Here is a 57,435-nt window from a genome sequence, read left to right on the forward strand (position 1 = left end):
GGGCGATGAGGGAGACGGGCAGGATCCCGTGCCACTCGATGTGGCGTCGGCCGCCGAACAACGACAGCGCGGCGAGCACGAGGAGGGTGCCGAGGACGGCCAGGGCACCCGGCCAGCCCATCACCGACCGGATCGCCTGCGTGGTCGTCGCGAAGAGCACGACGGCCACCGACAGGGCCTGCGAGAACTGCCCCCCGGCCGAGAACCCCACCCAGGCCGAGAGGTAGCGGCGCAGCGGGTCCCGCGGGCGCTCGGCCGACCACGAGGTCACCGGTCGCGGTCCGTCCAGCCGTAGGCGTCGCGGCGCGTCACGACCACCAGCACGACGAAGACCGCCCAGCCCCACTCGACGATGAGGCGCGACTCGGTGAGGCCGTGCACGAGCAGCGCGGCCAGGAGCAGGACGGGCAGCGCGTCGAGCGCGCTCCAGGGCGCGACGCGGCCGACGCCGAGCACGCGGCGGTCGGTGGCCCACGACCACGCCCGCAGGGCGACGCCCACCACGACCAGCAGGAAGAGCACGAGCCCGACGGCGCCGAGCTGGAACCAGACGTCGAGGTAGGCGTCGTGGGCCTGCAGGTAGACGACCCCGTTGCGCTCGGCGAGATCGCGGAACGGCTCGGCGATGGGGATCCAGTAGCTGACCCAGCCCCAGCCGACGACGGGGTGCTGCACGGCGAGGTCGACGACGGCGGCCCAGATGTCGGTGCGGCCCGTGAGGTCGCCGCTGCGCCCCGCGAGGGCGAGCAGCGGGCCCCTGGCGAGCACGACGGCGAGGGCGGCGACCACGACCGCCAGGCCGGCGAGGCCGTAGACGCGGGGGCGGCGAGGAGGCGCGGTGCGGCGGACGACGACCACGAGCGCGAGCACGAGGGCGACGGCCACCGCGCAGGCCGCGACGGTCGCCGACCGCGTGAGCAGCAGGGCGACGACGGCCGAGACGACCCCGACGCGCGCGGTGCTGCGGCTGATCGTCCGCGACGAGGCCTCCGCGAGGGTCACGACGAGGGCGAGCAGCGCGAGGACGGCGAGGATGTTGCTGTTGCCCTGCAGCCCCTGGATGCGTCCGCCCGTGAAGAGCTCGGCCCGCGACCAGAAGAACGCGTCGGGCACGCCCCCCGCGCAGTCGAGGTAGACGGGGCAGACGGGCTGTCGCACGAACGCCCCGACGACGACCTCGAAGAGGAGCGAGAGCACGACGTGCAGCCGCAGGGCGCGGCCGAGGGCGGTGACGATGAGAGGCCAGGGGAGCGACACCGTGACGGCGAGCGCGCCGACGGTCGTGGCCAGCGTCGCGCCGATGCCGATGGCCGAGGCCGCTGGGTACTGCGACCACGCGATCGACGCGACCGCGAAGGCCAGCCACAGGACGAGGAGGCGCGGGAGGGTCCGCAGCCGGGGCGGGTGCCGCACGACGACGACCACGGCGGCGACCACCATGGCGCCGCAGACCAGCCCCCAGCCCCAGAAGCTGGTGCCGTTCCGCAGCACGTCGCCACCGAAGAGGACGACGAAGACGAGCGTCGCGAAGAGCGTGCTCCGGCGCGCCGGGGGAGTCGACGGGTCGAGGCGCACGGGGGTCGTCGACGTCATGGGCACCAGGCTAGACGACCGGGGTCGCGTCGCCGGCCCTCCCGGTGCTCAGACGAAGGCGGCCTGGCCGGTGATGGCCCGCCCGACGATGAGGGTGTTCATCTCCCTCGTGCCCTCGTAGCTGTAGAGCGCCTCCGCGTCGGCGAAGTAGCGGGCGACGTCGTACTCGAGCACGATGCCGTTGCCGCCGAGCACCTCGCGGGCCCAGGCCACGGTCTCGCGCATGCGCGCGGTCGTGAACGCCTTGGCGAGGGAGGCGTGCTCGTCGCGCTGGACGCCCTCGTCGAGCATCTGCGACACCCGCACCACCATGCCGACGGACGCGGTGATGTTCCCGATGCACTTGACCAGCAGGTCCTGGACGAGCTGGTGGCGGGCGATGGGCTTGCCGAACTGGACGCGCTCGCCCGCGTAGGCCAGGGCCGCCTCGTACGCGCCGATCATGTTGCCGACGGCCGCCCAGGCGACCTCGGCCCGCGTGAGCCGGAGCACCGCGGCGGTGTCGCGGAACGAGTTCGCCTGCTGCAGCCGCAGGCTGTCGGGCACCCGGACGTCCTCCAGCGTGATGTCGGCGTTCTGGACGATCCGGAGGCTCTGCTTGCCCTCGATCTTCGTCGCCGTGTACCCGGGGGTCGAGGTGGGCACGATGAAGCCCTTCACCTGGCCGTCCTCCGCGCTCTTCGCCCAGATGATCGTCACGTCGCTGAACGTGGCGTTGCCGATCCAGCGCTTCGAGCCGTTCAGCACCCAGTCGTCGCCGTCCCGCGTCGCGACCGTGCGGAGGCCCTGGGCCGAGTCGGAGCCCGACAGCGGCTCGGTCAGGCCGAACGCCCCGACGAGCTCTCCGCTGGCGAGCCGGGGGAGCCACTCGGCGCGCTGCTCCGGCGAGCCGCCGACGCTGATCGAGCCCATCGCGAGGCCGTTCTGCACGCCGCAGAACGTCGCGACCGACGCGTCGCAGCGGGCGAGCTCGAGCGCGACCCAGCCCCGGAAGACCGCCGAGTTCTCGAACGGTCGCGTCTCCTCCCACGGCATCCCGTAGATGCCGAGGTCGGCGAGCCCCTTCACGATCTCGTGGGGGAACTCCGCGCGCTCCCAGTGGCCGTTGACGATCGGCCGCACCTCGGTGTCGAGGTAGGCGCGCAGGTCGGCGAGGACGGCCTTCTCCCGGTCGCTGAGACCGGCCTCGTAGCCGTAGAAGTCGCTCGCGAGCGTGCTGAACGAGGTGAGGGTCGCTGATGACATCCGTTGCTCCGTTGCATCGTGTCGGTGCGGCCGGGCCCTCTGGCCCGACCGTCTCGGGACGACGCGAGCCTAGGCACGGCTCCGAGGGGCGGCAACGGGGTTGGTAGTTTTGACCAACGCACGCCCCCGGTCGTCCTCACGCCTTTGTAGAGGGGGCCCAAGCCCACGTCGACAAGCAGGTCTCCGCATGTTCCTCGCCATCACCAACACCCCCCGCGACTACGCCTGGGGCTCCCGCTCGGCGATCGCCGAGCTGCTCGGCCGCGCGCCCTCGGGTCGCCCGGAGGCCGAGCTCTGGCTGGGGGCGCACGCGGGCTCGCCGAGCGTCGTCGTGAACCCGGCCGTCGTCGACGGCGCCGACACCCTGGCCGACTGGTTCGCGGCCGAGCCCGCCCGGGCCCTGGGCCGCGACCGTGACGAGCTGCCGTTCCTGCTCAAGGTGCTCGCCGCCGACGAGCCGCTGTCGATCCAGGCGCACCCGACGCCCGAGCAGGCGGAGGCGGGCTTCGCGGCGGAGGAGGCGGCCGGGGTGCCGATCGACTCGCCGACGCGCAACTACAAGGACCCGTTCCCGAAGCCGGAGATCATCGTCGCCCTGAGCGAGTCCTTCGACGCGCTCTGCGGCTTCCGCACCCCGGCCGAGACGATCGTCGACGTCGACGCCCTGGACGCGGGCACGGGGCGACTCGCCGCCCTGCGCGGCAGCGTCGCGACGTCGCTGGAGTCGACCCTCGTCTGGCTGTTCGACGGCAGCGAGGAGTCGCGCGCGGTCGTGGCCGCCGTGGGCGAGCTGGCCCCCTCGGTCGCTGACCCGAGCCCGAGCGTCGCCACGGTCGTCGACCTCGCCGCGCGGTGGCCGGGCGACCCGGGCGTGGTCGTCTCCCTCCTCCTCAACCGCGTCTCCCTGCGCCGCGGCGAGGCCCTCTTCCTGCCCGCCGGCAACGTCCACGCGTACCTCCGCGGCCTCGGGGTCGAGCTGATGGCCCCGTCCGACAACGTCCTCCGGGGCGGCCTCACGCCGAAGCACGTCGACGTGCCCGAGCTGCTCCGCGTGCTGGAGTTCGAGCCGCTGCCCGTGCCGCGGCTGCTGCCGGTCGAGACGGCGCCGGGCGTCGAGCGCTTCGAGCCGGGCGGGGTCGGCTTCGCCCTCCTCCGCGTGCACGCGGGAGGCGCGGGGGCGGTCGTCGAGATCGGCGGGCCGAGCATCCTCCTCGTCACCGACGGCGAGGTCGTCGTCAAGGGGCAGGACGGCTCGATGCGCCTCCGTCAGGGCGAGTCGGCCTTCGTGACCCCCGACGAGGTCCGTCTCGCGGTGACCGGGGGCGGCCAGCTCTACGTGGCGACCCCCGCCTGAGCCGGGCGGTCGGCCGCGGCCAGCCGCGGCGGGAGCCGCTCCCGCGCTCGGTAGGCTGAGCCGCATGTCATGGTTGGTCACCGGCGGCGCCGGCTACATCGGGTCCCACGTCGTCCGCGAGTTCACGAGGGCCGGCATCGACGCCGTCGTCTACGACGACCTGTCGTCCGGCCTCGAGGCGTTCGTCCCCGAGGGCGTCCCGTTCGTCCGGGGCACGATCCTCGACCGCGAGCTCCTGGTCGACACGATCCGCGCGCACGGCGTCACGGGCGTCGTCCACGTCGCCGGCTACAAGTACGCCGGCGTCTCCGTGCAGCGGCCGCTGCACACCTACGAGCAGAACGTGACCGGCACCCAGAGGCTCCTCGAGGCGATGGCCGAGACGGGCGTCGACCGCGTCGTGTTCTCCTCGAGCGCGGCGGTCTACGGCACGCCCCCCACCGAGCTCGTCACGGAGGGCACCCCGAAGGCGCCGGCCTCGCCCTACGGCGAGAGCAAGCTGATCGGCGAGTGGCTCCTGCGCGACCAGGGCGTCGCCGCCGGGCTGCGCCACACGAGCCTCCGGTACTTCAACGTCGTGGGCTCCGGCGAGGCCGGGCTGTACGACGCCAGCCCGCACAACCTCTTCCCCCTCGTGTTCGCCGCCCTGGCGGACGGCCGCACGCCCCGCATCAACGGCGACGACTACGACACGCCCGACGGCACCTGCGTCCGCGACTACGTCCACGTCTCCGACCTGGCCGTGTCGCACGTGGCCGCGGCCCGCCGCCTCGACGCCGGGGAGGCCGTCGAGGCGGCCTACAACCTCGGCTCCGGAGGCGGGGTGTCCGTCCGCGAGATCATGGACGCCATGCGCGAGGGCACCGGCGTCGACTTCGAGCCCGAGGTGGCGCCCCGCCGCCCCGGCGACCCCGACCGGATCGTCGCCGACGGCACGCTCGCCGGCCGTGACCTCGACTGGGTCATGCGGCACAGCCTGCTCGACATGGTCACCAGCGCCTGGGCCGCCGCTCCCCGGAGCTGAACCGGGGCGCTCGTCCCGACCCGCGACTCCCCGGTCCGGGCGTCGTCGGAGGGCTCGGGGGCCGTGCCGGAGGGGGCGCGCGACACGCCCGGGGCGCGACGACGTGCGCCCAGGACGGGTGACGTCACCCGGGCCGGGCGGATCGTACCCCGACACGCCGGAGCGAGCTTGACCCTCGATGGGGGGTCCAGGGTTTATTGGGGCTCGACTTGACGTCGTGTAGTTACACCGGTGTAATTGCCTGAGTCGCAGCCGTTCGGGGGGCGACGACGTCGAGGGGAGAGGTGCTGTGGCGATCAACGAGAACCGTGTCGACGGGATCGGTGCCGGTCAGTCCGTCGGCGCGGCCGTGGCCGTCGGAGCGGGGGTGCCCGACGACTGGCACGTCGATCCGGTGCTGCTCGGCGTCCCCGGGGTCCGCAAGGTCGCCGTCGACGACGACGAGGCCCAGCTGTCCTGGCAGGCCGACTCGCTCTGCGCGCAGACCGACCCCGAGGCGTTCTTCCCCGAGAAGGGCGGCTCCACCCGCGACGCCAAGAAGATCTGCGCCTCGTGCGACGTCCGGGCCCAGTGCCTCGAGTACGCGCTCCGCAACGACGAGCGCTTCGGCATCTGGGGCGGCCTCTCGGAGCGCGAACGACGCAAGCTCCGGAAGCGCGCCTAGCCCGCTCCTCCACCGTCATCTCCACGGCGCACGACCCCTCCCGGGGCCGTGCGCCGCGGTCGTTCATCGACCCCTCACAGGTACGCGCGGCGCGGCGCGGCGCGTCCGTCGCCCTCGGTGGCCGACCTAGGCTGCACAGGTCATGCAACCGAGAGTCACTGCGATCCTCGTCGCCCCTGGTGGAGCGACGCACCTCGACCGAACCCTCGACGGGCTGTCGCGCCAGACGCGACCGCCGGAGGCGCTCGTCGTCGTCGACGCCGGCGGGCGCGACAGCGCGGCGGGGCGGCTCTCGCTGAGCGGCGCGGCCCAGCTGACGAGCGTGCCCCCGACGACGACGTTCGTCGAGGCGCTCGCCCACGGCGCCCGGCTCTCCGGGAGCGGCGACGCCGACTCCGAGGCCGACGAGTGGCTGTGGTTCCTGGGGCACGACAACGCTCCGCGCCCCCGCGCCCTCGAACGGCTGCTCTCCACCGTCGAGGTGTCGCCCTCGGTCGCGGTGGTCGGGCCCAAGCTGATGCGCCTCGACGACCCCGCCGTCATCGCCGGGTTCGGTGAGACCGTGACGCGCTACGGCGCCTCCCTCACCCTCGTGGAGAACGAGCTCGACCAGGGCCAGCACGACGACCGCCACGACGTGCTCGGCGTCGCCGCCGGCGGGATGCTCGTCCGCCGCAGCGTGTGGACCGCCCTCGGCGGCTTCGACCCCGGCCTGCCCCACGTCGACGCGGCCCTCGACTTCTCCGTCCGCGCCCGCCTGGCCGGCCACCGCGTCGCGCTCGTCTCCGACGCCCGCGTCGCGAGCGACGGCCCGCCCGAGGACTTCGGCCAGGCCGAGCCCCTCGGCGCCGGGCGCCGCACGCGCCTCCACCGGTCGGCGCAGCTGCACCGACGGCTCGTCTACGCACCGGCCGCCGCGCTGCCGCTGCACTGGCTGAGCCTCGTCCCCCTCGCCGTGGTCCGGAGCATCTGGCACCTGCTCACGAAGAACCCGGGGGCCGTCGGCGGCGAGTTCGCCACCGCCCTCCGCGCCGCCTTCGGCGGGACGCGCATCGCCCAGGCGAGGCGCTCCCTGTCGCGGACGCGGACGACGAGCTGGGCGGCGATCGAGCCGCTCCGCGCGACCTTCTACCAGATCCGCGAACGGCGGGTGACCGAGCGCGACGCCCTCGTCGCGCGGGGCGAGGACGCGGGTGACCCGCAGGCCAGCTTCATCGGCTCGGGCGGGCTCTGGGTCGTCGTGCTCACCGCCGTCGTCGGGGCGGTCGCCGTCCTCGACCTGCTGAGCCAGCCCGCCGTCACCGGCGGGGGCCTGCTCCCGCTCAGCACCTCGCTCGGCGACCTCTGGTCGTCGGTCGGCTGGGGCTGGCGCGACATCGGCACCGGCTTCGTCGGGCCGTCGGACCCCTTCACGGCCGTCCTCGCCGTCCTCGGCTCCGTCACGGCGTGGTCCCCGTCGACCTCGGTGCTCCTCGTCTACCTGACCGCGCTGCCGGTGTCGGCGCTGGGCGCCTGGTTCGCGACGCGCCGCGTCACGGGGCGCACCTGGGTGCCCGCCGTGGCCGCCGCCGTCTACGCCCTCTCGTCGCCGGTGCTCTCCGCCCTGCAGACCGGCCACCTCGGGGCCGCCCTCGCCCACGCCGCCCTCCCCTTCCTGGTCTGGGCCCTGATCGGCTCGGCCCGGTCCTGGGCGGCCGGCGCCACCGCCTCCCTCCTGTTCGCCCTGGTGGCGGCCTGCTCGCCGTCGCTCCTGCCGGCGCTCGTCGTGATCTGGCTCGGCTCCCTCGCGACCCGCCCGCGCGGCATCCACCGGATGATCGCGGTGCCCCTCCCGGCCGTGGCGCTGTTCCTGCCGCTCGCGATCGTGCAGATCGGTCGCGGCACCTGGTGGGGCGTCTTCGCCGACCCGGGCGTGCCGGCCAGGACGGAGCCCGCGTCACCGCTGCAGCTCCTCGTCACCTCGCCGGAGACGGGGCTGAACGGCTGGACGCGGCTCCTGGCGGGGACGAGCCTCCCGCCCGAGACCCTCGCCGTCGTCGTCGCGGCCGCCTTCCTGCCCCTCGCCCTCCTGGCCGTGGCGGCCCCGTTCGTCGGCGCCCTGCGCCGCGCGGTGCCCGCCCTCACGTTGGCCCTCCTCGGCTACCTGACCGCCGTGGCCGCCACCCAGGTCTCCGTCTCCGCCGTCGGCAGCGACAGCGTCGCCGTCTGGGCGGGCAGCGGCCTCAGCCTGTACCTGCTGGGCCTCGTCGGCGCCGCCGCCGTGACCCTCGATCGCCTGCCCCGCGTCGCCCCGCCGGCGGGCGTGCTCGTGGCCGTCACGAGCGTCGCCGTGGCCGTGCCGGTGCTCCTCGCCTCCTACGTCGGCACGGCCGACGTCCGCCCGAGCTCGGGGCGCATCCTCTCGGCCTACGTCACGGCGGAGGCCGAGGCGTCGCCCGACGTCGGCACCCTCGTCCTCACCCCCCAGCCCGACGGCACGCTCGCCGTCTCGCTCGAGCGCGGCCAGGGGGCGACGCTCGACGACCAGTCGACCCTCGACGCCACGTCGCAGCGGCTCAGCACGACCGACCGCGACCTGACCGTCCTGGCGGGCAACCTCGTCAGCCGCAGCGGCTTCGACCCGGCCGACGACCTCGACCGCCTCGGCGTCGGGTTCGTGCTGCTGACCGGCACGCCCGACGACGAGCCCGCGGCGGCGGCGCTCGAGCGCCGTGCGGGGGAGGCCCTCGACGGCACCGCGACCTTCCTGCCCGTCGGCGACACCTCGAACGGGCTCCTCTGGCGCTACGTCGCCGCGTCCGAGCGGGCCGACGACCGCCCCGACCCGGGGCCGCTCCGCCCGATCGTCGGCGTCACGTGGGCGCTGGTGCTCGGCTCCGCCCTGCTGCTCGCGCTCCCGACCACGCCCCGTCGGCGTCGGTCACGGGCCGGCGTGCCCGAGGCCGAGCAGCCCGCCACCACCTTCGACGAGGAGCGAGATGACTGAGCGATCCGCAGCCAGGACCACCGGGCGCGTGGTGGTCGGCGTCGTGGGGCTCGCCGTCGCGGCCCTCGTGGTCGGCGCCGCAGCCGTCGTGCCGCTGCCCGCGCTCCGCACCGAGCCGGCCGGGCAGCTCGTCACCCCCGTCCCCGTCGACCAGCAGCGCGTCTGCGCCGGGAGCGTCCTCCGCCTCTCGGACGCGGAGGGGCAGCAGGCCACCACGGCCAGCGCCGTCGGACGCGCCGACGTCGACCGGGGCTCGACGGGCGACGACGAGGTCGAGGCGCTCGCCGGCGCCGACGGCAGCTCGTCGTCGCCGCAGCTCGTGACGGCACCCGTCGACGGCGACGACGTCCCCCTCGTCGCGGCGGCACAGAGCCAGGCCGTCGACTCGGACGACCTGGTCGGCTTCGCCTCCGCCCCCTGCACCGAGCCGACGAGCTCGACGTGGCTGGTGGGCGGCTCGACCGAGACCGGGCGCGTCTCGCTCATCACCCTCGTCAACCCCACCGACGTGAACTCGACGGTCGACCTCGGCATCTGGGCCGAGGACGGCACCGTCCAGGGGCCGGGCATCGACGGCATCGTGGTGGCCCCGCGCAGCCAGAAGGTCGTTCCGCTCTCCGGCTTCGCCACCGGCCTCGCGTCCCCCGTGGTCCACGTGGAGAGCCGCGGCGGCCGCATCGTCTCCACGCTGCAGCAGTCGGTGGTCCGCACCCTCGACCCGGGCGGCGTCGACATCGTCAGCGGCTCGGCCGAGCCCGCCACCACCGCGGTCGTGCCGGGCCTCGTCGTCCGTGACTCGGCGAACCTCGAGGCGGCCCTCGCCGACGAGGGCAGCGCCGACCTCCAGAGCGTCCTCCGGGTGCTCGTGCCCGGCGACACGGGGGCCACCGTGACGGTCGACGTGGCCACCGCCGACGGGACGGGCACCAGCTTCGAGACCGAGGTCGGTGCGGGGCGCGTCACCGACGTGCCGGTCGACGGCCTCGCGGACGGGGTCTACACCGTCCGCGTCGAGTCGCCCGTGCCGATCGTGGTGGGCGCCCGGTCGTCGACGGTCTCGGGTGAGGGCGCGGTCGACCTGGCCTGGGCCTCGTCCGCCTCGGCGCTGCAGGGCGACACGCTCGTCCAGGTGCCGGCCGGCGAGGGCGCCGTCCTCAGCATCGTCAACCCGTCCGCCGACGCGGCGACGGCGTCCGTGGCCGTCGAGGCGGCCGGCGACGACGCGGCCGGGCAGGCCGAGGAGGAGCCCCGGGAGGTGCCGGGCGGCTCCACGGTCGAGGTGGCGGTGGGCGCGGGCGACCGCGTGACGCTCCGAGGTGCCGACGGCCTCCGGGCCGGGGTCTCGTTCTCCGCGCCCGGGGCCCTGGCCTCGTGGGCGGTCTCGTCGCCGTTGCCCGCCTCCTCGCCCGTCACCGTCTGGCCGTAGCGGCCGTAGCGGCCGTAGCTGCCGTAGCGGTCGTGACGGGCCCCGGTGCTCCGGGCGTGGGCCACGCGGGCTGCGCTGGCCCCGGTGGGCTCAGCCGTCGCGCCAGCGCTCCGGAGCGATCTCCCACGGGTCCTCGCCGAGCAGGTCGGCGACGGCCCGGAACACCCAGCCCTCGACGACCGACCGGTGCTGCTGCTCCGGGTCGGCCAGGCGCCGCGACTCGGGGACGGGCGTGAGGCGCTCGATCGGGAGGCGGTAGAGCACGACGCGGCGTGCCCGCCGGTCGACGCGCCAGCGCTCGACGCGCGCCTCGTCCGGGTCGGCGGGGAGCGCCTCGACCTCGACCGTGACGTCGTCGAGGTCGTCCGGTCGCAGCTCCCGCAGGTACTCCACGGTGGCGGCGACGACGTCGTCGAAGGTGTCGACCCGCGTGCGCAGGAAGGGCAGGTGCGGCCCCGCGACGGAGGACCGGAGCCCCCTGCCGTGGCGGTCGCGGTGTCGGGACCGGTCGGTGACGCGGTGGGGCCTGGCCATCCGCCCATGCTACGCGGACCCTCCGGGGCGGACGGGTACGCTGGCCCGGATGGACGAGCGCCCCTGCAGCAAGGTCACCTGCCACGAGGAAGCGGTGGCGACCCTGACCTACGTCTACGCCGACTCGATGGTCGTCGTCGGTCCGCTGAGCGGGCGCGTCGAGCCCCACGGCTACGACCTCTGCGCCCGCCACGCGGCCTCGCTCTCCGCGCCTCAGGGCTGGCAGGTCCTGCGCCGGGTAGTTTTGGGCCATGAGCTCTGAGTCCCCCGTCGACCTGACCGCCTTCGTGAAGACCTACGACGTGAGGGGGCTCGTCGGGAGCCAGCTCACGGAGGAGGTCGTCGAGGCGTTCGGCGCCGCCTTCGCGGACGAGGTCGAGGGGGCCGGCCGAGAGCTCGTCGTCGGCCACGACATGCGCGACTCCTCGCCCGCCTTCGCCGCCGCCTTCTCGCGCGGCGCCCGGGCCCGGGGCGCGGACGTCGTCGCGCTCGGCCTGTGCTCGACCGACGAGTCGTACTTCGCCTCCGGCTCGCTCGACGCCCCGGCCGCCATGTTCACGGCGAGCCACAACCCCGCCACCTACAACGGCATCAAGATGAGCCGCGCCGGTGCCCAGGGCATCAGCCTCGGCACGGGCCTCGCCGACGTCCGCGACCGCGCGGCCGCGTACCTCGCGGACGGCGTCACCGCCGTCGACGCCCCCGGTTCGCTCCGCGAGTACGACGCCCTGGCGGACTACGCGGGCTACCTCCGCGGCCTGGTCGACCTCGCGGGCGTCCGGCCGCTGAAGGTCGTCGTCGACGCCGGGAACGGCATGGGCGGCATGACCGTGCCCGCGGTGCTCGGCGAGGCCGCCGGGCTGCCCGGCCTGCCCCTCGAGATCGTCCCCCTCTACTTCGAGCTCGACGGCACCTTCCCGAACCACGAGGCGAACCCGCTCGAGCCGGCCAACCTGGTCGACCTGCAGGCCGCCGTCGTCGAGCACGGCGCCGACCTCGGCCTCGCCTTCGACGGCGACGCCGACCGCTGCTTCGTCGTCGACGAGAACGGCGACGCGGTCACCCCCTCGGCCGTCGCCGCCATCGTCGCCGTGCGCGAGATCGCGCGCGTCCGCGCCGCCGAGCCCGACGCCGACATCGCGGTCATCCACAACCTCATCACCTCGCGGGCCGTGCCCGAGGCGATCGTCGCCGCGGGCGCCACCCCCGTCCGCACGCGCGTGGGCCACTCGCTGATCAAGGACGAGATGAAGGCCACCGGCGCGATCTTCGGCGGCGAGCACTCGGCCCACTACTACTTCCGAGACTTCTGGGGCGCCGACAACGGCATGCTCGCCGCGATGCACGTGCTCGCCGAGCTGGGTCACCAGGGCGAGCCCCTGTCGACGCTGACGAACCGGTACACGCCCTACGCGGCGAGCGGCGAGATCAACTCGACGGTCGACGACGTGCCCGCGGCCTACACGCGCATCGTCGAGGCGTGGGCCTCGCGGGGCGACGTCGACGAGCTGGACGGCCTCACCGTCTCGGGCACGGCCGACGACGGCTTCTGGTGGTTCAACGTCCGCCCCTCGAACACGGAGCCGCTGCTGCGCCTCAACGCCGAGGCGGCGACGCCCGCGGGCATGGAGCGCCTCCGCGACGAGGTGCTCGCGCTCATCCGCGCGTAGCCGACGTCGCGTCCTCTCGGGGCGGGCGTACCCCAGGGGGGTATGCTCGCGCCGTGGACGAAGGAGGCGCGGTGCGCGACGACGAGGGCCAGGCCGACCCGGGGGCGGTGCCCGGCCCGCCGGAGCCGACCCGCGACTCCCGGGCGACCGCGGGCCCCGGCTACGTGGGCGCCGGCTCGAAGGAGCAGATCGTCAAGCGCCTGCGCCGGGCCGAGGGCCAGGTGCGGGGCATCCAGCGCATGGTCGAGGACGACGTCTACTGCATCGACGTCCTCACCCAGGTCAGCGCCGCGACCAAGGCCCTCGAGACGGTGGCGCTGCAGCTGCTCGAGGACCACCTCGCGCACTGCGTCGCCGAGGCCGCCCGCGAGGGAGGGGCCGTCGCCGACCAGAAGATCGCCGAGGCCTCCGCCGCGATCGCGCGCCTCGTCCGTTCCTGACGGGCTGCCGGGCGTCGCCCCGGCGACGCGACACACGCTGTCCCGTGGGGGAGGATGGACCCATGCCCACTACTACGACTTCGCTGCCCTACAAGGTCGCCGACCTGAGCCTCGCCGAGGCCGGACGCCACCAGCTCCGCCTCGCCGAGAACGAGATGCCGGGGCTCATGGCCCTCCGTGAGGAGTTCGGCCCGACCCAGCCGCTCGCCGGCGCCCGCATCGCGGGCTCGCTGCACATGACGGTGCAGACCGCCGTCCTGATCGAGACCCTGACGGCGCTCGGCGCCCAGGTCCGGTGGGCCAGCTGCAACATCTTCTCCACGCAGGACGAAGCGGCCGCCGCGATCGTCGTCGGCCCCACCGGCACCCCCGAGCAGCCCCAGGGCGTCCCCGTCTTCGCCTGGAAGGGCGAGACGCTGGAGGAGTACTGGTGGTGCACCTCGCAGATCTTCGACTGGTCCGCCGAGGCGGCCGAGGCCGGCGCCGAGTTCGCCGGCCCGAACATGATCCTCGACGACGGCGGCGACGCCACGATGCTCGTGCACAAGGGCCGCGAGTTCGAGCTCGCCGGCGCCGTGCCCGCCGACGCCCCCGGCGACAGCCAGGAGTGGAAGGTCATCCTCGAGGTGCTCCGCGGCTCGCTCGCCGAGTCGACCGACCGCTGGACGACCATCGGCGCCGAGATCCAGGGCGTGACGGAAGAGACCACGACCGGCGTGCACCGGCTCTACGAGCTGTCGCGCGCGGGCGAGCTGCTCTTCCCGGCGATCAACGTCAACGACTCGGTCACGAAGTCGAAGTTCGACAACAAGTACGGCATCCGCCACTCGCTGCCCGACGGCCTCAACCGCGCCACCGACGTGCTGATCGGCGGCAAGGTCGCCTTCGTCGCGGGCTACGGCGACGTCGGCAAGGGCGCGGCGGAGGCGCTGCGCGGCCAGGGCGCGCGGGTCATCGTCAGCGAGGTCGACCCGATCAACGCCCTCCAGGCCGCGATGGACGGCTACCAGGTCGCGAAGCTCGAGTCGGTCGTCGGCACCGTCGACATCCTCGTGACGGGCACCGGCAACCTCAACGTCGTCACGGTCGACCACCTCCTCGGCCTCAAGCACCTCGCGGTGGTCGCCAACGTCGGCCACTTCGACAACGAGATCGACATGGCCGGCCTCGAGTCGCTGGCCGGCGCCGAGCGCGTCGAGATCAAGCCCCAGGTGCACGAGTGGCGCCTGCCCACCGGCCGCAGCATCCTCGTGCTCAGCGAGGGCCGCCTGATGAACCTCGGCAACGCGACCGGCCACCCCTCGTTCGTGATGAGCAACTCGTTCGCCAACCAGGTGCTCGCCCAGATCGAGCTGTGGGCGCACCGGGACCGCTACGAGACCGACGTCTACGTGCTGCCCAAGCACCTCGACGAGAAGGTCGCGCGCCTGCACCTCGACGCCCTCGGCGTCGAGCTGACGACCCTCACCGACGAGCAGGCCGCCTACATCGGCGTGCCCGTGGCGGGGCCGTACAAGGTCGACCACTACCGGTACTGACCACCACGGGGCGGGCCAGCGGGTCCGCCTCGTCGCCGGGGGCCGTCCGGGGAGCGCACGCCGCGCCTCCCAGGCGGCCTCCGTCGTCGTGGGGCGGGGCGGGGCTGAACGCGGCGGGGCTGGCACGACGACGCCGCCCGGCGCGGGCCCGGCGACGGGCGGGCGCAGAGCGTGGGCGCCCCCGCGGTCGCGACGGCGAGGGTCAGCGCGTCGGGAAGCCGGGCACCGTGCCGGTCAGGGCGGGGTCGAGGCGCCGGAGGAGCGCGGCCTCCCGGCCGAGGGCGACGGCCTCGCGGTCGCGACGGAGGGCGCTGACGCCGGCGAGGAACGACTCGGCGTCGACCGCGGGCACCGGCGACACGAACGCGGCCACCTCGTCGGCGAGGCCGACCGAGACCCGGTGCCGGGAGGCGGGCGAGAGCGCCGGGGCCTGCTGGAGGAACGACGCCACGCGGCGGGCGAGCGGGTCCGGCAGCCGGGCGACGTCGGCGACGGCCGCCCAGCCCACGAGGTGCGGGGGCAGCTGCACGACGACGCGGCCCATGCGCGGAGCCCGCTCGTTGCGGCTGTACGTGCCGGCCATCAGGTCGCCCAGGCGCCGGGACGAGCGGTTGAGCAGGGCGACGACGACCGCCAGGCCGCCGGTCGTCATGACGATCTCGAGCAGGCCGACGAGGGAGCGCGTCAGGGCGTGGCGGAGGCCGATCGCGCCGCCGTCGAGCCGCACGATGCGGGCGCCGGTGGCGAGCTTGCCCAGCGACCGGCCGTGGCTGGCCGTCTCGACCACGAGGGGGAGCCCGATCAGGCACGACACGACGCTGGCCACGACGAGGGCCTGGGCCACGGCGTCGTCGACCGCCCCGACCTCCGAGAGCGCGCCGACGAGGACGACCAGCAGGACGAGCACGAGGGCGTAGACCGCGTAGTCGATGAGGGCACCGGCGACCCGGAGCACGAAGCCGGTCGGGCGGAGGTCGAGGGCGACCGCCTCGCCGACGACCAGCTGGTCGGACGAGCCGCCCAGCGACTCCACCTGGTCGGACCGGAGCGTGATCGGCGCTCTGCCACCTGCGCGGGGTCGGGACATGCCTAGTATCTAAGCAGAATGGATCTCGACGCCTACGCCGCCGCCCACGGTCACGAGTGGACCGAGCTCGACCGCCTCGCCCGCCGGCAGCGCCTCACCGGGCCCGAGGCCGACGAGCTCATCCGGCTGTACCAGTCCGGCGCGGCCGAGCTGTCCGCCCTGCAGACGGCGACCGGCCCCTCGGTCGTCGCCGACCGCCTGTCGCTGACCCTCTCGCGGGCCCGCCTGCGGTTCACCGGCGCGGGGCGCGACCTCGCCGCGCAGGTGCCGGGGTTCTTCGTCGTCCAGCTGCCGGCCGCGCTGTACCGCGTGCGCTGGCTCTCGCTCGCCGTGCTGCTCGCGACGGTGGTCGTCGCCACGGTGTTCGCCGTGTGGGCGGCCTCGACGCCGTCCGTGCTCGCGTCGTTCGGCACGCCGGAGTTCCGGCGGCAGTTCGCCACCGAGGACTTCGTGGACTACTACTCCGAGAGCGCGCCGTCGTCGTTCACGGGCCAGGTGTGGACGAACAACGCCTTCATCGCGGCTCAGTGCGTCGCCTTCGGCATCACCGGCGTGTGGGTGCCGTACGCGATCATCGGCAACGCGATCAACATCGGGGTCTCGGCCGGCATCATGGCCGACCAGGGCCGCCTCGACTACTTCTTCCTGTACATCCTCCCGCACGGCCAGCTCGAGCTCTACAGCATCTTCGTCGCCGGGGCCGCGGGCCTCATGATCGCCTGGTCGTGGATCGCCCCCGGCGCCCGGACGCGCGGCCAGGCGCTCGCGGAGGACGGCCGGGCGCTCATCACGATCGCCGTGGGCCTGATGCTCTCGCTGCTCGTCTCCGGGGTGATCGAGGGCTTCGTCACCCGGCAGCCGTGGCCCTGGGCGATCAAGATCGGCATCGGCACGGTCGCGCTCGCGGGCTTCCTCGCGTACCAGTGGGTGCTCGGCGGCCGGGCGCACCGGGCGGGGCAGACGGGAGACCTCGACGAGTTCGAGGCGGGTGCGCGGGAGCTCGTCGCGGGCTGAGCCCGGGCCCGCGGCCGCGGCTGCGCCGTCGGGCCGCTCAGAGCCGCCCGGCCGCCTTGAGCGCGAGGTAGCGGTCGGCCAGGGCCGGCGGCAGGTCGGCGGGCGCGGCCGACACGACGTCGGCGCCCACCTGACGGAGGGCGGCGGCCACGCGGGAGGCGTCGAGCACGGCCCGCTCGGCGGCGGCGGCCCGGTAGACCTCCGACCGGCCGTCACGGCGGAGCGCCGTCTCGGCCAGGGCCGGGTCGGCCACCGAGGCGACGACCACGAGGTGCTGACGGCTGAGCTGCGGGACGGCCGCGAGGAGGCTGCGGGCCGAGCCGGGGGAGTCGACGGTGGTCGCGAGCACGACCAGGGCCCGCTGGCTCGTGACCGAGCGGACGAGGGCGGGCACCGACGACCAGTCGGTGTCGACGAGCTCGGGCTCGACCGGGGCGAGCACGTCGACGAGCGACGAGAGGAGGGCGGCCCCCGTCGCGCCCTGCACCCGACCGCGCACGCGGCGGTCGAAGACGACGACGTCGACCCGGTCGCCGGCCCTCGACGCCAGCGCCGCGAGCAGCAGCGCCGACTCGAAGGCGGTGTCGAGGCGGGGCTCGTCGTCGACCCGGGCCGCGGAGGTCCTGCCGCTGTCGACGACCACGACGATGCGGCGGTCGCGCTCGGGGCGCCAGGTGCGCACGACGAGCTCGTCACGGCGGGCCGTCGCGCGCCAGTCGATGCTCCGCACGTCGTCGCCGCGGACGTACTCGCGCAGGCTGTCGAACTCGGTGCCCTGCCCGCGCACCATGACGCTCGTCCTCCCGTCGAGCTCGCGCAGGCGGGCGAGCCGGGAGGGGAGGTGGCGCCGTGACGAGAAGCGGGGCAGCACCCGGACGACGCCGGGCAGCTCCACGGTGGCCTGGCGGCCGGCGAGGCGCAGGGGGCCGACCGAGCGGACGGTGACCGCGTCGGCCCGCCGGTCGCCCCGGCGGAAGGGGGTCAGGGTCGTCGTCAGCGTCACCGCTCGCCCCGGCCGGAGCGACAGCGGACGTCGGGTCGACGCGGCCCCCGCCGACGGCTGCCAGGCGTCGCGCAGCACGCCGCGCAGGCGGCGTCGTCCGTCGTTGACGACGACGAGGCGCGACGCCGTGCTCTCGCCCAGCCGGACGGCCGCGGGCAGCTCTCGGCGCAGCCGGAGGGCCCGGGGCGACGCGGCGAGCAGCACGTCGAGGGCCACGAGCAGCGCGACGAGCACGATCCAGCCGAGCAGCACCCGGTCGTCGCCGGTCGCGACGAGGGGCACCACGCCGAGGGCCAGCAGGGCCACGGTCCATCCGGTGACGGCCATGCTCAGAGGGGGACCCGGACCTGCTGCAGCACCGAGCGGAGCACCGCGTCGGCGCCCACGCCCTCGAGCTCGGCCTCGGGCCGGAGCTTCAGCCGGTGCCGGAGCACGGGCAGGGCCATCGCCTGCACGTGGTCGGGCGTGACGCGGTCGAAGCCGGTCAGCCAGGCCCAGGCGCGGGTCGCGGCGAGCAGCGCGGTCGAGCCGCGGGGGCTCACCCCGACGGCGACGGACGGGCTCTCGCGGGTCGCCCGGGCCAGGTCGACGATGTACGCCAGCACGTCGGGCGAGGCGCCCACCCGGGCGACCTCGGCCTGGGCCCGCGCGAGTTCCTCCGCCCCGAGCACGGGGGTGACCCCGGCGGCCCGGAGGTCGCGGGGCGAGAAGCCGCCCGCGTGCCGCGAGAGCACCTCGACCTCGGCCTCGCGGGGCGGCAGGTCGAGGGTGAGCTTCATGAGGAACCTGTCGAGCTGGGCCTCGGGCAGCGTGTAGGTGCCCTCGTACTCGACCGGGTTCATCGTCGCCGCGACGAGGAAGGGCGTCGGCAGCGGGCGGCTGACGCCGTCGACCGAGACCTGGCGCTCCTCCATCGCCTCGAGCAGCGCCGACTGCGTCTTGGGGGGCGTGCGGTTGATCTCGTCGGCGAGCAGCACGTTGGTGAAGACGGGCCCGGGCCGGAACTCGAACCGGCCGCTGCCGGCGTCGTGGACGAGCGAGCCGGTGATGTCGCCGGGCATCAGGTCGGGGGTGAACTGCACGCGGGCGGTGTCGAGCGACAGCGCGTGGCTGAGCGCCCGCACGAGCAGCGTCTTGGCGACCCCGGGCACGCCCTCGAGGAGCACGTGGCCCTGGGCGAGCAGCGTCACGAGCATCCCGGTGACCGCGCCGTCCTGCGCGACGACGGCCTTGCCGACCTCGGTGCGCACTGCGGCGAAGGTCTGCTGGAGTTCTGAGGTCATGCGGTGATCCTCCCGGGGATCTCGTGGGGGCGGGGAGCAGGTCTCGGGGCGCGGCGGCCCGGGGGAGGCGCGGTGCCCGTCACCGGGGAGCCACCGCCTCCGAGACCGCGCGCTCGAGGTCGAGCAGGCTGTCGCTCAGGCGGACGAGCTCGCGGTCGTCGGCGGGGTCGGCGTCCACGAGCACGTGGCGGAGGCCGCGGGGGTCGGCGCCGGTGAGCTGACCGACGCGGGCGAGGACGTCGTCGAGCGACGCGGAGGCGGCCAACCCGACCCGGCGCCGGAGCCGCACCACGGTGCCGATCCGGAGCTGGTCGAGCGCGTGCCGGCGCGACCCCGACCGCTCGTAGAGGCGCGCCCGGCCCTCGGTCGTCTCGGACGCCCGGACTATCACGGGCAGGCGCTCGACCACGAGGGGGCCGAGCCGACGGCCGCGCCACACGCCGGCGACGACGGCCGTCAGGGCCAGCAGGGCGAGCACCGGGGTGACCCACCCCGGCGTCAGGCTCGCGAGGGTTCCGCCGCCCTCGGGCACGTCGTCCGGGCTGGGCAGGTACCACACGACGTGGCCGGTCTGCCCGAGCAGCGAGAGCGCGAAGGCGGCGTCGTCGTCGTCGAGCACGGCGCCGTTGCTGATCGCGGTGGTGGCCCCCAGGACGGTCACCGTCCGGTCGCCGTCGACCAGCTCGACGAGGCCGGAGCCGCCCGAGGCGTCGTCGGCGAGGCACGTGGTGACGTCGACGCCCGGGGCGACGTCGTCGACCGTGTAGGCGTACCCGCCGCCCTGCACGCGGTCGAGGCGCGCGATCGCCGGCAGGTCGCAGCCCGGCGCGACGGCGACGTCGTCGACCTCGGCCGCCAGGGCGAGGCCGGGCGCCAGGGCGTCGAGGGCCACCTGGTCGGGGGCGAGGAGGAGGGTCCGGCCGGAGGAGGCGGCGACGTCCCGCCACTGGTCTGCGACGAGCAGGGCGCCGGCGTCGTCGACCACCACGGTCGTGTCGGAGGCGTCGGCCCGGGCCTGCGCGGTCGTGGCGGCCAGCGAGGTGGTCACCTCCACCTCGACGCCCTGCTCCCTCAGCACCTCGACGACGGCCTTCGCCCCCGCGGGGGCCGCGTTCTCAGGGCCGAGGGCGCGCCCGCCCGTCGCGTCGCCGCCGCTCAGCAGCACGACGACCACCGCGACCGCGACGACTCCCGCGGCGAGCACGGCCCACGGGCGGGCCCGGCGGAGGGCGGCGCGGGGCGCGGGGGTCGACCGGGAGGGCGCGGCCGGCGCCGACGTCGTCATGCGGGCACCGCCGTCCGGTCGCCCTCGAGCGCCCGGTCGAGATCGGTGATCTCGCGCCAGGCCTGCTCGGTGCCCGGACGGTCGAGGTAGCGGACCTCGTCGAAGGCCCGGGCGGCCGCCCGCAGGCGGTCGGCCCGGGCCGGGAAGAGCCGTGCCGCGCGGTCGCCCACCGTGCGGGCCGTGGTGCCGGGGCTCGTGGTCAGCACGTCGCGCTCGACGAGGGCCCGTGCGAGGGCCCGGAACGACTCGACGACGGCGCGGTCGAGGTCGCCGGCCGCCGCGGCCTCCCGGGCGGAGGCGCGGAGGGCGTCGGCGTCGCGCTCGTCGTCGTCGCCGAAGAGCTCGCCCGGGCGGGCGGAGCGGCGCTCCAGGTGCGGCACCCCGTAGACGAGCACCACGCCCACGACGACCGCGACGACGACGACCAGGACGATCACGAGCGCGACGGCCGGTGCTCCCTCGGCGTCGCCGAACCGGACGCCCTCGATCCACGACCAGAACGCGTCGGCGGCACGGTCGAGCCAGGTCGGCTGGGCGGCGACGTAGTCGCGCTCGGTGAGCTCCTGCTGGAGCAGGCGCCGCGCCTCCTCGGGGTCGGGCCGGAGCGGAGCGGCGACGAGCGTCACGGCGGCGGAGGCGAACGTCACCGCGGGGGAGCCGCGTCGCCCCAGGGCGAGCGCCACGGGTCGGGCAGGTCGGCCTGGCCGGCGTCGCGTCGCTCCACGTGCCGGACGAGCTCGAGGTCGAGCCCCTCGGTGCGGATGCGGCGGTCGACGTACACGAGGGCGGTGCTCGCGGCCTGGACGACCGAGCCGATGGACGCGACCACGGCGGCCACGGCGAAGGTCAGCAGGTACCCCGCGCCCGTCACGACGAGGACGGTCGGGGAGGTCAGGTCGCCGGTCGGCGCGAGCGCTCCGGCGAGGAGGCCGGCGAGGAGCGAGATCGGGGTGCTCGCGACCTGGGCGGCGACCTGGATCATCACGAGGACGAGCACGACGACGCCGAAGGTGCGCCAGAACGAGCCGCGGACGAGTCGCCAGGAGCGCGAGATCGCGGCGCCGAGGGTGAGGCGCTCGAGCATCAGGGCGCTCGGCACGAGGCTCAGCTGCACGCTGAGCCAGACCCCGACGGCGAGCGCTCCGAGCCCCGCGAGGAGGCCCGAGACGATGCCGATCGCGATGCCCGTCCCGCCGCCGACGACGAAGCCCAGCGCCACGACGCCGGCGACGACCGCCACGGCGACCAGGTACGCCAGCGTCAGCAGGGCCGACCAGCCCAGGAGGGCGCCGCGCCGGCCGGCCGTGAGCGCCCACAGCCCGCCGAGGCGCAGCCGCTGGCCGAGCAGCTGGCGGGAGGTCTCGAGCACGAAGAGGCCCTGGAGCAGGGCGCTGACGACCACGGAGAGGAGAAGGGGCACGATCGTCGAGAGGAGCGTCACCGCGACCGCGCCGGCGGCCACGGCGTCGCGGTCCTGGGGCAGGGCGGAGTCGACGCGGCTGAAGGCGGCCGCGGCCGTGCCGCCGGTGACGCCGAGGGTGACGACGAGCAGGACGACCTGGGCCAGGAGCGCGGTGCCGAAGGTGGTGCGCGGGTTCCGGCGGAAGACCTGGAACGAGCCCGTGAGGACCTCGCCGAAGGTGAACGGCCGGAGGGCGAGAAGCCCGGGGCGGGGAGGCGGCGTCCAGCCGGGAGGCGGACCCGGGGCGGGGGGCTGCTGCTGGGCCCACGGCGCCTGCTGCCCGTACGGCGTCGGCTGCCCGTAGGGAGTCGGCTGCCCGTAAGGAGTCGGCTGACCGTAGGGAGTCGGCTGGCCGGGGGGAGTCGGCTGCCCGGTGGGCTGGTGGTGCCCGCCCGGCTGCTGCTCCGGCGCCGGGGGCAGGCGCTCGCCCCAGCGGGGCTCGTCCCGGCCCGCGCCGGGCGCCGCCCAGCCGTCCACGTCCGTCATGGTGCCCCCCGGTGGTCCGCCCGCGGGATCGCCCCGCGGTGCCGCCATGTTCCCACGCGGCGGGCGGCGGGTGCCAGCCGACGGGCGCCTCCTGCACTAATCTCGGGTGACGTGCCGCCTCCCGAGCGGCCCAGCCGAGGACGGAGACCATGACCCCGCGCATCCTGGTGGTGGACGACGACCCCGCGCTCGCCGAGATGATCGGCATCGTGCTCCGGGCCGCCGACTTCGAGCCCCACTTCTGCAGCGACGGCAGCGCCGCCGTCGACGCGTTCCGCAACTCGGCCCCCGACCTCGTCCTGCTCGACCTCATGCTGCCGGGGATGGACGGCCTGGCCGTCTGCGCGGCGATCCGGGCCGAGAGCGGGGTCCCGGTCATCATGCTCACCGCCAAGGGCGACACCGTCGACGTCGTCGCGGGCCTCGAGGCCGGGGCCGACGACTACGTCGTCAAGCCCTTCGACCCCAAGGAGCTGGTGGCCCGGGTGCGCACCCGCCTGCGGCCCTCCAGCGAGCCGACGACCGACGTCCTGACCGTCGGCGACCTCCGCCTCGACGTCGCGGCCCACGAGGTCCGGCGCGGCGACACGGTCATCGGCCTCACGCCCCTCGAGTTCGAGCTGCTGCTGGCGCTGGCGTCGAAGCCCCAGCAGGTCTTCACCCGCGAGATGCTCCTCGAGCAGGTGTGGGGCTACCACTACAAGGCCGACACGCGCCTCGTCAACGTGCACGTGCAGCGCCTGCGCGCGAAGGTCGAGCACGACCCGGACGCCCCGCGCATCGTGACGACGGTGCGCGGCGTCGGCTACCGTGCCGGCTCGTCCGCCTAGGCCCTCCGGTGCCGCGGGGGCGCCCGCGGCTCGCGGGGCCGGGCCCGTCACGGTCGAGTCCGTCGCCGCCGCCCTCCGCCGCGCGTGGCTGGGCCGGCGCGGCTGGCCGTCCCGCGTCGCGGGCTTCTGGCGGTCCTCCCTGGAGTTCCGCACCGTCGCGACCACCGTCGTCATGGCGGGCCTCGGGGCGACGATCATCGGCACGACCATCTCCGTGAGCATCGGCGCGAACCTGTACGACCAGCGCCGCGACCAGGTGCAGTCCGAGTCGCTGCGCGCGACGCTGCTCGCCCAGAGCATCTTCGACTCGGCCACGGCGACCGAGGACGCCGACCAGGTCGAGCTCGATTCGCTGCAGAACGAGGCGCAGAGCGCCATCCTCGCGTCGACGTCGAGCCCGGGCGGCACGAGCATCGCCATCCTGCGGACCCCGGGCCAGACGACGGCGCAGACCATCCAGGCGATCGCGAGCCCCGACTTCCCCGCCGACCAGATCACGCCGGAGCTCCGTGACCAGGTGGCGGCCGACACGGGCGCCCTCGCCCTCCAGCCCGTCTCGCTCCGGGGGCCGGGCGGCGACGCCCCCGGCCTCGCCGTGGGCTCGACGCTGCAGGTGCCGACGGCCGGCCAGTACGAGCTCTACCTCGTCTACGACCTCAGCGACGCCCAGACGACGCTGTCGCTCATGCAGCGCACGCTGGCGCTCGGCTCGCTGGCCCTCGTCGTCCTGATCGGCGTCGTCACCTACGTGGTCGTCCGGCTCGTCGTGGGGCCCGTGCGGGTCGCCGCCGAGACCAGCCAGAAGATCGCGGCCGGCCAGCTCGACCAGCGCATCCCCGAGAAGGGCCAGGACGTCGTCGCGACGCTCGGACGGTCGTTCAACGGCATGGCCGACGCCATGCAGAGGCAGATCTCCCAGCTCGCCGAGCTGTCGCGCGTGCAGCAGCGCTTCGTCAGCGACGTCTCGCACGAGCTGCGGACGCCCCTGACGACCATCCGGCTGGCGGGCGACGTGCTCTACGACCAGCGCGCCTCCTTCACGCCGACGGCCGCCCGCACGACCGAGCTGCTGCACACGCAGGTCGACCGCTTCGAGGTGCTGCTGGCCGACCTGCTCGAGATCTCGCGCTTCGACGCGGGGGCGGTCGAGCTCGACCTCGAGAGCACGCGCGTGGTGGGTCTCGTCGACGACGTCGTCGCCGAGTTCGAGCCGCTCGCGGCGGAGGTCGGCAGCACGGTGACCATCGACGCGCGCGGCGGCTACCTCGAGGCCGAGGTCGACCCCCGCCGGCTGCGGCGCATCCTGCGGAACCTGCTCGGCAACGCGATCGAGCACGGCGAGGGGCGACCGGTCGAGGTCGAGGTCGACAGCGACGAGGAGGCGGTGGCCGTGGCCGTCCGCGACCACGGGGTCGGGATGACCCCCGCCGAGGCCGAGCGCGTCTTCGACCGGTTCTGGCGGGCCGACCCGTCGCGGCGCCGCACCATCGGGGGGACGGGCCTCGGCCTGGCCATCAGCCTGGAGGACGCGACCCTGCACGGCGGCCGGATCGACCTGTGGTCGCGCCCGGGCGAGGGGAGCCGCTTCGTGGTCACCCTGCCGCGGGCGGCGGGCACGACGGCGACCACCCGGCCGCTGCGGGCCGAGCCGGACGACGCCGCGACCGTGCAGGCCACGGCCCCGGGCACGCCGGAGCCCACCTCGGCCGAACCGTGGAGCGGGACGACGGAGGTGCACGGTGGCTGAACGACGACGACGGGCGAGGGCGATCGCCGCGCTGGCGGCGGTGCTGCTCGTCCTGACGGGCTGTGCCTCCATCCCCGACCGGGGCCCGGTCGAGCGCGGTGACGACGTCTCGAGCGAGGTGCCGAGCGAGGTGGTCTACACGCCGAGCGGCCCGGTTGCCGACAGCTCGCAGGAGAAGATCCTCCGCGACTTCCTGGCCGCCGGCACCGGCCCGCAGGACAACTACGCGGTCGCCCGGCAGTTCCTCGCGGGAGGCTTCGCCGACGACTGGGACCCGCGGGCCAGCGTCACGGTCCGCCCGGGGGACGGCGCCACCACCCGGGTCGGCGAGGCCGACCTCGAGTACGCCTTCCTGACGTCGGCGACCGTCGACCAGGGCGGGCACTACGTGCCGTCGACGAGCGACGTCCCGACCACCCTCGCGTACTCGTTCGTGCGGGAGGACGGGCAGTGGCGCATCAGCGAGGCCCCCGACGGCACCGTGCTGAGCCCGGCGACCTTCCAGTCGGTGTTCCGGGCGCACGCGGTCTACTTCTACGACCCCACGTTCACGTACCTCGTGCCCGACGAGCGCTGGTTCCTCGCGCGGTCGTCGACGAGCACCCGCATCGCGAGCGCGTTGCTGGCCGGCCCGTCGGCGTGGCTGCAGGGCGCCGTCGTCTCCGCCTTCCCCGACGGGACGCAGCTGTCGCTGACCGCGATCACCGTGGCGGACGGCACCGCCCGCGTCGACCTGACCTCCGACGCCCTGAGCGCGACGGACGACGCGAGGGCGCGCATGCAGGCGCAGCTGCTCGCGAGCTTCTCGACCCTCTCGACGGTCACCGCCGTCGAGCTCAGCGTCGAGTCCGCGCCGCTCGACGTGCCCGACCTGGGCCGGGCCGCGCCGCTCCGCGACCCGGCCGTCGACGCCCGCCCGCTGGTGCTCGCGCAGGGCGAGCTCGGCTTCGCCTCCCGGTCGGCCCTCGCGCCGCTCGACGGGCTGTCGGCGACCGTGGCCGCCCTGTCGCCCACCTCGGTCGAGGTGTCGGCCGACCTCACGCGCGCCGCGGTCGGGACGGCGGGCGGCAGCGCCCTGGTCACGGCCGACGGCCGCAGCCTGCTCGTCGACCCTCGCCCGGGCCTGGTCGCGCCCTCCCTCGACGGGGCCGGCTGGCTCTGGAGCGTCCCCGCCGACGACGCGCGGAGCGTGACGGCGTGGTCCCCGGACGGCAGGCCGCAGGTCGTCGCCTCGACCCTGCCCGTCGGCGACCGCGTCGTGTCGTTCCGCGTCTCGCGCGACGGCACCCGGGCCCTCGTGCTGCTGGACGACGACGGGGCCTCGCGGCTGCTCGTCGTGGCCCTGCTGCGCGACTCGCGGCAGGTGCCGACCGCCCTGGGCCCGCCCCTCGAGCTCGCGGCGCCGACGGGGTCGCCGGTCGACGCGACCTGGGCCGACCAGCTGACCGTGGCGACCCTGACGACGGCCGACGACACGACCCGCGCCACGCTCAGCGAGGTCGGGGGCGCCGCCGTCACCGCGGGCCGTCCGGGCGACGACGCCTCCGCGATCGCCGGCGGCACCGGCCTCGCCCGGCTGCAGGTGCTCTCGGGCGACGGCGCCGTGCTCGAGCCCCGGGGGAGCACCTGGCAGGGGACGGGCGTGACGGCCGACCTCCTGGCGACGCAGCGCTGACCCGGGCGGCGCGGCGCACCGCCGCCCCTCCCCACCGTGGTCGTTCGCCCGTTCGTCCCCGGGGCGGCGGGCGGACCGGCGTCCGGCGGCCGGCACGGTGCGACGGTGTCGGCGTGACGACCTCGCCCCGACCCTCCGCCGCCGGCCTCGGCCCCGTCCTCCGCGAGGCGCTCGGCGTGCTGTCGCCGGTCCGCTGTGCGGGCTGCGGCCTCCCCGACATGGAGCTCTGCCGGGCCTGTCGGGTCCGCCTCGAGCCGAGCCCGGAGGTCGACGAGCTGCCGGGCGGGCTGGTGGTCGTCTCCGGGCTGCGGTACGAGGCCGAGGTGCGCTCGACGGTGCTGGCCTACAAGCAGCAGGGGCGCCTCCGCCTGGCGACGGCCCTGGCACCCGCGCTGGCCGCCTCGGTGGCGCTCGCCGCGCCTCCCGGGGTCGGCGGGGCCCCGCCCGTGGTCGTCGCCGTCCCGTCGTCCCCGCGGGGGCGGCGGCGCCGTGGCTGGGACCCGGTCGAGCTGCTCGTGCGCCGGGCCGGGCTCCGGGCCGTCCGCCGGGGGCTCGTCGCCCTGCCGGGCCGCGGGGCGCAGAAGGAGCTCGACCGCGAGGCCCGCCGGCGCTCGCGGGCGGGCAGCCTCCGGGCCCGGCCGGGGCTGGCGGGGCTCCGGGTCGTGGTCGTCGACGACGTGGTGACCACCGGCAGCACCCTGCTGGAGGCGCGGCGTGCGCTGGCCGCGGAGGGCGCCGTGGTCGTCGCCGCGGCCTGCGTCGCGTCCACCCCGCTGCTCTCGCGGAGACGACCGTGAGCCCTCCCGCGGCCGCCTGTGGACGGCCTGGGGATCTGTCCCGTCGGTGGCCGGGAGGTGACAGGCGGGGGTCCACCTGGCTACGGTGGGCAAAAGGCGTGAAAGGACATCCGCCTGGCTGACAGGCGGCACGTCGATAGCCAGAGGAGGTCGTCATGGAAATTTCCGTCACGGGTCGAAACGTCGGCATCACCGATCGTTTCCGCGACTACGCCACTGACAAGGCCGACAAGGTGGCGCAGCTCGCCACGAAGGCGCTCGCCCTCGAGATCAAGGTCTCGCGGCACCACGAGAAGTCGAGCGGCCAGGCCGGCGACGACCGGGTCGAGCTCACGCTGATCGGCCCCGGGCCGCTCGTGCGGGCCGAGTCGACCGGGAGCGACAAGTACGTCGCCTTCGACCTGGCCATCGCCAGGATGCTCGAGCGGGTGCGGCGCGCGAAGGACCGGCAGAAGGTCCACCGGGGCCAGCACCGACCGACGTCGCTCCGTGAGGCCTCCGGAGCGGACTTCAGCGGCATCGACGTCACGCCCGCCGCCGCCGAGACCCTGGACGCCGTGCGCACCGGCTCGATCGCGACGGTCGTCGCCGACGACGAGGCGCCCTCGGCTGAGGAGCAGGAGGACGACTACTGCCCCGTCGTCATCCGCAGCAAGGTGTTCGCGTCGACGCCGATGACCGTCGACGACGCGCTCTACTACATGGAGCTGGTGGGGCACGACTTCTACCTCTTCATCGACGCCGAGACCGAGCGCCCGAGCGTCGTCTACCGGCGCAAGGGCTGGGACTACGGCGTGATCGGGCTCGACCAGAGCGCGAGCGAGCTGCAGGAGGCCGCCACGCAGGCCCGCGCCGGCGTCGTCGCCTGACCCGGTCCGCCCCGGGGCCCGCGGCCACGGTCCGGGCGCGGGGGAGCAGACCGCTCCTCCCCGCGTCCAGGGCCGTGGCCGCTAGGCTTGCTACCATCCGAGCTGGTCCAACCGGGCCTCCTCACGGGCTGGCGTCACCAGCCGCCCCCGGGGCACGCGGCTCCGCCGCCTGCCCGACCGAGTCTCAGATCCAGGGAGTCACCAGTGGCCAACGTCCTCGAGAGGGTCCTCCGCGTCGGCGAGGGCCGCATCCTCCGCCGCCTCAAGGCGTACGCGAACGCCGTCAACGAGCTCGAGGACGACTTCAGCACGCTGACCGACGACGAGCTGCGCGCCGAGACCACCGAGCTCCGCGAGCGGTACGGCAACGGCGAGTCGCTCGACGACCTGCTGCCCGAGGCGTTCGCCGCCGTGCGGGAGGCCTCGAAGCGGACCCTCGGCATGCGCCACTTCGACGTGCAGCTGATGGGCGGTGCAGCCCTCCACCTCGGCAACATCGCCGAGATGAAGACCGGTGAGGGCAAGACCCTCGTCGCGACCACCGCCGCGTACCTCAACGCCATCGCGTCGCGCGGCGTGCACGTCATCACGGTCAACGACTTCCTCGCGAGCTACCAGTCCGAGCTGATGGGCCGCGTCTTCCGCGCCCTCGGCATGACGACCGGCTGCATCCTCGCGGGCCAGACCCCGGCCGAGCGCCGGGAGCAGTACGCCGCCGACATCACGTACGGCACGAACAACGAGTTCGGCTTCGACTACCTGCGCGACAACATGGCGTGGCAGGCCTCCGACATGGTGCAACGCGGCCACTTCTTCGCGATCGTCGACGAGGTCGACTCGATCCTCATCGACGAGGCCCGCACGCCGCTCATCATCTCCGGCCCTGCCTCGGGCGAGGCGAACCGCTGGTTCGCGGAGTTCGCGACGATCGCGCGCCGCCTCGTGGCCGGCACCGACTTCGAGGTCGACGAGAAGAAGCGCACCGTCGGCGTGCTCGAGCCCGGCATCGAGAAGGTCGAGGACTACCTCGGCATCGACAACCTCTACGAGTCGGCGAACACGCCGCTGATCTCCTTCCTCAACAACGCGATCAAGGCCGACGCCCTGTTCAAGCGCGACAAGGACTACGTCGTCATCAACGGCGAGGTCCTCATCGTCGACGAGCACACGGGTCGCATCCTGAGCGGCCGCCGGTACAACGAGGGCATCCACCAGGCCATCGAGGCCAAGGAGGGCGTCGAGGTCAAGGCCGAGAACCAGACCCTCGCGACCGTCACCCTGCAGAACTACTTCCGCCTCTACGGCAAGCTCTCCGGCATGACCGGCACGGCCGAGACCGAGGCCGCCGAGTTCATGAGCACGTACAAGCTCGGCGTCGTGCCCATCCCGACCAACAAGCCGATGAAGCGGATCGACCAGACCGACCTCGTCTACAAGAACGAGACGGCGAAGTTCGACCAGGTCGTGGAGGACATCGTCGAGCGCCACGAGGCGGGCCAGCCCGTCCTCGTCGGCACCACCAGCGTCGAGAAGAGCGAGTACCTGTCGCGCCTGCTGGCCAAGAAGGGCGTCCGCCACGAGGTCCTCAACGCGAAGAACCACGCTCGCGAGGCCGCCATCGTCGCGCAGGCCGGTCGCGTCGGCGCCGTGACCGTCGCCACCAACATGGCCGGTCGAGGTACCGACATCATGCTCGGCGGCAACGCCGAGTTCCTCGCCGTCGCCGAGATGAACGGGCGTGGCCTCAGCCCGGTCGACACCCCCGACGAGTACGAGGCCGCCTGGGACGACGTCTTCGCCGCCAAGAAGGCCGAGGTCGCCGAGCAGGCCGAGAAGGTCGTCGAGGCGGGCGGGCTCTACGTGCTCGGCACCGAGCGCCACGAGTCGCGGCGCATCGACAACCAGCTCCGCGGGCGCAGCGGGCGTCAGGGCGACCCGGGCGAGAGCCGGTTCTACCTCTCGCTCACCGACGACCTGATGCGCCTGTTCAACTCGGGGGCGGCGGAGTCGCTGATGGGCCGCGGCAACGTGCCCGACGACCTGGCCATCGAGAACAAGATCGTGGGCCGGGCCATCCGCTCCGCCCAGTCGCAGGTCGAGTCGCGCAACGCCGAGATCCGCAAGAACGTCCTGAAGTACGACGACGTCCTCAACCGCCAGCGCGAGGCCATCTACGGCGACCGCCGCCACATCCTCGAGGGCGACGACCTGGCCGACCGGGCCAGCGCCTTCCTGGAGGCCGTGGTCGACGAGGTCATCGACCAGCACACCGGAGACGGCAGCCCCGACGACTGGGACCTGGACGCGCTCTGGACGGAGCTGCGCACCCTGTACCCGATCTCGATCACCATCGACGAGGTCATCACCGAGGCCGGCTCCAAGGGCAAGGCGACGAGGCAGTTCCTGGGCCAGGAGATCCTCTCCGACGCGAAGGTCGCCTACGCCGAGCGCGAGTCGACGCTGGGCGAGGCCGCGATGCGCGAGCTCGAGCGACGGGTCGTCCTCTCCGTGATCGACCGCCGCTGGCGCGACCACCTCTACGAGATGGACTACCTGAAGGACGGCATCGGCCTGCGGGCGATGGCACAGCGTGACCCGTTGGTCGAGTACCAGCGTGAGGGCTACGCGCTCTTCCAGAGCATGATGGGCCAGATCCGCGAGGAGTCGGTCGGGTTCCTGTTCAACCTCGAGGTCGAGGTGCAGGGCCAGGTCGGCGCCGCCGAGGCGCCGGTGATCGCCGCCAAGGGCCTCGAGCCCGAGAAGGCGCAGCCGAAGCTCGAGTACTCCGCCCCGAACATCGCGGGCGAGGTCGAGGTCCGCGACCAGAAGGGCCGGCTCGAGCAGGCGGCGACCGCCAAGGCCCAGAAGGCGCAGGACGACGCGGAGCAGGGCGACGGCCCCGACGTCGCCGCCGCGCGGACGACCAGCGGCACCGGCGCCCCGGCCGGCAAGGGCGCCTTCGGGCAGCCGACCGGGGGCTCCGCCGCCGCGCCGGTCAACCGGGCCGAGCGACGAGCGGCCGGCAAGAAGTCCTGACCCGCCGGTGACGACGAGGGAGGCCGGGCACGGACCGCGAGGTCCGCGCCCGGCCTCCCTCGTCGTCCGGGCTGACCGTCGTCCGGGCTCTCGTCGTCTCGGAACGGGGCCCCGGCCGTGCTGCCGGGGCGTCGCGGTCAGAGCACGTGGAGGGCCGTCGCGCGCCACCGGCGGCCGGTCGTCTCGAGACGGATGGCCACCGACCTGGTCCGGGCGCGCCCGTGCACGACGACGACCGTCTCGGCGACCCCCGGGGCGGGTTCGCTGACGTGGACACGGCCCACCCGGAACACGGGCCGTTGGCTCCGGACGCCGCTCGCCTCGCGGGCGCGGGCGGCGAGTCGGACCCGTTTCTGCAGCACGGCCCACACTTCGCCGTTCACCCACCGGGAGACCTGGTCGAGGTCGCGTGCACCGGCCAGGATCTCGAGGACGCACCGTGCCAGGCCCTCCGCGGCGACCGCGGCGTCGGGCAGGCTGGGCGGCGCCGCGGGACCACGGGCGGCCGCAGGGGCGTCGTCCACGGCGTGCAGGAGGCGCGGTGCCGGGGGAGCCTCGGGCGTCGCGTCGGTCGTCGTGACCGGCGCGTGCTCGGTGCCGGTGACGGCGTGGAGGCGGCGGCCTCCTGCATCGGCCCGCTCGTCGTCCGGGACGGGATCGGTGGCGGCGGCCACGGCAGGGACGGGCATCAGGCTCGGACTTTCGTCGGGGGACTTCGTCGTCGTTTCGGTGACTACTCGCGTTCAACATATGACATGTCCTCCATGTCACGACAGGGCCGTGGCCGGCCTGTGGACAATCGGGTCTGCCCACCGGCAGGGAAGGGGCAGGGGCCCTCGCGCACGTCGACCTAGACTGGGGCGGTGTCGACGCTCAGTGATCTCGTTCTCGCCCAGGGCCGCTCCACCGAGGCGGACGTCGAGTGGCTCCATCTGCTCGTCGGCGACTGGCAGCTGCTCGCGGACCTTGCGTTCGCCGACATGGTGCTCTGGGTGCCCACGGAGGGCGACAGCTTCGTCGCCGTCGCCCACGCTCGCCCGTCGAGCTCGGCGACGCTGTTCTACCGGGACTTCGTCGGCCAGGAGGTGCGCCCGGAGTGGCGCACGCAGATCGAGCAGGCCTTCACCACGACCCGCATCGTCGACTCGGCCGCGCCCGACTGGTACGAGGAGACCCCGACGCGGGTCCGCGCCGTCCCCGTGCTCCGTCGCCTCGGGGCGAGCCGCCCCGACGTCACCGACGCTCCCATCGCGGTCATCACCCGCCACACCAACCTCAGCGAGGCGCGGACCCCCAGCCGCCAGGAGCTGACCTTCAACCAGTGCTCCAACGACCTCTTCTCGATGATCGCGGCCGGCGACTTCCCCGACCTCGGGGCACCGACCGGGCCGCGTCGCGGTGCTCCCCGCGCCTCCGACGGCCTGCTGCGCCTCGACGTCGACGGCCTCGTGACCTTCGCCAGCCCGAACGGCCTCTCGGCCTTCAACCGGATGGGGTTCGCCGGCGAGCTCGAGGGGGAGTCGCTGGCCGAGGTCACCACCGGGCTGCTGCAGGGCAAGCTCGTCATCGACGAGTCGTTGCCGCTCGTGGTCACCGGCCGCGCGCCGTGGCGGACGGACATCGAGGCCCGCGGCGTCACCGTGTCGCTCCGGGCGATCCCGCTCCGTGACCGGGGCGAGCGGGTCGGGGCCATCGTGCTCTGCCGCGACGTGACCGAGCTGCGCCACCAGGAGCGCGAGCTCATCACGAAGGACGCCACGATCCGCGAGATCCACCACCGGGTCAAGAACAACCTGCAGACGGTGGCCTCGCTGCTCCGCATCCAGGCCCGCCGCACCCGGACCGACGTCGCGCGCGAGGCGCTGACCCAGGCTATGCGACGGGTCGCGTCGATCGCGGTGGTGCACGACACCCTCTCCGAGGGCCTCAGCCAGAACGTCGACTTCGACACCGTCTTCGACCGCGTGCTCATGCTCATCGCGGAGGTCGCCTCGAGCCACAACACGACGGTGAGGCCGACGCTGACGGGCAGCTTCGGCGCGTTGCCGAGCGAGTACGCGACCCCGCTCGCCCTCGCGCTCACCGAGCTGGTCACCAACGCGGTCGAGCACGGCCTCGACGGCCGCGACGGGGAGGTCGAGATCGTCGCCGAGCGCGACGACGAGCAGCTCACCGTGAAGGTGCGCGACAACGGTGTGGGCCTGCCCGAGGGCAAGGTCGGGTCGGGCCTCGGCACGCAGATCGTCCGCACCCTGATCCAGGGCGAGCTCGGCGGGACCATCGACTGGCACACGCTGGTCGGAAGCGGCACCGAGGTCACCATCGAGATCCCGTTCCGGTGGCTCACCCAGGCTTAGCGCGCCCGGCCCCACGCACGACGAAGCCGGCCCCGAGGGGGCCGGCTTCGTCGTGCGTGCTGTGCTGAGGGGTCAGCTGGCCCGGCGGGCGCGAGCGGCGCGGCGCTTCAGCGCCCGGCGCTCGTCCTCGCTGAGGCCGCCCCAGACGCCCGAGTCCTGACTGGTCTCGAGGGCGTACTGCAGGCAGGTCTCGGTGACGGTGCAGCGACCGCAGACGCTCTTCGCCTTGTCGATCTGGTCGACGGCCGGGCCGGTGTTGCCGACCGGGAAGAACAGCTCGGGGTCAGCTGTCAGGCACGCGGCTTTGTCACGCCAATCCATCGATGGGTACTCCTTTTAAATGCTGGACCGGCGCGTCGAAGCACCAGGTTCCGGATGGGGGAAAGATGAGAATTCGGGAGGCGCGCACCACCATGTGCCCGTCACTTCGACCTCGAATATGCTCGCATACTGGGGGAGCCAGATCAAGGATTTTCATGGAGGCCCCAGCGTGACCGACGCCCGCGACACCGAGCCCGACGACGAGACAGAACTGTCCGCGAGGCCGCGGCGGAGCGCTCTCCTCTGGCTGCTCGTCCTGCTGCTCTCCGCCGAGACGGCCCTGCTCGGGGTGGCGACCGCCTACCTGCTGATCGAGCTCGTCACCGTGCGCCCCGACTCCTACGCCTCGGCCACCGCGATCCTCGTCCTCACCCTCCTGGCCACCGTCTGGCTGGGGGCCGTCGTCGTCGGGGTGCTGCGCGGCCGGGCCTGGATCCGAGGGGCGGCGATCGTCTGGCAGGTGCTCCAGATCGCCGTCGGCGTCGGCAGCCTCCAGGGGGTCTTCGCGAACGCCGCGGTCGGCCTCTGGCTGATCGTGCCCGCGGTGGTCGTGGTCGCCCTGCTGCTCGTGCCGAGCGTGGTCGCCCAGACGTCCATCCGCGACGAGGCGCCCCCGCACGCGTACTGACGCGCCCCCGCACGCGTGCTGACGACGCGAGGCCCCGCCCGCGGTCGCGGACGGGGCCTCGTCATGGGACGCGGCCGTCGGTCAGTCGATGCCGAGCTTCCGGCGGAGCATCGCCACGTGGCCCGTCGCCTTCACGTTGTACAGCGGCAGCTCGACCGCACCGTCCTCGTCGACCACGAACGTCGAACGGATCGTGCCCGTGACGACCCGGCCGTAGCTGTTCTTCTCCCCGTAGGCGCCGTACGCCTGGTGCACGGTCAGCTCCGGGTCGCTCAGCAGCGGGAAGGTCAGGCCCTGCTCGTCCTTGAACCGGCGCAGCGCCTCCGGCTCGTCCTTCGACACCCCGAGCACCTGGTAGCCCGCCGAGGCGAGCGAGTTCAGGTTGTCGCGGAAGTCGCAGGCCTCCGTCGTGCAGCCCGGCGTCGACGCCGCCGGGTAGAAGTACACGATCACCCGGCGCCCCGCGAAGTCGGACAGCGACACCGGCGCGCCCGACTCGTCGGGCAGGGTGAACGACGGCGCCGGGGCGCCCTTCTCGAGCGTGGTGGACATGCTTCTCCGATCTCGCGGCACGACGGGCGTGCCGGTGGTTCTCAGGGGGTCTCCGGACATGCTAGAGTCATTCCTCGTTGCGGAACGTCCCGCAGCACGCACCTCTAGCTCAATTGGCAGAGCAACTGACTCTTAATCAGTGGGTTCTCGGTTCAAGTCCGAGGGGGTGCACGCGATATCTGATCCCCCGTGTGCCCGCTTCGCTGGGCAGCGGGGGATCTCGCGTTCCACGCTTCTGTCCGCTCCGCGGACACGCGGCTCGTCGTCGGGCGGGGCGGGGGTCTGACCCGCCAGGTCGCTGTGGCTCGGGGCGGCGGCGCTGCGCGCGCCGGGGTGGAACGTCGCTTCGCTCGTTCCGGGGGCGGCGGCGCTGCGCGCGCCGGGGTAGAACGTCGCTTCGCTCGTTCAGGGGGGGGGAACGTCGCTTCGCTCGTTCCGGGGGCGGCGGCGCTTCGCGCGCCTGAGCGGGGGGAACGTCGCTTCGCTCGTTCCGGGGGCGGCCGGGCCCTGCGCGGGTCAGGGGGCGGGGCGGGGGGTGAGGAGGGCGGCCAGGGGGAGCGTGGCGGCGAGGAGAGCGGTGGGGAGGGGTGACGCCGGGTCCTGGGAGGCGGCGAGGACGTCGACGGCGTAGACGGCGGCCCACGGGACGAGCGAGACGACGACGACGGCGGCCGCGGTGGTGCGGCGACGACGGGCGAGGACGACCGCCGCGAGGAGGGCCGCGAGCATCAGCAGGAGGAGCGTGGCGGCCTGGAGCGGGCCGGACCAGAACCAGCCGCGGGCGGTCTGGCCGAGGCCGTGGGAGAGGGCGACGGCGGCGGTGAGGACCGCGACGGCGACGCTGCCCCCGACGACGAGCCGGGGCGACCGCGGCGAGCCGACCATCGCCACGATCGCGCAGGCTCCGACGAACCCCAGCGTCGTGCTCGTCGGGCCGTCCCAGCCCAGGTCGAAGCCGTCACGGCCCGTGACGGGCAGCACGAGGCAGAGCAGCAGGGAGGCGGCCAGCCAGCCTCGCGCGATGCCCCACCGGCCGGCGAGGCCGACCGCCACGGCGGCGACCCACAGCAGCGCCAGGACGACCCCGGGGTCGAGGAAGGGCCCGAAGTGGCTGAGCTCGTGCTGCAGCGCGCGCTCCCGGAGGAACGGCCCCCACGACGTCGTGACCGCGTGCACCAGCGACCAGCCCGTGCCGGTGGCCAGGGCGACCGTCGCCGCCCCGTCGCGCACCGACGTCGTCCGCGCGAGCAGGCCCTCGACGACGCCCGACCCGGGCGAGACCAGCGTCGACTCGACGGGATCGATCAGGCGGCCCTGCGTGGTCTCGGTCACGGGACGACGGTAGGGCGACCGGACCGTCGGTGTCGTCATCCTGGGGGAGGAGGGGGAGGAGGGGGAGGAGGGCCGCCGCAGGAGGGCTGCCCCGTGGGGGAACGGCGTGCCGGCCCTCAGGCCCCGTCGTCGTCGCGCGGGTGCTGCGCAGCCGCGTCGCGCCCGGTCACCGGGTACGGCCCGGTCATGCCCTCGCGGAGGCGGGCGGCGGCGAGGATGCGGTCACGCTGCAGGTACCAGCCCAGCACGAGCAGCGGGATGATCAGCACGAGCGACGCCACCGTGAGCGACCCGATCGGCCAGTCGATCGCCATCAGCACGAGGACGGCGACCAGGAAGGCGAGCGTCAGCCAGCTGGTGACCGGCGCGCCCGGCAGCCGGAACGAGGGCTCCTTCGCCTTGCCCTGCCGCGCCCACTGCCGCAGCCGCATCTGGCAGAGGATGATCGTGCCCCACGCGGTCAGGATGCCGAGCGACGCGATGTTGAGCACGATCTCGAAGGCGGCGCTGGCGCCGACGACGGCGTTCAGGCCGACGCCCAGCAGGGTGATGCCGGCGGTGAGGAGGATGCCGCCGAACGGCACGCCGCCCTTCGACATGACGGTCGTGAACTTCGGTGCGGAGCCGTTCATGCCCATCGAGTGCAGCACGCGACCCGTCGAGTAGAGGCCCGCGTTGAGGCTCGAGAGCGCGGCCGTGACGACGACGAAGTTCATGATCGAGCCGGCGACCTCGCCGATCTCGGGCGAGCCGATGCTGCTGAAGAACGTGACGAACGGGCTCTCGCCGGCCCGGTAGGCCGTGAACGGGAGCAGCAGCGACAGCAGCACGAGCGAGCCGACGTAGAAGACGGCGATGCGGATGATGACGGTGTTGATGGCGCGGGGCACCACCTTCTCCGGGTGCTGGGTCTCGCCCGACGCCGTGCCGACCAGCTCGATGGCCGCGTACGCGAACACCACGCCCTGCACGACGATGACGGCGGGCAGCAGGCCGTTCGGCAGCAGGCCGCTGGCGGCGATCACCGACCAGCCCGTGTCGACGGCCTCGCCGCCGTTCGTCACGGGGAAGGAGGCGGCGAGCCAGACGACCCCGACGACCAGGAAGACCACGAGCGCCGCGACCTTGATGATCGCGAACCAGAACTCCATCTCGCCGAAGACCTTGACCGCCAGGAGGTTGACGGAGAGCACCACCGCGAGGGCGACGAGCGCCAGCAGCCAGTCGGGCGCCGACGTGAACGCGCTCCAGTAGTGCAGGTAGAGGGCCACCGCCGTGACGTCGACGATGGCCGTCATCGCCCAGTTGAGGAAGTACATCCACCCCGCCGCGTAGGCCGCCTTCTCGCCGAAGAACTCGCGGGCGTACGACACGAACGACCCCGACGACGGACGGTGCAGGACCAGCTCGCCGAGGGCCCGGAGGATGAAGAAGGCGAACACGCCGCAGATCGCGAACACGACGGCCAGGGCCGGGCCGGCGTTGGCGAGGCGGCCGCCGGCTCCGAGGAAGAGCCCCGTCCCGATGGCGCCCCCGATCGCGATCATCTGCAGCTGCCGGGGCTTCAGCCCGTGCTGGAACCCGGCCTGCTCGTGGCTGAAGTCCTGCGGGACGTGCTCGGTCGTGGAGTCGCCGTCGTGGTCGCGGGGAGTGGTCATATATCGACCCTAGAGCGTGACGTACGCCCCCTGCACGTCCGTGACGTCGGGCCGGGTCGACGGTCGTGGAGCCGCCGTGTACCCCGCTCCCGGGGGCACCTCAGAGAGACCACCGACGACGCACAGCGGAACACCAGGGCCCGGAGGGGGAGGCGCGGGTAGCGTCACTCCTGGTCGTCCCCCACCGGGGGCGGCGCCGAACGATCCGCACCACCGAGCCGGGCAGCGCCCGAGCCGCAGGAAGGCACCACCCGTGAGCACGACGACCAGCATCGAGCCCCTCCGTCGCAGCGCCCGCATCCTCACCCGGTCGGTCGCCCCCGACCTCGTCCAGGTCTCGACCCCCGACCGCGTGCTCGGCTTCGTGAGGTCCGACCGCGACTCCTACGTGGCCCTCCGCGGCACCGACCCGCGCTGGGCCGACGAGCTCGGCCGCTACGTCAGCCAGGGCCTCGCCCTCGAGGCGCTCCGCCTCCGCAAGCGCTCGGTCTGACCCGGGTCAGCCGCCCGCGGGCGCGCCGTCGCCCACGGTCGCGAAGAACGAGGTGAGCTCCCTGTCGATCCTGGCCCGCGCCTCCTCGTCGGTCAGGGCGGGCGTGCCGTCGCCCGACTGCTCGCCGTAGGAGCCGAACTGGGCGTGGCTCGAGCCGTCGATCTCGACCATCGTCGCGTCGGCCGGCAGCATGTCGCGGTACCGCTCGACGTCGTCGGGCGTGCTGAGGCCGTCGTCGCTGCCGGAGAGGCTCAGCACGGGCAGGTCGTCGTCGCCCGAGAGGTCGGTCGTCGCGCAGTACGAGCCGAACAGCACGAGGCCGTCGACCGAGGGGTCGTCCGCCGCGTAGCCGCAGGCGCGCACCCCGCCGAGCGAGTGCCCGCCCACCGCCCAGTTCGTCACCTCGGGGGCCGCGGCCGTGAAGTGGTCGAGGCCCCGCCAGTCGAAGAGGCCGAAGCCGAGCACGGGGCGCTCGATCACCACGGTGACGCCGGTCGCGACCAGCCCGGAGAGCACCTCCTCGTACGCCTGCGGGTCGACGCGGGCGCCGGCGACGAAGACGAGGCCCTGGTCGAGGGCCTCGGTCTGCGCGGGGCGCATCACGACGAGGTCGGGGCGGTCGGTGACGGCGACCCGCGGGTCGTCGGCCACGGCCCGGAGCGAGGAGGCGGTGGCCGACATGGGCAGCTTCGCCCACGTGAAGAAGCCGACCGCCACCAGGACCACGACGGCGAACGCCCCGAGGCCGATCGCCTTCGCGACGCGCCGGGCCCGGCTGCGGTGTCGGGCGGGGGTCGAGGGGGTGGCGGCGTCGTGACGGGAAGCTGTGCGTTGTCTCACGGTCTCAGTGTGGCGGGTGCCCGCCTGGACCTCGCTGGCAAGGGTCCGACAGGGTGGACGGATGCCTTGGATACAGCTCGTCATCTCGGTGGCCGCCGCCGTCGTGCTCACCTTCGTCGTCTCCGCCGTCGTCGGCTGGGTGTTCGGATTCGTCGCGAAGCGGAAGGAGTGGGCGGCCGCCTTCGTCGCCCGCATGCGCCGGCCGTTCCGGTGGATGCTGCTCGTCGTGCTGATGACGATCGCTCTCCGGACGTCGTTCGACGCCATGTTCGGCACGCCCTGGCCGGGCCAGGAGGCGGTCTCGCAGCTGTTCCGGTGCGCGGTCATCGTCGTCGTGGCCTGGTTCGTCGGCGCGCTCGCGATCTTCTTCGAGGACCTCGGGCTGGCCCGCTACCGGGTCGACACCCCCGACAACCGGGTCGCCCGGCGCGTCCGCACGCAGGTGCTCATCCTCCGCCGCCTCACCATGGTGGTCGTCGTCGTCCTGGCCCTCGGCGCCGTGCTGCTCGGGTTCCCCGGCGTCGAGGCGGTCGGCGCGAGCGTGCTGGCCAGCGCCGGCCTCGTCTCGGTCGTGGCGGGCCTGGCCGCGCAGTCGACCCTCGCGAACGTCTTCGCGGGCATCCAGCTCGCGTTCTCGGACGCCATCCGCATCGACGACGTGGTGGTGGTCGAGGGGCAGTGGGGCCTGATCGAAGAGATCACGCTGTCGTACGTCGTCGTGCACATCTGGGACGACCGGAGGCTCGTGCTGCCGTCGACCTACTTCACGACGACGCCCTTCGAGAACTGGACCCGACGCACCAGCGAGCTGCTCGGCGCCGTCGAGCTCGACCTCGACTGGCGCGTCGACACGGGGGCCATGCGCGTCGAGCTCGACCGGATCCTCGCGGGCACCGACCTCTGGGACGGCCGCACGAAGGTGCTGCAGGTGACCGACGCCACGGGCGGCTACGTGCGCGTGCGGGTCCTCGTGACGGCGAGGGACGCCGGCACGCTCTTCGACCTCCGCTGCCTCGTCCGGGAGGACCTCGTCACGTGGCTGCACGCCCAGGCCCCCGAGGGCGTGCCGCGCAGCCGCGTGCAGATGGTCGACGCCGAGCCCGTCCGCCCGCGGCGCCCGGCCGCGTCGAGCTCCGGCTCCGGCGGGCTCTTCACCGGTGAGAACGCAGACAGCGAGCGCACGGCGCTCTTCACGCAGGCCATCCCGATCCCGATCGTCCACGACGCCGACCCCGCGCCCCGGCCGTACGCCTCGTCCCTCGGCGCCGAGGCCGAGCACGACCCGCACGTCGCCGGTCGGCCCGACGGCCGGGGCGACGGGCGCCCCGACCGCTAGGCCCCTCGGCGCCCGAACGACGAAGGAGGTGCGCCCCGGTCACCCGGGGCGCGCCTCCTTCGTCGTGTCGGGGGCTCTCAGTCGTCGGATTTCGCGGCCTCGACGACGTTGCCCACCGCGATCGCCGTCGTGGCCGCCCAGGCCACGGCGGTGAGCAGCAGGCGCCAGTCGCGGGGCCCCGCGGCGAGGCTCTTGATGAGGCTGAGGCCCGAGAAGGCGGAGCTGATGATGGCCCCGTTGAAAAGGAATTTGCGCACTGGTCTCTCCTGTGGTCGGTGGCTCCACGCTACCCGGGGGCGCCCTCAGGGGCACGGCTGTGTATGGTGAGCTGCCCGGCGCCCGTGCCGTGCCCGTCCCGCCCGAGGAGACCCGTGCGCACAGCCGTCCTGGGAGCAGTCCTGCTCGTCGTCGGGGCCGTCGCCCTCGTCGCCGGGGTCCTCACCGGAGACGAGCTGCTGGCGCTCGTCGAGCGGGTCGCCCCGGTGCTCGGCTTCGTCGTCGCCCTGACCGTCGTCTCCGAGCTCGCCGCCGAGGCCGGGCTGTTCTCCTGGCTGGCCGGGGTCGCCGCCCGTGCCGCCCGAGGCCGCGTCGTCGTGCTCTGGGCCGCGGTGGTCGTGCTCGCCCTCGTCTGCACGGTCTTCCTGTCGCTCGACACCACGGCCGTGCTGCTCACGCCCGTGGTCGTGCTGATCGCCCGGCGCGTGGGCCTGCCGCCCCTGCCCTTCGCCCTGACCACGGTCTGGCTCGCGAACACCGGCTCGATGCTGCTGCCCGTGTCGAACCTCACGAACCTCCTCGCGCTCGACGCCCTCGGCTCGCCGTCGCCCCTGAGCTTCGCCGCGCTCGTCGCCCCGGCCGCCGTCGTCGGCGCCGTCGTGCCGGTCGCCGCCGTCGGGCTCCGCTACCGCCGCGAGCTCCGCGGCCGCTTCGAGGCGCCCGCCGCGGAGGCCCCGGCCGACCGCGTCCTGTTCGGCGTCGCCGCCGCCGCCGTGGCCCTGCTCGTCCCCGCCCTGGTGTCGGGCGTGGAGGTCTGGATCCCCGCCGCGGCCGCCGCGCTCGTGCTCGTCGTCACCACCGCCGTCCGCCGTCCGTCCGTGCTGCGGATCGGCCTCGTGCCCTGGGGCACGCTCGTCTTCGCGAGCGGCCTGTTCGTCGTCGTCGAGGCGGCCCACTCGCTCGGGCTCGCCGACGCGCTCGCCGCCCTGGTCGGGTCGGGCGAGGGCCTGCCCGACCTGCTGCGCCTCGCGGGCGGCAGCGCGGTCGCGGCCAACGTCGCCAACAACCTGCCGGCCTACCTCGCGCTCGAGCCGGTCGCCGGGTCGCCGCTGCGGCTCGTCGCCGTGCTGATCGGCGTCAACATCGGCTGCCTCGTCGCGCCCTGGGCCTCGCTGGCCACGCTGCTCTGGCACGGCCGACTGACGTCGATGGGCGTCGAGGTCGCCTGGGGGCGCATCGTGCTCGGCGGCCTCGTCGTCGCGGTGGTGGCGGTGCCGCTCGCGGTGGTCGCGACCGTGCTGGTCGCCTGACCGACCGCGGCCCGGGGCGCGCGCAGGGCCTCGCGGGCGAACGACAGCGTGCGGCGGAGGGCGTCGACCAGCGACTCCTCGCCGGCCCCGCGCCGGTCGGCGTGCACCTCGGCGACGACCGCGCCGCTCCAGCCGGAGGCGGCCAGGTGCGAGAGCACCTCGGCGACCGGCTGCGTGCCCGTGCCCGGCACGAGGTGCTCGTCGACGAGGCCGCCCGGCCGGGCCGAGACGGTGCCGTCGCAGAGGTGGACGTGACGGAGGCGCGGGCCGAGCGCCAGCGCGAGGTCGAGGGCGTCGCGGCCCGCGACGGCGGCGTGCGAGAAGTCGAGCGTGGTCGCCGCCACGTCGAGGCGGACCGGGTCGTGCCCGGGGGAGTAGACGTCGACGACGACCGGGCCGAGGCGCCACGGGAACATGTTCTCGACGGCGAGCTCGACGCCCGTCGCGGCCTCCACGTCGCGCACGACCTCGACGAAGCGGGCGGCGATGCGGCGCTGCCAGCGGAACGGCGGGTGCACGACGACGGTCGGCGCCCCGAGCTCCGCGGCCAGCTCGGCCGAGCGCAGCAGCTTGTCGCGCTGGTCGCGACCCAGGGCGAAGTGGGCCGCCGGCAGCACCGGCGCGTGCACCGACAGCACGGGCAGGCCCCACCGGGCGACGGAGGCGCGGAGCAGCGAGGCGTCGCGGCTGCCCCGGTCGGCGGTCACCATCACCTCGACGCCGCCGTAGCCCACCCGGCGGGCGAGGCGGAAGGCCTCGTCGGCCGGTCGCGGGAAGACGCAGGACGTGCTCATGCCGACCGTGATCACGCGGCCAGGCTACGACCGGGGCGTGACCACGCCGCGGGGCCGAGCGTGAACGTCGGGCGAACGGCGGGCCAACGCGGCCGCTAGAGCCAGTCGCGCTTCCGGAACTGCCACCACAGCAGGCCGCCCACCCCCACGATCAGCACGCACGAGGTCACGAACCCCGACACCTCGCTGAAGCCCGGGTACGGCACGTTCTGCCCGTAGAAGCCGGTGATGGCCGTCGGCACGGCGATGATCGCCGCCCAGCTGGTGACCTTCTTCATCACGTCGTTCATGCGGTTGGACTGCAGCGCGAGGTTCGTGTCGAGGATGGTCGAGACGAGGTCGCGCAGGCTGTCGTTCTGCTCGGCCACCCGCAGCACGTGGTCCTGCACGTCCTGGAAGTAGGGCTGCATCACGGGGTCGACGTCGTGCAGGTCGCGTCGCAGCAGGGTGGCGACGAGGTCGCGCATCGGCGCCGAGACCCGGCGCAGCAGCACGAGGCTCTTGCGCAGCGCGAACGACCGCTTCTGCACGTCGACCGTGCGAGGGGCCGGGTCGAAGAGGTCGTCGGCGATGCCCTCGATCTCGTCGTCGAGCGCGTCGGTCGCGGCCGAGTGCCGGTCGACGACGCTGTCGACGAGGCCCCAGAGCAGGAAGGGGACGCCGTGCGCGGCCAGCTCGACGTTCTGGTCGTAGGTCGCCGCGAGGTGCGCGACGTCGAACTCGGGGTGGTGGATGGTGACGAGCGCCCGCCGCGTCAGGAACGCCTTGACCTCGCTCGTCGTCAGCACGCCCGAGCGGGCGTCGAGGGCCACGTCGTAGAGCACGGCGAAGAGGTGGCCCTCGTAGTGGTCGATCTTGGGGCGCTGCCCGCCGACCAGGGCGTCCTCGACGGCGAGCTCGTGCAGGTCGAGCTCGTCCTCCAGCTGGGCGAGGTCGTCGGCCGTGGGGTCGGTGAAGTCCACCCAGACGGTGCAGTCGCGCTCGAGGTGGTCGCTGACCTCGGCCAGCGGGAACGCCTCCGCGACGAGCCGCCCGTCCCGGTACGCCCGGGTCTGCGTGGGCGTGCGGGTCTCGGTCGGGGCCGTCGTCATGGGGGCATGCTATTCCCGTGACCCCGCACGTGAAGCAGCGCCCCGACGCCCCCGACGGCTTCTTCGAGGCGGAGGCCGCTGGCCTGGCCTGGCTCGCCGAGGCGGCGCCCGACGGCGGCGTCCGCACCGCGCGCGTCCTCGAGGTCGGCCCCGGCCGGATCGTGCTGGAGGAGGTGCCGGAGGCGCGGCCCGGGCCCGCCGCCGCCCGCGCGTTCGGCGCGGCGCTGAGCGTCACGCACGCGGCGGGCGCCGACGCCTTCGGTGCGCCTCCCGCCGGCTGGCGGGGCGCCTCCTTCATCGGGCGTCGCCCCCAGGCGACCGAGCCCTCCGACTCGTGGGGCGCCTTCTACGCGGAGCAGCGGGTGCGCCCCTTCGCGTACCTCGCCCACGACGCGGGCACCCTGACCACCGACGAGCTGGACGCGGTCGAGACGGCCTGCGACGCGGTCGCCGCCGGCGCCTTCGACGACGGCGCGCGGCCCGCCCGGCTGCACGGCGACCTCTGGGCCGGCAACGTCCTGTTCGGCGACGACGGCGTCGTGCTGATCGACCCGGCGGCGCACGGCGGGCACCCCGAGACCGACCTCGCCATGCTCCAGCTGTTCGGCTGCCCGCACCTCGACGACGTCCTGGCCGGGTACGACGAGCGCTCCCCGCTGCGACCCGGCTGGCGGGAGCGCGTGCCCCTGCACCAGCTGCACCCCCTCGCCGTCCACGCCGCGGGGCACGGCCGGTCGTACGGCCGGGCGCTCGCCGAGGCGGCGGAGGCGGTGCTGCGGCTCGGCTGAGCGGGGGAGGAGAGCCGGGGGACGACCCTGATCCCCGGCGGGGGCGCGCTGATAATCTGGCCGTCCCTGCGTCGACGCGGGGGGAACCCACGGAGCTCCACCCATGCCTGACACCACCACGCCCGACCGCTACGGCTTCGTCGTCGTCTCGAACCGCCTGCCGGTCGACCGCGTCGTCGCCGACGACGGCACCGCCAGCTGGCAGCACTCGCCCGGCGGCCTCGTCACGGCCCTCGAGCCCGTGATGCGCGCGAACGACGGCGCCTGGGTGGGCTGGGCCGGGCAGCCGGACCTCGAGGTCGAGCCCTTCGTCGACCAGGGCATCGAGATCGTGCCCGTGCCGCTCAGCGCGGAGGAGGTGCAGCGCTACTACGAGGGCTTCAGCAACGACACCCTGTGGCCGCTCTACCACGACGTCATCGCCGCCCCGACCTACCACCGGGTCTGGTGGGAGGCCTACGTCCAGGTCAACCAGCGCTTCGCCGACCGCGCCGCCGAGATCACGGAGGAGGGCGGCACGATCTGGGTGCAGGACTACCAGCTGCAGCTCGTGCCGAAGATGCTCCGCGAGGCCCGCCCCGACGTGACCATCGGCTTCTTCAACCACATCCCCTTCCCGCCGCTCGGCATCTTCTCGCAGCTGCCCTGGCGTCGGCAGATCCTCGAGGGCCTGCTCGGGGCCGACGTCATCGGCTTCCAGCGCGGCGACGACGCGTCGAACTTCTCACGGGCCGTCCGACACCTGCTCGGCTACTCGACCACGCGCCCGTACGTCGAGGTGCCGGTCGACGACGAGGCCGCCGTGGTCTCGCGTCGCGGCCGCAAGGTGCGCCGGGTGCTCGCGAAGCACTTCCCGATCTCGATCGACGCGGCCAGCTACGAGGAGCTCGCGGCGCGGCCCGAGATCCAGGCCCGTGCCCGTGAGATCCGCGAGGGGCTCGGCAACCCGAAGACGGTGATGCTCGGCGTCGACCGGCTCGACTACACCAAGGGCATCCGGCACCGCATGAAGGCCTTCGGCGAGCTCCTCGCCGACGGGCGGCTGAGCGTGGAGGACGCCACGCTCGTGCAGGTCGCCAGCCCGAGCCGCGAGCGCGTCGAGACCTACAAGACCCTGCGCGACGAGATCGAGCTGACGGTCGGCCGCATCAACGGCGACTACGCGACGATGAGCCACACCGCCATCAGCTACCACCACCACGGCTACCCCCGCGAAGAGATGGTGGCGCTGTACCTCGCCGCCGACATCATGCTCGTCACGGCGCTGCGTGACGGCATGAACCTCGTCGCGAAGGAGTACGTCGCCGTCCGCCGCGACAACGACGGGGTGCTCGTGCTCAGCGAGTTCGCCGGCGCCGCCGACGAGCTGAAGAGCGCGCTGCTGATCAACCCGCACGACATCGGCGGGCTCAAGAACACCATCATGCGGGCGATCGAGATGCCGAAGCGTGACCGCACGACGCGCATGCGCTCGCTCCGGCGCCGCGTGCTCGAGAACGACGTCGAGGCGTGGAGCGCCTCGTTCCTCCAGGCGCTCGAGAACGTGCGGCCCGGGCAGCAGATCACGCAGCCGGCGGACGCCGCCGAGACCGAGGGGGGCGACGCGTGAGCGCCGACGACCAGACCCGCAGCACCGGCGACGCCCGCCCCGGGGAGGCCGACCGGGCCCTCTCGGACGCGCTCGGCCGTCTCGCGACGACCCCGCGCCTCCTCGTGGCCCTCGACTTCGACGGCACGCTCGCTCCCGAGGTCGACGCCCCGATGGAGGCGCGGGCCCTGCCGGAGTCGGTCGACGCGATCCGCAGGCTGGTCGCGATGGGCGACACCACCGTCGCCCTCGTCTCCGGCCGCGACATCTCGTCGCTGCTCCAGATCGCCGACGTGCCGGAGGAGGTCGTCCTCGTGGGCTCGCACGGCATCGAGGTGCGCATCGACGGCGAGACGACGACCCTGAGCGACGACGAGCAGGCGCGCCGCGCCGTCATCTCCGACGCCCTGCACGGCGCCGCGGCCGGGCGCGAGGGCGTCTACGTGGAGGAGAAGCCCGCGGGGCTCGCCCTGCACACGCGCCTCGCCGACGCCGCCACGACGGAGGAGGTGCGGGCCGCCGTCCGGCAGCGCCTCGCCGACGAGCCCGGCGTGCACGAGCGCGAGGGCAAGAACGTCCGCGAGTACGCCGTGCGGCCCACCGGCAAGGACGACGGCGTGGCGCGGCTGCGCGAGCACTACGACGCGACGGGCGTGCTCTTCGCGGGCGACGACGTCACCGACGAGGACGCCCTGCGCTCGCTGGGCGACGGCGACCTCGGCGTCAAGGTGGGCCCGGCCGAGACCGTCGCGCGGCACCGCGTCGCGGACGCCGAGGCGATGGCCCGGCTGCTCACCGAGCTGGCCGACCTGCGCGACCACCTCGGGCACGCCTGACGACGCCCGCCCGACAGGGCCGCGGCTGTCCGCTCGGCGCAGCGTAGTGCCCGCGCGTCGCGCGGGCGGTCCTCCCAGGTGACCGACAGGTAGGGTGGACTCTCCGCCCGACTCCTCGTCGCCGCCCGCCCGGCGCGACCGACGAACTCGACAGCCTGACGGAGGTGCCCCGCGTGATCGTCGCACTCCTGGCCTTCGCGGTCGCCTCGGTCGTCGTGGCCTTCGGCCGCCGACTCGGCACGCGCCTCTTCGTGGTCGCCGCCCTCGTCCCGGCCGCCGTCGCGGTCTACACGGCCACGCAGGGCCCCGCCGTCCTCGCCGGCGACGTCGTCGTCGAGTCGGTGCCGTGGATCCCGCAGCTCGGCATCGCCCTGACCCTCCGGGTCGACGTGCTCGCGTGGGTGCTCGCCCTGGTCGTCACCGGCGTCGGCGCGCTCGTGCTGCTCTACTGCGCGCGCTACTTCAGCCGCGACGACGAGTCGCTGCCGCGCTTCGCCGCCATCCTGGTGGCCTTCGCGGGCGCCATGTACGGCCTCGTGACGAGCGACGACGTCTTCGTGCTCTTCGTCTTCTGGGAGGCCACGAGCGTCTTCTCGTACCTCCTCATCGGGCACTACACGGCCAAGCAGACGAGCCGCGGGGCGGCGCTCCAGGCGCTGATCGTCACGACCGCGGGCGGCCTGGCGATGCTCGTGGGCCTGGTGATCCTGGCCGTGGAGGGCAGCACCTCGTCGCTCGCGGGCCTGGTGGAGTCGCCCCCGACGGGGTCCGCCGTCACCGTCGCGGTCGTGCTCGTGCTCGTCGGGGCGCTGAGCAAGTCCGCCCTCGTGCCGTTCCACTTCTGGCTGCCCGCGGCCATGGCGGCGCCGACCCCCGTCAGCGCCTACCTCCACGCCGCGGCCATGGTCAAGGCGGGCATCTACCTCGTCGCCCGGCTCGCCCCGGGCTACCACGACTCGCCCGGCTGGCAGGAGATCGTCGTCACGGTCGGCGTCGTGACGATGCTCCTCGGCGGCTACCGGGCCCTCCGCCAGCACGACCTCAAGCTCGTCCTGGCCTACGGCACGGTGAGCCAGCTGGGCTTCCTCACGATCGTCGTCGGCTACGGCACGCGCGACGCCGCCCTCGCCGGGCTCGCGCTCCTCGTCGCCCACGCCCTCTTCAAGGCGACCCTCTTCCTCGTCGTCGGCATCGTCGACCACCGGGCGGGCACCCGCGACCTGCGGAAGCTCAGCGGCCTCGGCCGTCAGGCACCGCTGCTCTTCGTCATCACCGTGCTGGCCCTGGCCTCGATGGCCGGCGTGCCGCCGACGTTCGGCTTCGTCGCGAAGGAGGCCGTGCTGAGCGCGCTCCTCTCGGACGCCGAGCACGGCAGCGCCTGGGGCGTCGTCGCCCTTGTCGGCGTCGTGCTGGGCTCGATCCTCACCACGGCCTACAGCCTGCGCTTCCTCTGGGGGGCCTTCGCGCGCAAGGCCGGCGTCGAGCCCGTCGACTTCGTCAAGGAGCACGTCGACTTCCTCGTCTCGCCGGCCGTCCTCGCGGTGCTCGGCCTCGGGCTCGGCGCCGCCGCCGGCGCCCTCGACCCCGTCCTCGCGCTCTACGCCGACACCCTCCCCGCGGTCGAGAGCGACCACGGCCCGTACCACCTCGCCCTCTGGCACGGGCTCGAGCCGGCCCTCGGGCTGACGGCGCTGACCCTCGTCGTCGGCGCGCTCCTGTTCTGGCAGCGGGAGCCGGTCGCCCGCCTGCAGAAGGCGGCCTCGTTCATGCCCCGCGCCTCCGACGGGTACGTCCGCGTCATGACGACCATCGACAGCACGGCGTCGCGCACCACGGCGGCGACGCAGCGCGGCTCGCTGCCCTTCTACCTCGCGACGATCCTCGTGGTCTTCGTGGCGTCGTCGATCGTCACCCTCTCGCTGAACAGGAGCTGGCCGGAGGCGGCCGTCCTGTGGGACTACCCGGCCCAGCTGGCCATCGGCGGCCTCATGGTGATCGGCGCGGTCGCCGCCGCCCGCTCGAACAAGCGGTTCCAGGCGGTCGTGCTGGTCGGCGTCACCGGCTACGGCATGGCGGCGCTCTTCGCCCTGCACGGGGCGCCCGACCTCGCTCTCACCCAGGCGCTCATCGAGACCATCACGCTCATCGCGTTCGTCCTCGTCCTCCGCCGCCTGCCCGCGCGCCTCGGCGAGCGGAACGGTCGCACCCACCGGGCCGCCCGGGCGGTCATCGCGATCTCGGTCGGCTGCGTGATGGCCGCCATCGCGGTCGTCGCCCTCGGCGCCCGGTCGATGCCGACGATCAGCGGCGCGTTCCCCGAGCTCGCGGTGACCGGGGGGCACGGCAAGAACGTCGTCAACGTCACCCTCGTCGACATCCGCGGGTGGGACACCATGGGCGAGATCAGCGTGCTCATCGTCGCGGCCACCGGCGTCGCGAGCCTCGTCTTCCTCACCTCGCGCACCGACATGCTGCCCCGGCCTGCCCGTCGCAGCCGCGCCCAGCGCTTCCTCGCCCGGGTCCGGCCCGAGATGGAGGCGGCGCCCGAGCTGCCCGGGGGTGGCCAGCTCTCGGCGACCGCCGCCGACACCAGCGACGTCGAGGGCGACCGCCGGGCCTGGCTGCTGGCGGGGCGCAAGCTCGCGCCGCAGAACCGCTCGATCCTGCTCGAGGTCGTCGTCCGGCTGCTCTTCCACGCCATCGTCGTGGTCTCGATCTACCTCCTCTTCGCCGGGCACAACCTCCCGGGCGGCGGGTTCGCGGGCGGTCTCGTCGCGGGCATGGCCTTCGTCGCGCGGTACCTCGCGGGCGGGCGGTTCGAGCTCGGGGCCGCCGCGCCCCTCGACGCGGGCAAGGTCCTGGGCACCGGGCTCCTGGTCATCGTCGCGACGGCGGTCGTCCCGCTCTTCCTCGGCGTCGACGCCCTGACCTCGACCTGGGTCGAGGGCGAGCTGCCGCTCTTCGGCCACGTCGAGTTCGTCACCTCGACGTTCTTCGACGTCGGCGTCTACCTCGTGGTCGTCGGCCTCGTCCTCGACGTGCTCCGCAGCCTGGGGGCCGAGGTCGACCGTCAAGAAGAAGAAGACGACCGGGGCGACGCCTCGGTCACCGCGACGACGAAGCAGGGGGCGGCATCGTGAGCGTCTCCCTCGTCCTCGTCGTGGTGATGGCCGCGCTGTACGCGTGCGGCATCTACCTCATGCTCGAGCGCAGCATGACCCGGGTCCTCCTCGGCTTCCTGCTCGTCGGCAACGCGACGAACATCCTCATCCTCGTGATGTCCGGCCGGAGCGGCGAGGCGCCGATCGCCGACGGCGAGGTGCCGGAGTCGTCGTTCGCCGACCCTCTGCCGCAGGCCCTGGTGCTCACGGCGATCGTCATCACCTTCGGCGTCTCCGCGTTCCTCCTCGCCCTGATCTACCGCTCCTGGCGCCTGGCCCAGGAGGACGACGTGGCCGACGACCTCGAAGACCTCGAGATCGGCATCCGGGGGGTGCCCGCCGAGGAGGAGGCCGAGCAGTCCGACGCGGACGACGAGGCCGGGGGCGACACGGAGTTCGGCTCGCGGGCGGAGGCGGCCGTCCCCGAGTCGCCGCACGACCCCGACGACGACGACGCGTGGGACCACGCGCCGCGCGAGAACGTGCCCCTGGCCGACCCCGAGCACGCACCGCACCACGACCCGCTCCACCCTGAGCGCGCCCGCGACGTGGGCCGCTACCGCACTGACGACGACGACCGCCCGACCGGGCCGAAGGGAGGCCGACCGTGAACGTCGACTTCCTCGTGCCGCTCGTGGTGCTCGTCCCGCTGCTCGGAGCGGCCACCGCGCTCATCGCCACCCGGCGCCCCCGCCTCCAGGCGGTCCTGTCGATCGCCGCGCTGGCCGTCGTCGTCGTGATCAGCGTCGTCCTGCTGGTCGTCGTCGACCGTGACGGGGCCATCGCCGTGCAGATCGGCGGGTGGGAGGCGCCCTTCGGCATCCTCCTCGTGGTGGACCGCCTCGCCGCGCTGATGCTCGTCATCTCGTCGATCGTGCTGCTGGCGGTCTTCGTGTACTCGGTCGGGCAGGGCTCGGCGGACGGCGACGGCGACGCCCCGGTGTCGATCTACAACCCGACCTACCTCATCCTCGCCGCCGGCGTGTTCGACGCCTTCGCGGCGGGCGACCTCTTCAACCTCTACGTCGGCTTCGAGATGCTGCTCATCGCCAGCTACGTGCTGATCACGCTCGGCGGCACGGAGCAGCGCATCCGCGCGGGGGTCACCTACATCGTCGTGAGCCTGCTCTCGAGCGTGCTCTTCCTGGCGTCGATCGCCATGATCTACGGCGCGCTCGGCACCGTGAACATCGCCGACATCGCGCAGAAGATGGACCAGATCCCGCCCGACGTGCAGACGATCATCCACGTGATGCTGCTGACGGCCTTCGGCATCAAGGCCGCGATCTTCCCGCTGTCGTTCTGGCTGCCCGACTCGTACCCGACGGCCCCCGCGCCGGTCACGGCGGTCTTCGCGGGCCTCCTGACCAAGGTCGGCGTGTACGCGATCATCCGCACCGAGACCGTCCTGTTCGTCGAGAGCAACGTCAACGTCTACCTGCTGATCATCGCGCTGCTGACGATGGTGGTGGGGATCCTCGGCGCGGTGGCCCAGGCCGACATCAAGCGGTTGCTGTCGTTCACCCTGGTCAGCCACATCGGCTACATGATCTTCGGCATCGCCCTCGGCACCGTCGAGGGGCTCGCGGCCACGATCTACTACGTGGTGCACCACATCACAGTGCAGACGACCCTCTTCCTCGGCGCGGGGCTGATCGAACGACGGGGAGGCACCGCCTCCGTCCTCCGCCTCGGCGGCCTGCTCAAGGCGGCGCCCGTCATCGGCGTCCTCTTCTTCATCCCTGCGCTCAACCTCGGGGGCATCCCGCCCTTCTCCGGGTTCATCGGCAAGGTGGCGCTCTTCGACGCCGGGGCGCGGCTGCACGACCCGCTCGTCTACGTCCTGCTGGGCGCGGGAGCCCTGACGTCGCTGCTCACGCTGTACGCGCTGATGCGTGCCTGGAACCTCGCCTTCTGGCGTCCCGGCGCCGACGTCGAGGACCACGAGTCGCCGCTCACCGAGCGTCTCGAGGAGGCTCCCGGCCGCACCGTCGTGCAGAAGCGCCGTGCGAACCCCCGCACCATGATCGGAGCGACGGCCGGCATGGTGCTCGTCTCGCTCGTGCTCACGGTCGCGGCCGGGCCGCTCTACGGCGTCGCCGAGCGCGCCGCCGGTCGCGTGTACGGCTCGAACGAGTACGTTCAGCTCGTCTTCCCGACCGGTGAGGGCGACACCGCCTCGGACGACCAGGAGGGCACCCCGTGACGCCGCGCCCCTCCGCCCACGAGGTCGGCCGGAGCCTGCTGCGGCAGCTGCCGCTGCTGGTCGGGCTCGTCGTCCTCTGGATGTTCCTCTGGAACCAGCTGACCGTGCTCTCCGCGGTCACCGGGGTGCTCGTCGCGCTGCTCGTGACGCGCGTCTTCTTCCTCCCGCCGGTGGAGCTCAGCGGGCGGTTCAACCTCGGCTGGGCCCTGGTCTTCGTGGTCCGCTTCCTGGCCGACCTCGTCGTCGCCTCGGTCGAGGTGGCGTGGAAGGCCGTGCGGCCCCGCGGCGTGACGAGCAACGCGATCGTCGCGGTGCAGCTGCACACGCGCTCCGACTTCGTCATGACCCTGGTGGCCGAGGCCGCCTCGCTGGTGCCCGGGTCGCTCGTCGTGGAGGCCGACCGGGAGCGCTCGATCCTCTACATGCACGCCCTCGCCGTGGAGGACGCCGACGGCGTCGAGCAGGTGCGCGCCTCCGTGCTCGGCTTCGAGAAGAGGATCGCCCGGGCCCTCGGCAGCGCCGACGACCTGCGGCGCATCGCCGAGGGCACGCCGGCGACGGAGGACCCGGCGACCGACCCCACGGAGAACGACCGCCTCGTGAACGAGAAAGACGAGGGAGCCGCCTCGTGACCGCCGTCGAGTGGATCGTCGGGATCCTGTTCGCCTTCGCCGCCCTGGCCTCCGTCTGGCGCATCGTCCGGGGGCCGTCGATCCTCGACCGCATGATCGCGAGCGACATGCTGCTCACGACCCTCATCTGCGTGCTCGCCGCCGACATGGTGTCCGGCCACCACACCCGGACGCTGCCCGTCATCATCGTCCTCGCGCTCACCGCCGTCTTCGGGTCGATCACCGTCGCCCGCTACGTGTCGAGGCAGGACCCGTCATGAGCCAGACCGCCTACGACGTCGCCAGCTCCGTCCTCCTCCTCGCCGGGGCCCTGCTCTCCGCCGCGGCGGGAGTCGGCCTGCTCCGCTTCCCGGACGCGCTCTCGCGCATGCACGCCGCCACGAAGCCCCAGATCTTCGGGCTCATCCTCATGCTCGCCGCGATCGCGCTCGACCAGCACACCCTGGCGACCGTCGCCTCCCTGCTCGTCGTCCTCGTCTTCCAGATGCTCACGGCGCCGATCTCCGCGCACATGATCGGCCGGGCCGGGTACCGCAACGGCGACCTGCGTCGCGACCTGCTGGTCGTCGACGAGCTCGACGACGCCGTCGCGAGGGCGGGGGAGGAGCTGGTCGGCGACGGGGAGTCCCTCGCCGACGTCGACACCTCGACCTTGCCGGTCGGGTCGGCCGACGTGCTCGCCGTCGAGATCGAGCGGCTCGACGGGCTCGACGACTCGGAGGGCGACGACGAGGAGCACGACGACCCCGCGCGGGAGCGCGAGCACCAGGAGCGTCGGCACCACGACGCCGATCCCGGCCTGGACTGAGCCGGCGCTCCTCCGCCCTGCCGGGCCGCCGAGGCCTCCGTCCGGGGCGTGGGCGTCGCTGACGGCGGCGGGCCCTAAACTCGACCCATGCCAGTGAAGGACACCCAGCCCGAGGTCGACATCAAGCCGCGCAGCCGCGTCGTCACCGACGGCGTCGAAGCCACCACCTCCCGGGGCATGCTGCGTGCCGTGGGCATGGGCGACGGCGACTGGGAGAAGCCCCAGATCGGCATCGCCAGCAGCTGGAACGAGATCACCCCCTGCAACCTCTCGCTCGACCGCCTCGCGCAGGGCGCCAAGGAGGGCGTGCACGCCGGCGGCGGGTACCCGCTCCAGTTCGGCACCGTCTCCGTCTCCGACGGGATCTCGATGGGCCACGAGGGCATGCACTTCTCGCTCGTGTCGCGCGAGGTCATCGCCGACAGTGTCGAGGTCGTCATGAACGCCGAGCGCCTCGACGGCTCGGTGCTGCTGGCCGGCTGCGACAAGTCGCTGCCCGGCATGCTGATGGCCGCGGCCCGCCTCGACCTCGCGAGCGTCTTCCTCTACGCGGGCAGCGTCGCCCCCGGGTGGGTCAAGCTCAGCGACGGCACCGAGAAGAACGTCACGATCATCGACTCGTTCGAGGCGGTCGGCGCTCACAAGGCCGGCAACCTCAGCGACGCCGACCTCAAGGCCATCGAGTGCGCGATCGTCCCGGGCGAGGGCGCCTGCGGCGGCATGTACACGGCCAACACCATGGCGAGCGTCGCCGAGGCGCTCGGCATGAGCCTGCCCGGCTCGGCCTCGCCGCCCTCGGCCGACCGTCGCCGCGACTACTTCGCCCACCGCTCGGGCGAGGCCGTCGTGAACATGCTGCGGCTCGGCATCACCACGCGCGACATCCTCACCAAGGAGGCGTTCGAGAACGCCATCGCCGTCGCCATGGCCTTCGGCGGCTCGACGAACGTCGTGCTGCACCTGCTGGCCATCGCCTACGAGGCCGAGGTCGACCTCACCATCGACGACTTCAACCGCATCGGCGACACCGTGCCCCACATCGGCGATCTCAAGCCGTTCGGCAAGTACGTCATGAACGACGTCGACCGCATGGGCGGCGTGCCCGTCGTCATGAAGGCGCTCCTCGACGCTGGCCTGCTGCACGGCGACTGCCTCACCGTGACCGGCAAGACGGTCGCCGAGAACCTCGCCGACATCCAGCCCGCCCCCCTCGACGGCGAGGTGCTCCGCACGCTCGACGACCCCATCCACGCGACGGGCGGCCTCACCGTGCTCAGCGGCACGATGGCCCCCGAGGGCGCGGTCGTGAAGACGGCCGGCTTCGACGCCTCGCTCTTCGAGGGGCCGGCGAAGGTCTTCGAGCGCGAGCGCGGCGCCATGGACGCCCTCACCGAGGGCCGCATCGTCGCGGGCGACGTCGTCGTCATCCGCTACGAGGGGCCGAAGGGCGGCCCCGGCATGCGCGAGATGCTCGCCATCACGGCGGCCATCAAGGGCGCAGGGCTCGGAAAAGATGTACTACTCTTGACGGACGGACGATTCTCAGGCGGCACAACCGGCCTGTGCATCGGCCACATGGCTCCCGAAGCGGTCGACGCAGGTCCGATCGCCTTCGTGCGCGATGGTGATCTGATTCGGGTCGACATCGCCGCTCGGTCCATCGACCTACTCGTCGATCCCGCCGAGCTCGAGTCCCGCCGCGACGGCTGGGCTCCTCTTCCCCCGCGCTACACCCGCGGTGTCCTCGCCAAGTACGCGCGCCAGGTCCGCTCCGCCGCGGAGGGCGCCGTCACCTACTAGACGACCGTCCCCGCCGCCTCCACCGGGCCCGCGCGATCGTCGTCGGCTGACCTCCGTCACACCGTCCACCACCACGAAGAGGGAACCGCCTCCGATGCCCCACGACACGACCCCGCTGCCCGGTGCCGCCGCGCGCCCGGCGGCCCGCCCCGGCTCCGACGCCCCGGTGCCTCCCGAGGTCCTCACCGGCTCCGGCGCGATCCTCCGGTCGCTCGAGCACCTCGGGGTGACCGACGTCTTCGGCCTGCCGGGCGGCGCCATCATCCCGTTCTACGACGAGCTGATGGCCTCGACGGCGATCCGCCACATCCTCGTCCGCCACGAGCAGGGCGCCGGCCACGCGGCCGAGGGCTACGCCGCGGCCTCCGGGCGCGTCGGCGTCGCCATCGCGACCTCCGGCCCCGGCGCCACGAACCTCGTCACCGCCATCGCCGACGCCTACATGGACAGCATGCCGCTGCTCGCGATCACCGGCCAGGTCTTCTCGACGCTGATGGGCACCGACGCTTTCCAGGAGGCCGACATCGTAGGCATCACGATGCCGATCACCAAGCACTCGTTCCTCGTGACGAAGCCGGAGGACATCCCGGCGACCCTGGCCGCGGCCTACCAGATCGCCAGCACCGGCCGCCCCGGCCCCGTGCTCGTCGACATCACGAAGGACGCGCAGCAGAACAGCGCGCCGTTCGTGTGGCCGCCGGTCGTCGACCTGCCCGGCTACCGCCCCGTGACCAAGGCCCACGGCAAGCAGATCACCGCGGCCGCCCAGATGATCGCCGAGGCGAAGCAGCCGGTCTTCTACGTCGGCGGCGGGGTCATCCGCGCCGGCGCCTCGGCCGAGCTCAAGACCCTGGTCGAGCTCACCGGCGCCCCCGTCGTCACCACCCTGATGGCCCGCGGTGCGTTCCCCGACACCCACGCGCAGCACCTCGGCATGCCGGGCATGCACGGCACCGTGCCGGCCGTGCTCGGCCTACAAGAGAGCGACCTGATCATCGCCCTCGGCGCCCGGTTCGACGACCGCGTCACCGGCAAGGCCGACCTCTTCGCGCCCGGCGCGAAGGTCGTCCACGTCGACATCGACCCGGCCGAGATCTCGAAGATCCGCATCGCCGACGTGCCGATCGTCGGCGACGCGAAGGTCGTCATCCCCGACCTCGCCAGCGCCTTCGCCGAGGTGACCGGCGGGCGGAAGCCCGACATCGCCGCCTGGTGGGAGCGCCTCGACGGGCTCCGCGAGCAGTTCCCCCTCGGCTACACCGAGCCCGACGACGGGCTGCTGTCGCCGCAGGCGATCATCCAGCGCATCGGCCAGCTCTCCGGCCCCGAGGCGATCTACGCCTCCGGCGTCGGCCAGCACCAGATGTGGGCCGCCCAGTTCATCCAGTACGAGCGCCCGCACGCCTGGCTGAACTCGGGAGGCGCGGGCACGATGGGCTACTCCGTCCCGGCCGCCATGGGCGCCAAGGTCGCCCAGCCCGACCGCGTGGTCTGGGCCATCGACGGCGACGGCTGCTTCCAGATGACCAACCAGGAGCTCGCGACCTGCGTCATCAACGACATCCCGATCAAGGTCGCGATCATCAACAACTCGTCGCTCGGCATGGTGCGCCAGTGGCAGACCCTGTTCTACGAGGGCC

At 73.8% G+C, this 57,435-nt stretch carries 50 protein-coding genes, 1 tRNA gene and 1 pseudogene (2 of these 52 running past the window's edge); 33 read left to right on the forward strand and 19 right to left on the reverse strand.

Annotation, left to right across the window (positions count from 1 at the left end; translation table 11 throughout):
• The 3 genes in view from IFT72_RS02235 to IFT72_RS02245 are tightly spaced (at most 48 nt apart) and all read right to left on the reverse strand, a layout consistent with a single transcriptional unit that may run on beyond the window.
• Positions 1-271, reverse strand: partial view of an O-antigen ligase family protein gene (locus IFT72_RS02235; RefSeq protein ID WP_192045455.1) — the beginning only. The gene continues 1,028 nt to the left of window position 1, outside the view; only the first 271 of its 1,299 coding nucleotides appear in the window; its start codon is at positions 269-271; the stop codon falls past the left edge of the window.
• Positions 268-1,593: an O-antigen ligase family protein gene (locus IFT72_RS02240; RefSeq protein ID WP_192045456.1), complete on the reverse strand. Its 1,326-nt coding sequence runs from the start codon at positions 1,591-1,593 to the stop codon at positions 268-270. The genes IFT72_RS02235 and IFT72_RS02240 overlap by 4 nt, the downstream gene beginning before the upstream one ends.
• A gap of 48 nt (positions 1,594-1,641) precedes the next feature.
• Complete coding sequence (locus tag IFT72_RS02245) at positions 1,642-2,838, reverse strand: acyl-CoA dehydrogenase family protein (RefSeq protein WP_056053381.1); 1,197 nt, start codon at positions 2,836-2,838, stop codon at positions 1,642-1,644.
• Between the two features lie 187 nt (positions 2,839-3,025).
• On the opposite strand from IFT72_RS02245, the gene manA reads away from it, so the two are divergent.
• From manA to IFT72_RS02270, 5 genes are all read left to right on the forward strand, one after another.
• A complete protein-coding gene (manA, locus tag IFT72_RS02250; RefSeq protein WP_192045457.1) occupies positions 3,026-4,192 on the forward strand; it encodes a mannose-6-phosphate isomerase, class I in 1,167 nt (388 codons plus the stop codon).
• Positions 4,193-4,256: 64 nt separating this feature from the next.
• Positions 4,257-5,216: a UDP-glucose 4-epimerase GalE gene (gene galE, locus IFT72_RS02255; RefSeq protein ID WP_056053387.1), complete on the forward strand. Its 960-nt coding sequence runs from the start codon at positions 4,257-4,259 to the stop codon at positions 5,214-5,216.
• A 349-nt stretch (positions 5,217-5,565) separates the two neighbouring features.
• Positions 5,566-5,880, forward strand: coding sequence for a WhiB family transcriptional regulator (locus IFT72_RS02260; protein ID WP_156369966.1), 315 nt, complete (start codon positions 5,566-5,568; stop codon positions 5,878-5,880).
• Positions 5,881-6,022: 142 nt separating this feature from the next.
• Positions 6,023-8,866: a glycosyltransferase gene (locus IFT72_RS02265; RefSeq protein WP_192045458.1), complete on the forward strand. Its 2,844-nt coding sequence runs from the start codon at positions 6,023-6,025 to the stop codon at positions 8,864-8,866.
• Entirely contained in the window at positions 8,859-10,292 is a 1,434-nt protein-coding gene (locus IFT72_RS02270) for a DUF5719 family protein (protein ID WP_192045459.1), read from the forward strand. The genes IFT72_RS02265 and IFT72_RS02270 overlap by 8 nt, the downstream gene beginning before the upstream one ends.
• 90 nt (positions 10,293-10,382) lie before the next feature.
• Here IFT72_RS02270 and IFT72_RS02275 read toward each other — a convergent pair whose 3' ends face one another.
• The gene (locus IFT72_RS02275) at positions 10,383-10,826 is read right to left on the reverse strand and encodes a hypothetical protein (protein ID WP_056053396.1); all 444 of its coding nucleotides are present in this window, start codon (positions 10,824-10,826) and stop codon (positions 10,383-10,385) included.
• A 49-nt stretch (positions 10,827-10,875) separates the two neighbouring features.
• Here IFT72_RS02275 and IFT72_RS02280 point away from each other — a divergent pair, with 49 nt between their 5' ends.
• The 4 genes from IFT72_RS02280 (at position 10,876) to ahcY (ending at position 14,474) form a co-directional block, all read left to right on the forward strand.
• Entirely contained in the window at positions 10,876-11,088 is a 213-nt protein-coding gene (locus tag IFT72_RS02280; RefSeq protein ID WP_056053400.1) for a DUF3499 family protein, read from the forward strand.
• Positions 11,078-12,496 (forward strand): phosphomannomutase/phosphoglucomutase, encoded by a 1,419-nt coding sequence (locus tag IFT72_RS02285; RefSeq protein ID WP_056053403.1) that lies wholly within the window; start codon positions 11,078-11,080, stop codon positions 12,494-12,496. Before IFT72_RS02280 ends, IFT72_RS02285 begins: the two co-directional genes overlap by 11 nt.
• A 164-nt stretch (positions 12,497-12,660) precedes the next feature.
• Positions 12,661-12,936: a metal-sensitive transcriptional regulator gene (locus tag IFT72_RS02290; RefSeq protein ID WP_056055744.1), complete on the forward strand. Its 276-nt coding sequence runs from the start codon at positions 12,661-12,663 to the stop codon at positions 12,934-12,936.
• Between the two features lie 62 nt (positions 12,937-12,998).
• Positions 12,999-14,474 carry an adenosylhomocysteinase gene (gene ahcY / locus IFT72_RS02295; RefSeq protein WP_056053406.1) on the forward strand — a complete coding sequence of 492 codons (1,476 nt, stop codon included), beginning with the start codon at positions 12,999-13,001 and terminating at the stop codon, positions 14,472-14,474.
• Between the two features lie 202 nt (positions 14,475-14,676).
• Here ahcY and IFT72_RS02300 read toward each other — a convergent pair whose 3' ends face one another.
• The gene (locus IFT72_RS02300; protein WP_192045460.1) at positions 14,677-15,561 is read right to left on the reverse strand and encodes an RDD family protein; all 885 of its coding nucleotides are present in this window, start codon (positions 15,559-15,561) and stop codon (positions 14,677-14,679) included.
• Positions 15,562-15,579: 18 nt separating this feature from the next.
• Here IFT72_RS02300 and IFT72_RS02305 point away from each other — a divergent pair, with 18 nt between their 5' ends.
• Positions 15,580-16,575 (forward strand): stage II sporulation protein M, encoded by a 996-nt coding sequence (locus IFT72_RS02305; protein ID WP_192045461.1) that lies wholly within the window; start codon positions 15,580-15,582, stop codon positions 16,573-16,575.
• A gap of 37 nt (positions 16,576-16,612) precedes the next feature.
• Here the strand turns inward: IFT72_RS02305 and IFT72_RS02310 are convergent, their stop codons facing one another.
• The 5 genes from IFT72_RS02310 to IFT72_RS02330 form a co-directional block, all read right to left on the reverse strand.
• Positions 16,613-17,905 carry a DUF58 domain-containing protein gene (locus IFT72_RS02310; RefSeq protein WP_192045462.1) on the reverse strand — a complete coding sequence of 431 codons (1,293 nt, stop codon included), beginning with the start codon at positions 17,903-17,905 and terminating at the stop codon, positions 16,613-16,615.
• Between the two features lie 2 nt (positions 17,906-17,907).
• Positions 17,908-18,861 (reverse strand): MoxR family ATPase, encoded by a 954-nt coding sequence (locus tag IFT72_RS02315; protein ID WP_056053416.1) that lies wholly within the window; start codon positions 18,859-18,861, stop codon positions 17,908-17,910.
• A gap of 79 nt (positions 18,862-18,940) precedes the next feature.
• Positions 18,941-20,146, reverse strand: coding sequence for a DUF4350 domain-containing protein (locus IFT72_RS02320; RefSeq protein WP_192045463.1), 1,206 nt, complete (start codon positions 20,144-20,146; stop codon positions 18,941-18,943).
• Positions 20,143-20,793 (reverse strand): DUF4129 domain-containing protein, encoded by a 651-nt coding sequence (locus IFT72_RS02325; RefSeq protein WP_192045464.1) that lies wholly within the window; start codon positions 20,791-20,793, stop codon positions 20,143-20,145. The genes IFT72_RS02320 and IFT72_RS02325 overlap by 4 nt, the downstream gene beginning before the upstream one ends.
• Positions 20,790-22,094 (reverse strand): hypothetical protein, encoded by a 1,305-nt coding sequence (locus IFT72_RS02330; protein WP_192045465.1) that lies wholly within the window; start codon positions 22,092-22,094, stop codon positions 20,790-20,792. Before IFT72_RS02330 ends, IFT72_RS02325 begins: the two co-directional genes overlap by 4 nt.
• A 149-nt stretch (positions 22,095-22,243) precedes the next feature.
• Here IFT72_RS02330 and mtrA point away from each other — a divergent pair, with 149 nt between their 5' ends.
• The 6 genes from mtrA (at position 22,244) to secA (ending at position 31,048) form a co-directional block, all read left to right on the forward strand.
• Entirely contained in the window at positions 22,244-22,924 is a 681-nt protein-coding gene (gene mtrA, locus IFT72_RS02335) for an MtrAB system response regulator MtrA (protein WP_056053426.1), read from the forward strand.
• On the forward strand, positions 22,905-24,671 hold the full coding sequence (gene mtrB / locus IFT72_RS02340; RefSeq protein ID WP_192045466.1) for an MtrAB system histidine kinase MtrB: 1,767 nt from the start codon (positions 22,905-22,907) through the stop codon (positions 24,669-24,671). The genes mtrA and mtrB overlap by 20 nt, the downstream gene beginning before the upstream one ends.
• Positions 24,664-26,346 (forward strand): LpqB family beta-propeller domain-containing protein, encoded by a 1,683-nt coding sequence (locus IFT72_RS02345; RefSeq protein ID WP_192045467.1) that lies wholly within the window; start codon positions 24,664-24,666, stop codon positions 26,344-26,346. Before mtrB ends, IFT72_RS02345 begins: the two co-directional genes overlap by 8 nt.
• A gap of 113 nt (positions 26,347-26,459) precedes the next feature.
• Positions 26,460-27,143, forward strand: coding sequence for a phosphoribosyltransferase family protein (locus IFT72_RS02350; RefSeq protein WP_371741138.1), 684 nt, complete (start codon positions 26,460-26,462; stop codon positions 27,141-27,143).
• Positions 27,144-27,298: 155 nt separating this feature from the next.
• Positions 27,299-28,012: a ribosome hibernation-promoting factor, HPF/YfiA family gene (gene hpf, locus IFT72_RS02355; RefSeq protein WP_167258764.1), complete on the forward strand. Its 714-nt coding sequence runs from the start codon at positions 27,299-27,301 to the stop codon at positions 28,010-28,012.
• 204 nt (positions 28,013-28,216) lie between these two features.
• Positions 28,217-31,048 carry a preprotein translocase subunit SecA gene (gene secA / locus IFT72_RS02360; RefSeq protein ID WP_185231986.1) on the forward strand — a complete coding sequence of 944 codons (2,832 nt, stop codon included), beginning with the start codon at positions 28,217-28,219 and terminating at the stop codon, positions 31,046-31,048.
• A 137-nt stretch (positions 31,049-31,185) separates the two neighbouring features.
• On the opposite strand, the gene IFT72_RS02365 is transcribed toward secA, so the two are convergent.
• On the reverse strand, positions 31,186-31,737 hold the full coding sequence (locus tag IFT72_RS02365; RefSeq protein WP_192045468.1) for an Rv3235 family protein: 552 nt from the start codon (positions 31,735-31,737) through the stop codon (positions 31,186-31,188).
• A 174-nt stretch (positions 31,738-31,911) separates the two neighbouring features.
• Here IFT72_RS02365 and IFT72_RS02370 point away from each other — a divergent pair, with 174 nt between their 5' ends.
• A complete protein-coding gene (locus tag IFT72_RS02370; RefSeq protein WP_056053441.1) occupies positions 31,912-33,405 on the forward strand; it encodes a sensor histidine kinase in 1,494 nt (497 codons plus the stop codon).
• Between the two features lie 72 nt (positions 33,406-33,477).
• On the opposite strand, the gene IFT72_RS02375 is transcribed toward IFT72_RS02370, so the two are convergent.
• Positions 33,478-33,726: a WhiB family transcriptional regulator gene (locus tag IFT72_RS02375; protein ID WP_056053444.1), complete on the reverse strand. Its 249-nt coding sequence runs from the start codon at positions 33,724-33,726 to the stop codon at positions 33,478-33,480.
• 118 nt (positions 33,727-33,844) lie between these two features.
• Between IFT72_RS02375 and IFT72_RS02380 the strand changes: the two genes are divergently transcribed.
• Positions 33,845-34,354, forward strand: a complete 510-nt coding sequence (locus IFT72_RS02380) for a hypothetical protein (protein WP_244634139.1) — start codon at positions 33,845-33,847, stop codon at positions 34,352-34,354.
• 81 nt (positions 34,355-34,435) lie between these two features.
• Here IFT72_RS02380 and bcp read toward each other — a convergent pair whose 3' ends face one another.
• Positions 34,436-34,906 (reverse strand): thioredoxin-dependent thiol peroxidase, encoded by a 471-nt coding sequence (bcp, locus tag IFT72_RS02385; RefSeq protein ID WP_167258772.1) that lies wholly within the window; start codon positions 34,904-34,906, stop codon positions 34,436-34,438.
• Between the two features lie 98 nt (positions 34,907-35,004).
• Between bcp and IFT72_RS02390 the strand changes: the two genes are divergently transcribed.
• Positions 35,005-35,077: transfer RNA gene (locus tag IFT72_RS02390), tRNA-Lys, on the forward strand.
• 345 nt (positions 35,078-35,422) lie between these two features.
• Here IFT72_RS02390 and IFT72_RS02395 read toward each other — a convergent pair.
• Positions 35,423-36,238, reverse strand: a complete 816-nt coding sequence (locus IFT72_RS02395; RefSeq protein WP_192045469.1) for a hypothetical protein — start codon at positions 36,236-36,238, stop codon at positions 35,423-35,425.
• Positions 36,239-36,354: 116 nt separating this feature from the next.
• Positions 36,355-37,896 carry an amino acid permease gene (locus tag IFT72_RS02400; protein WP_056053453.1) on the reverse strand — a complete coding sequence of 514 codons (1,542 nt, stop codon included), beginning with the start codon at positions 37,894-37,896 and terminating at the stop codon, positions 36,355-36,357.
• 253 nt (positions 37,897-38,149) lie between these two features.
• Between IFT72_RS02400 and IFT72_RS02405 the strand changes: the two genes are divergently transcribed.
• Complete coding sequence (locus tag IFT72_RS02405) at positions 38,150-38,389, forward strand: hypothetical protein (RefSeq protein ID WP_185231994.1); 240 nt, start codon at positions 38,150-38,152, stop codon at positions 38,387-38,389.
• Between the two features lie 6 nt (positions 38,390-38,395).
• Here IFT72_RS02405 and IFT72_RS02410 read toward each other — a convergent pair whose 3' ends face one another.
• Positions 38,396-39,229, reverse strand: a complete 834-nt coding sequence (locus IFT72_RS02410) for an alpha/beta hydrolase (RefSeq protein WP_235491150.1) — start codon at positions 39,227-39,229, stop codon at positions 38,396-38,398.
• 61 nt (positions 39,230-39,290) lie between these two features.
• Between IFT72_RS02410 and IFT72_RS02415 the strand changes: the two genes are divergently transcribed.
• Positions 39,291-40,565 (forward strand): mechanosensitive ion channel family protein, encoded by a 1,275-nt coding sequence (locus IFT72_RS02415; RefSeq protein ID WP_192045470.1) that lies wholly within the window; start codon positions 39,291-39,293, stop codon positions 40,563-40,565.
• A gap of 77 nt (positions 40,566-40,642) precedes the next feature.
• Here the strand turns inward: IFT72_RS02415 and IFT72_RS02420 are convergent, their stop codons facing one another.
• Positions 40,643-40,822 carry a hypothetical protein gene (locus IFT72_RS02420; protein WP_167258785.1) on the reverse strand — a complete coding sequence of 60 codons (180 nt, stop codon included), beginning with the start codon at positions 40,820-40,822 and terminating at the stop codon, positions 40,643-40,645.
• Between the two features lie 114 nt (positions 40,823-40,936).
• Here IFT72_RS02420 and IFT72_RS02425 point away from each other — a divergent pair, with 114 nt between their 5' ends.
• A complete protein-coding gene (locus IFT72_RS02425; protein WP_192045471.1) occupies positions 40,937-42,091 on the forward strand; it encodes an SLC13 family permease in 1,155 nt (384 codons plus the stop codon).
• Between the two features lie 68 nt (positions 42,092-42,159).
• On the opposite strand, the pseudogene IFT72_RS15845 reads toward IFT72_RS02425, so the two are convergent.
• Together IFT72_RS15845 and IFT72_RS02430 are read right to left on the reverse strand one after the other, a co-directional pair.
• Positions 42,160-42,885, reverse strand: a pseudogene (locus IFT72_RS15845) (sugar phosphate isomerase/epimerase family protein); the annotation flags it as partial.
• A gap of 95 nt (positions 42,886-42,980) precedes the next feature.
• A complete protein-coding gene (locus IFT72_RS02430) occupies positions 42,981-43,976 on the reverse strand; it encodes a magnesium transporter CorA family protein (protein WP_192045472.1) in 996 nt (331 codons plus the stop codon).
• Positions 43,977-43,993: 17 nt separating this feature from the next.
• Between IFT72_RS02430 and IFT72_RS02435 the strand changes: the two genes are divergently transcribed.
• The 11 genes from IFT72_RS02435 to IFT72_RS02485 all read left to right on the forward strand — a co-directional run.
• Positions 43,994-44,764, forward strand: a complete 771-nt coding sequence (locus IFT72_RS02435; protein ID WP_156369904.1) for a fructosamine kinase family protein — start codon at positions 43,994-43,996, stop codon at positions 44,762-44,764.
• 103 nt (positions 44,765-44,867) lie between these two features.
• A complete protein-coding gene (otsA, locus tag IFT72_RS02440; RefSeq protein ID WP_192045473.1) occupies positions 44,868-46,373 on the forward strand; it encodes an alpha,alpha-trehalose-phosphate synthase (UDP-forming) in 1,506 nt (501 codons plus the stop codon).
• Positions 46,370-47,188: a trehalose-phosphatase gene (gene otsB / locus IFT72_RS02445; protein ID WP_185232002.1), complete on the forward strand. Its 819-nt coding sequence runs from the start codon at positions 46,370-46,372 to the stop codon at positions 47,186-47,188. Before otsA ends, otsB begins: the two co-directional genes overlap by 4 nt.
• A gap of 173 nt (positions 47,189-47,361) precedes the next feature.
• Positions 47,362-50,328 (forward strand): Na+/H+ antiporter subunit A, encoded by a 2,967-nt coding sequence (locus tag IFT72_RS02450; RefSeq protein WP_192045474.1) that lies wholly within the window; start codon positions 47,362-47,364, stop codon positions 50,326-50,328.
• The gene (locus IFT72_RS02455) at positions 50,325-50,960 is read left to right on the forward strand and encodes a Na(+)/H(+) antiporter subunit C (RefSeq protein WP_056053479.1); all 636 of its coding nucleotides are present in this window, start codon (positions 50,325-50,327) and stop codon (positions 50,958-50,960) included. Before IFT72_RS02450 ends, IFT72_RS02455 begins: the two co-directional genes overlap by 4 nt.
• The gene (locus IFT72_RS02460) at positions 50,957-52,555 is read left to right on the forward strand and encodes a Na+/H+ antiporter subunit D (protein WP_056053483.1); all 1,599 of its coding nucleotides are present in this window, start codon (positions 50,957-50,959) and stop codon (positions 52,553-52,555) included. The genes IFT72_RS02455 and IFT72_RS02460 overlap by 4 nt, the downstream gene beginning before the upstream one ends.
• Complete coding sequence (locus IFT72_RS02465; RefSeq protein ID WP_192045475.1) at positions 52,552-53,187, forward strand: Na+/H+ antiporter subunit E; 636 nt, start codon at positions 52,552-52,554, stop codon at positions 53,185-53,187. Before IFT72_RS02460 ends, IFT72_RS02465 begins: the two co-directional genes overlap by 4 nt.
• Positions 53,184-53,447 (forward strand): monovalent cation/H+ antiporter complex subunit F, encoded by a 264-nt coding sequence (locus IFT72_RS02470; protein ID WP_056053489.1) that lies wholly within the window; start codon positions 53,184-53,186, stop codon positions 53,445-53,447. The genes IFT72_RS02465 and IFT72_RS02470 overlap by 4 nt, the downstream gene beginning before the upstream one ends.
• Positions 53,444-53,995 (forward strand): monovalent cation/H(+) antiporter subunit G, encoded by a 552-nt coding sequence (gene mnhG / locus IFT72_RS02475; RefSeq protein ID WP_082514284.1) that lies wholly within the window; start codon positions 53,444-53,446, stop codon positions 53,993-53,995. Before IFT72_RS02470 ends, mnhG begins: the two co-directional genes overlap by 4 nt.
• Positions 53,996-54,082: 87 nt before the next feature.
• Positions 54,083-55,795, forward strand: a complete 1,713-nt coding sequence (gene ilvD, locus IFT72_RS02480; protein ID WP_056053492.1) for a dihydroxy-acid dehydratase — start codon at positions 54,083-54,085, stop codon at positions 55,793-55,795.
• Between the two features lie 94 nt (positions 55,796-55,889).
• Positions 55,890-57,435: the 5' portion of an acetolactate synthase large subunit gene (locus IFT72_RS02485; protein ID WP_192045476.1), read on the forward strand. 338 nt of this gene lie beyond the right edge of the window; 1,546 of the gene's 1,884 nt are visible here — the first part of the coding sequence; its start codon is at positions 55,890-55,892; its stop codon lies off the right edge, out of view.

Origin of the sequence: Frigoribacterium sp. CFBP 8754 (assembly GCF_014841815.1) — a bacterium.
In the GTDB taxonomy this organism is placed as follows: domain Bacteria; phylum Actinomycetota; class Actinomycetes; order Actinomycetales; family Microbacteriaceae; genus Frigoribacterium; species Frigoribacterium endophyticum.

Bases quoted from the DNA above. Each gene is read 5' to 3' on its own strand.
- IFT72_RS02240 (WP_192045456.1), bottom strand. From the start codon at position 1,593: ATGACGTCGACGACCCCCGTGCGCCTCGACCCGTCGACTCCCCCGGCG.
- IFT72_RS02245 (WP_056053381.1), bottom strand. From the start codon at position 2,838: ATGTCATCAGCGACCCTCACCTCGTTCAGCACGCTCGCGAGCGACTTC.
- manA (WP_192045457.1), top strand. From the start codon at position 3,026: ATGTTCCTCGCCATCACCAACACCCCCCGCGACTACGCCTGGGGCTCC.
- galE (WP_056053387.1), top strand. From the start codon at position 4,257: ATGTCATGGTTGGTCACCGGCGGCGCCGGCTACATCGGGTCCCACGTC.
- IFT72_RS02265 (WP_192045458.1), top strand. From the start codon at position 6,023: ATGCAACCGAGAGTCACTGCGATCCTCGTCGCCCCTGGTGGAGCGACG.
- IFT72_RS02270 (WP_192045459.1), top strand. From the start codon at position 8,859: ATGACTGAGCGATCCGCAGCCAGGACCACCGGGCGCGTGGTGGTCGGC.
- IFT72_RS02275 (WP_056053396.1), bottom strand. From the start codon at position 10,826: ATGGCCAGGCCCCACCGCGTCACCGACCGGTCCCGACACCGCGACCGC.
- IFT72_RS02280 (WP_056053400.1), top strand. From the start codon at position 10,876: ATGGACGAGCGCCCCTGCAGCAAGGTCACCTGCCACGAGGAAGCGGTG.
- IFT72_RS02285 (WP_056053403.1), top strand. From the start codon at position 11,078: ATGAGCTCTGAGTCCCCCGTCGACCTGACCGCCTTCGTGAAGACCTAC.
- ahcY (WP_056053406.1), top strand. From the start codon at position 12,999: ATGCCCACTACTACGACTTCGCTGCCCTACAAGGTCGCCGACCTGAGC.
- IFT72_RS02300 (WP_192045460.1), bottom strand. From the start codon at position 15,561: ATGTCCCGACCCCGCGCAGGTGGCAGAGCGCCGATCACGCTCCGGTCC.
- IFT72_RS02305 (WP_192045461.1), top strand. From the start codon at position 15,580: ATGGATCTCGACGCCTACGCCGCCGCCCACGGTCACGAGTGGACCGAG.
- IFT72_RS02310 (WP_192045462.1), bottom strand. From the start codon at position 17,905: ATGGCCGTCACCGGATGGACCGTGGCCCTGCTGGCCCTCGGCGTGGTG.
- IFT72_RS02315 (WP_056053416.1), bottom strand. From the start codon at position 18,861: ATGACCTCAGAACTCCAGCAGACCTTCGCCGCAGTGCGCACCGAGGTC.
- IFT72_RS02320 (WP_192045463.1), bottom strand. From the start codon at position 20,146: ATGACGACGTCGGCGCCGGCCGCGCCCTCCCGGTCGACCCCCGCGCCC.
- IFT72_RS02330 (WP_192045465.1), bottom strand. From the start codon at position 22,094: ATGACGGACGTGGACGGCTGGGCGGCGCCCGGCGCGGGCCGGGACGAG.
- mtrA (WP_056053426.1), top strand. From the start codon at position 22,244: ATGACCCCGCGCATCCTGGTGGTGGACGACGACCCCGCGCTCGCCGAG.
- hpf (WP_167258764.1), top strand. From the start codon at position 27,299: ATGGAAATTTCCGTCACGGGTCGAAACGTCGGCATCACCGATCGTTTC.
- IFT72_RS02365 (WP_192045468.1), bottom strand. From the start codon at position 31,737: ATGCCCGTCCCTGCCGTGGCCGCCGCCACCGATCCCGTCCCGGACGAC.
- IFT72_RS02375 (WP_056053444.1), bottom strand. From the start codon at position 33,726: ATGGATTGGCGTGACAAAGCCGCGTGCCTGACAGCTGACCCCGAGCTG.
- IFT72_RS02380 (WP_244634139.1), top strand. From the start codon at position 33,845: ATGCTCGCATACTGGGGGAGCCAGATCAAGGATTTTCATGGAGGCCCC.
- bcp (WP_167258772.1), bottom strand. From the start codon at position 34,906: ATGTCCACCACGCTCGAGAAGGGCGCCCCGGCGCCGTCGTTCACCCTG.
- IFT72_RS02400 (WP_056053453.1), bottom strand. From the start codon at position 37,896: ATGACCACTCCCCGCGACCACGACGGCGACTCCACGACCGAGCACGTC.
- IFT72_RS02415 (WP_192045470.1), top strand. From the start codon at position 39,291: ATGCCTTGGATACAGCTCGTCATCTCGGTGGCCGCCGCCGTCGTGCTC.
- IFT72_RS02430 (WP_192045472.1), bottom strand. From the start codon at position 43,976: ATGACGACGGCCCCGACCGAGACCCGCACGCCCACGCAGACCCGGGCG.
- otsA (WP_192045473.1), top strand. From the start codon at position 44,868: ATGCCTGACACCACCACGCCCGACCGCTACGGCTTCGTCGTCGTCTCG.
- mnhG (WP_082514284.1), top strand. From the start codon at position 53,444: ATGAGCCAGACCGCCTACGACGTCGCCAGCTCCGTCCTCCTCCTCGCC.
- ilvD (WP_056053492.1), top strand. From the start codon at position 54,083: ATGCCAGTGAAGGACACCCAGCCCGAGGTCGACATCAAGCCGCGCAGC.